At 56.3% G+C, this 54,582-nt stretch carries 63 protein-coding genes and 4 tRNA genes; 55 read left to right on the forward strand and 12 right to left on the reverse strand.

Annotated elements, in window-relative coordinates:
- The first annotated feature begins 81 nt into the window (after positions 1–81).
- The 50 genes from birA to bfr all read left to right on the forward strand — a co-directional run bounded on the left by birA (position 82) and on the right by bfr (position 36,657).
- A complete protein-coding gene (gene birA / locus ACM6IN_RS22070) occupies positions 82–1,035 on the forward strand; it encodes a bifunctional biotin--[acetyl-CoA-carboxylase] ligase/biotin operon repressor BirA (protein WP_007918485.1) in 954 nt (317 codons plus the stop codon).
- On the forward strand, positions 1,025–1,777 hold the full coding sequence (locus tag ACM6IN_RS22075; RefSeq protein WP_007918478.1) for a pantothenate kinase: 753 nt from the start codon (positions 1,025–1,027) through the stop codon (positions 1,775–1,777). The genes birA and ACM6IN_RS22075 overlap by 11 nt, the downstream gene beginning before the upstream one ends.
- 7 nt (positions 1,778–1,784) lie before the next feature.
- The gene (locus ACM6IN_RS22080; RefSeq protein WP_007918473.1) at positions 1,785–2,216 is read left to right on the forward strand and encodes a hypothetical protein; all 432 of its coding nucleotides are present in this window, start codon (positions 1,785–1,787) and stop codon (positions 2,214–2,216) included.
- A gap of 143 nt (positions 2,217–2,359) precedes the next feature.
- Positions 2,360–2,444: transfer RNA gene (locus ACM6IN_RS22085), tRNA-Tyr, on the forward strand.
- 25 nt (positions 2,445–2,469) lie between these two features.
- A tRNA-Gly gene (locus ACM6IN_RS22090) sits at positions 2,470–2,543 on the forward strand.
- Positions 2,544–2,569: 26 nt separating this feature from the next.
- A tRNA-Thr gene (locus ACM6IN_RS22095) sits at positions 2,570–2,645 on the forward strand.
- Positions 2,646–2,730: 85 nt separating this feature from the next.
- Complete coding sequence (tuf, locus tag ACM6IN_RS22100) at positions 2,731–3,924, forward strand: elongation factor Tu (RefSeq protein WP_053124324.1); 1,194 nt, start codon at positions 2,731–2,733, stop codon at positions 3,922–3,924.
- 53 nt (positions 3,925–3,977) lie between these two features.
- Positions 3,978–4,053, forward strand: a tRNA-Trp gene (locus ACM6IN_RS22105).
- 45 nt (positions 4,054–4,098) lie between these two features.
- Complete coding sequence (secE, locus tag ACM6IN_RS22110) at positions 4,099–4,467, forward strand: preprotein translocase subunit SecE (protein WP_007916493.1); 369 nt, start codon at positions 4,099–4,101, stop codon at positions 4,465–4,467.
- Positions 4,468–4,476: 9 nt separating this feature from the next.
- Positions 4,477–5,010, forward strand: coding sequence for a transcription termination/antitermination protein NusG (nusG, locus tag ACM6IN_RS22115; RefSeq protein WP_007916492.1), 534 nt, complete (start codon positions 4,477–4,479; stop codon positions 5,008–5,010).
- 117 nt (positions 5,011–5,127) lie between these two features.
- On the forward strand, positions 5,128–5,559 hold the full coding sequence (gene rplK / locus ACM6IN_RS22120; protein WP_003228756.1) for a 50S ribosomal protein L11: 432 nt from the start codon (positions 5,128–5,130) through the stop codon (positions 5,557–5,559).
- The gene (gene rplA, locus ACM6IN_RS22125) at positions 5,559–6,254 is read left to right on the forward strand and encodes a 50S ribosomal protein L1 (RefSeq protein WP_007916481.1); all 696 of its coding nucleotides are present in this window, start codon (positions 5,559–5,561) and stop codon (positions 6,252–6,254) included. The genes rplK and rplA overlap by 1 nt, the downstream gene beginning before the upstream one ends.
- A gap of 198 nt (positions 6,255–6,452) precedes the next feature.
- A complete protein-coding gene (rplJ, locus tag ACM6IN_RS22130) occupies positions 6,453–6,953 on the forward strand; it encodes a 50S ribosomal protein L10 (RefSeq protein WP_007916479.1) in 501 nt (166 codons plus the stop codon).
- Between the two features lie 78 nt (positions 6,954–7,031).
- Entirely contained in the window at positions 7,032–7,397 is a 366-nt protein-coding gene (rplL, locus tag ACM6IN_RS22135) for a 50S ribosomal protein L7/L12 (protein ID WP_007916477.1), read from the forward strand.
- Between the two features lie 221 nt (positions 7,398–7,618).
- Positions 7,619–11,692, forward strand: coding sequence for a DNA-directed RNA polymerase subunit beta (gene rpoB, locus ACM6IN_RS22140; RefSeq protein ID WP_007950180.1), 4,074 nt, complete (start codon positions 7,619–7,621; stop codon positions 11,690–11,692).
- Positions 11,693–11,756: 64 nt separating this feature from the next.
- Positions 11,757–15,956 (forward strand): DNA-directed RNA polymerase subunit beta', encoded by a 4,200-nt coding sequence (gene rpoC, locus ACM6IN_RS22145; protein WP_007916472.1) that lies wholly within the window; start codon positions 11,757–11,759, stop codon positions 15,954–15,956.
- A gap of 216 nt (positions 15,957–16,172) precedes the next feature.
- Entirely contained in the window at positions 16,173–16,544 is a 372-nt protein-coding gene (gene rpsL, locus ACM6IN_RS22150; RefSeq protein ID WP_003186084.1) for a 30S ribosomal protein S12, read from the forward strand.
- A gap of 107 nt (positions 16,545–16,651) precedes the next feature.
- Entirely contained in the window at positions 16,652–17,125 is a 474-nt protein-coding gene (gene rpsG, locus ACM6IN_RS22155) for a 30S ribosomal protein S7 (protein ID WP_007916467.1), read from the forward strand.
- A 30-nt stretch (positions 17,126–17,155) separates the two neighbouring features.
- Positions 17,156–19,261 carry an elongation factor G gene (gene fusA / locus ACM6IN_RS22160; protein ID WP_007950179.1) on the forward strand — a complete coding sequence of 702 codons (2,106 nt, stop codon included), beginning with the start codon at positions 17,156–17,158 and terminating at the stop codon, positions 19,259–19,261.
- Between the two features lie 31 nt (positions 19,262–19,292).
- Positions 19,293–20,486, forward strand: coding sequence for an elongation factor Tu (gene tuf / locus ACM6IN_RS22165; protein ID WP_007918472.1), 1,194 nt, complete (start codon positions 19,293–19,295; stop codon positions 20,484–20,486).
- A 158-nt stretch (positions 20,487–20,644) separates the two neighbouring features.
- Positions 20,645–20,956 carry a 30S ribosomal protein S10 gene (gene rpsJ, locus ACM6IN_RS22170; RefSeq protein WP_003186070.1) on the forward strand — a complete coding sequence of 104 codons (312 nt, stop codon included), beginning with the start codon at positions 20,645–20,647 and terminating at the stop codon, positions 20,954–20,956.
- 80 nt (positions 20,957–21,036) lie between these two features.
- The gene (rplC, locus tag ACM6IN_RS22175) at positions 21,037–21,672 is read left to right on the forward strand and encodes a 50S ribosomal protein L3 (RefSeq protein ID WP_003228738.1); all 636 of its coding nucleotides are present in this window, start codon (positions 21,037–21,039) and stop codon (positions 21,670–21,672) included.
- Positions 21,673–21,684: 12 nt separating this feature from the next.
- A complete protein-coding gene (gene rplD, locus ACM6IN_RS22180) occupies positions 21,685–22,287 on the forward strand; it encodes a 50S ribosomal protein L4 (protein WP_007918468.1) in 603 nt (200 codons plus the stop codon).
- Positions 22,284–22,583: a 50S ribosomal protein L23 gene (gene rplW / locus ACM6IN_RS22185; protein WP_002555488.1), complete on the forward strand. Its 300-nt coding sequence runs from the start codon at positions 22,284–22,286 to the stop codon at positions 22,581–22,583. The genes rplD and rplW overlap by 4 nt, the downstream gene beginning before the upstream one ends.
- Positions 22,584–22,597: 14 nt before the next feature.
- Positions 22,598–23,422 carry a 50S ribosomal protein L2 gene (rplB, locus tag ACM6IN_RS22190; RefSeq protein WP_003228734.1) on the forward strand — a complete coding sequence of 275 codons (825 nt, stop codon included), beginning with the start codon at positions 22,598–22,600 and terminating at the stop codon, positions 23,420–23,422.
- Between the two features lie 16 nt (positions 23,423–23,438).
- Positions 23,439–23,714 (forward strand): 30S ribosomal protein S19, encoded by a 276-nt coding sequence (rpsS, locus tag ACM6IN_RS22195; RefSeq protein WP_003228731.1) that lies wholly within the window; start codon positions 23,439–23,441, stop codon positions 23,712–23,714.
- An 11-nt stretch (positions 23,715–23,725) separates the two neighbouring features.
- Positions 23,726–24,058, forward strand: coding sequence for a 50S ribosomal protein L22 (rplV, locus tag ACM6IN_RS22200; RefSeq protein ID WP_003103908.1), 333 nt, complete (start codon positions 23,726–23,728; stop codon positions 24,056–24,058).
- A gap of 13 nt (positions 24,059–24,071) precedes the next feature.
- A complete protein-coding gene (gene rpsC, locus ACM6IN_RS22205; protein ID WP_003176422.1) occupies positions 24,072–24,758 on the forward strand; it encodes a 30S ribosomal protein S3 in 687 nt (228 codons plus the stop codon).
- Between the two features lie 12 nt (positions 24,759–24,770).
- Positions 24,771–25,184, forward strand: coding sequence for a 50S ribosomal protein L16 (gene rplP / locus ACM6IN_RS22210; protein ID WP_007896757.1), 414 nt, complete (start codon positions 24,771–24,773; stop codon positions 25,182–25,184).
- Entirely contained in the window at positions 25,184–25,375 is a 192-nt protein-coding gene (rpmC, locus tag ACM6IN_RS22215) for a 50S ribosomal protein L29 (protein ID WP_002555481.1), read from the forward strand. The genes rplP and rpmC overlap by 1 nt, the downstream gene beginning before the upstream one ends.
- 2 nt (positions 25,376–25,377) lie before the next feature.
- On the forward strand, positions 25,378–25,644 hold the full coding sequence (gene rpsQ, locus ACM6IN_RS22220) for a 30S ribosomal protein S17 (protein ID WP_003176419.1): 267 nt from the start codon (positions 25,378–25,380) through the stop codon (positions 25,642–25,644).
- Between the two features lie 23 nt (positions 25,645–25,667).
- Entirely contained in the window at positions 25,668–26,036 is a 369-nt protein-coding gene (gene rplN, locus ACM6IN_RS22225) for a 50S ribosomal protein L14 (RefSeq protein ID WP_002555479.1), read from the forward strand.
- An 11-nt stretch (positions 26,037–26,047) separates the two neighbouring features.
- Entirely contained in the window at positions 26,048–26,362 is a 315-nt protein-coding gene (gene rplX, locus ACM6IN_RS22230; protein ID WP_003176416.1) for a 50S ribosomal protein L24, read from the forward strand.
- Positions 26,363–26,382: 20 nt separating this feature from the next.
- Positions 26,383–26,922 carry a 50S ribosomal protein L5 gene (gene rplE, locus ACM6IN_RS22235; protein WP_003176415.1) on the forward strand — a complete coding sequence of 180 codons (540 nt, stop codon included), beginning with the start codon at positions 26,383–26,385 and terminating at the stop codon, positions 26,920–26,922.
- 13 nt (positions 26,923–26,935) lie between these two features.
- Entirely contained in the window at positions 26,936–27,241 is a 306-nt protein-coding gene (rpsN, locus tag ACM6IN_RS22240) for a 30S ribosomal protein S14 (RefSeq protein ID WP_007918460.1), read from the forward strand.
- Positions 27,242–27,450: 209 nt separating this feature from the next.
- The gene (gene rpsH, locus ACM6IN_RS22245) at positions 27,451–27,843 is read left to right on the forward strand and encodes a 30S ribosomal protein S8 (RefSeq protein WP_007918458.1); all 393 of its coding nucleotides are present in this window, start codon (positions 27,451–27,453) and stop codon (positions 27,841–27,843) included.
- Positions 27,844–27,855: 12 nt separating this feature from the next.
- The gene (rplF, locus tag ACM6IN_RS22250) at positions 27,856–28,389 is read left to right on the forward strand and encodes a 50S ribosomal protein L6 (RefSeq protein WP_003176412.1); all 534 of its coding nucleotides are present in this window, start codon (positions 27,856–27,858) and stop codon (positions 28,387–28,389) included.
- 10 nt (positions 28,390–28,399) lie between these two features.
- The gene (gene rplR / locus ACM6IN_RS22255; RefSeq protein ID WP_003186037.1) at positions 28,400–28,750 is read left to right on the forward strand and encodes a 50S ribosomal protein L18; all 351 of its coding nucleotides are present in this window, start codon (positions 28,400–28,402) and stop codon (positions 28,748–28,750) included.
- 3 nt (positions 28,751–28,753) lie between these two features.
- A complete protein-coding gene (gene rpsE / locus ACM6IN_RS22260) occupies positions 28,754–29,254 on the forward strand; it encodes a 30S ribosomal protein S5 (protein ID WP_003186035.1) in 501 nt (166 codons plus the stop codon).
- Between the two features lie 2 nt (positions 29,255–29,256).
- The gene (rpmD, locus tag ACM6IN_RS22265; protein WP_003176408.1) at positions 29,257–29,433 is read left to right on the forward strand and encodes a 50S ribosomal protein L30; all 177 of its coding nucleotides are present in this window, start codon (positions 29,257–29,259) and stop codon (positions 29,431–29,433) included.
- Between the two features lie 3 nt (positions 29,434–29,436).
- On the forward strand, positions 29,437–29,874 hold the full coding sequence (gene rplO, locus ACM6IN_RS22270) for a 50S ribosomal protein L15 (RefSeq protein ID WP_003228720.1): 438 nt from the start codon (positions 29,437–29,439) through the stop codon (positions 29,872–29,874).
- On the forward strand, positions 29,875–31,203 hold the full coding sequence (gene secY / locus ACM6IN_RS22275; protein ID WP_003228718.1) for a preprotein translocase subunit SecY: 1,329 nt from the start codon (positions 29,875–29,877) through the stop codon (positions 31,201–31,203).
- 27 nt (positions 31,204–31,230) lie between these two features.
- The gene (gene rpmJ, locus ACM6IN_RS22280) at positions 31,231–31,347 is read left to right on the forward strand and encodes a 50S ribosomal protein L36 (protein WP_002555468.1); all 117 of its coding nucleotides are present in this window, start codon (positions 31,231–31,233) and stop codon (positions 31,345–31,347) included.
- A gap of 129 nt (positions 31,348–31,476) precedes the next feature.
- Positions 31,477–31,833: a 30S ribosomal protein S13 gene (gene rpsM / locus ACM6IN_RS22285; protein WP_009045849.1), complete on the forward strand. Its 357-nt coding sequence runs from the start codon at positions 31,477–31,479 to the stop codon at positions 31,831–31,833.
- Between the two features lie 30 nt (positions 31,834–31,863).
- On the forward strand, positions 31,864–32,253 hold the full coding sequence (rpsK, locus tag ACM6IN_RS22290; RefSeq protein WP_002555466.1) for a 30S ribosomal protein S11: 390 nt from the start codon (positions 31,864–31,866) through the stop codon (positions 32,251–32,253).
- A gap of 18 nt (positions 32,254–32,271) precedes the next feature.
- Positions 32,272–32,892: a 30S ribosomal protein S4 gene (gene rpsD, locus ACM6IN_RS22295; protein ID WP_003176404.1), complete on the forward strand. Its 621-nt coding sequence runs from the start codon at positions 32,272–32,274 to the stop codon at positions 32,890–32,892.
- Positions 32,893–32,914: 22 nt separating this feature from the next.
- Entirely contained in the window at positions 32,915–33,916 is a 1,002-nt protein-coding gene (locus ACM6IN_RS22300; RefSeq protein WP_003186012.1) for a DNA-directed RNA polymerase subunit alpha, read from the forward strand.
- A 42-nt stretch (positions 33,917–33,958) separates the two neighbouring features.
- Positions 33,959–34,345: a 50S ribosomal protein L17 gene (gene rplQ, locus ACM6IN_RS22305; RefSeq protein WP_007918448.1), complete on the forward strand. Its 387-nt coding sequence runs from the start codon at positions 33,959–33,961 to the stop codon at positions 34,343–34,345.
- A gap of 240 nt (positions 34,346–34,585) precedes the next feature.
- Entirely contained in the window at positions 34,586–36,040 is a 1,455-nt protein-coding gene (locus ACM6IN_RS22310) for a catalase (protein WP_007918446.1), read from the forward strand.
- 149 nt (positions 36,041–36,189) lie between these two features.
- Positions 36,190–36,657, forward strand: a complete 468-nt coding sequence (gene bfr, locus ACM6IN_RS22315) for a bacterioferritin (RefSeq protein WP_007918444.1) — start codon at positions 36,190–36,192, stop codon at positions 36,655–36,657.
- Positions 36,658–36,722: 65 nt separating this feature from the next.
- On the opposite strand, the gene uvrA is transcribed toward bfr, so the two are convergent.
- Positions 36,723–39,557 carry an excinuclease ABC subunit UvrA gene (gene uvrA / locus ACM6IN_RS22320; protein ID WP_414916713.1) on the reverse strand — a complete coding sequence of 945 codons (2,835 nt, stop codon included), beginning with the start codon at positions 39,555–39,557 and terminating at the stop codon, positions 36,723–36,725.
- Between the two features lie 191 nt (positions 39,558–39,748).
- On the opposite strand from uvrA, the gene ACM6IN_RS22325 reads away from it, so the two are divergent.
- The gene (locus tag ACM6IN_RS22325) at positions 39,749–41,146 is read left to right on the forward strand and encodes an MFS transporter (RefSeq protein WP_007950096.1); all 1,398 of its coding nucleotides are present in this window, start codon (positions 39,749–39,751) and stop codon (positions 41,144–41,146) included.
- A gap of 9 nt (positions 41,147–41,155) precedes the next feature.
- Positions 41,156–41,680: a single-stranded DNA-binding protein gene (locus ACM6IN_RS22330; protein WP_008081898.1), complete on the forward strand. Its 525-nt coding sequence runs from the start codon at positions 41,156–41,158 to the stop codon at positions 41,678–41,680.
- A 113-nt stretch (positions 41,681–41,793) separates the two neighbouring features.
- Here the strand turns inward: ACM6IN_RS22330 and ACM6IN_RS22335 are convergent, their stop codons facing one another.
- The 7 genes from ACM6IN_RS22335 to ACM6IN_RS22365 all read right to left on the reverse strand — a co-directional run bounded on the left by ACM6IN_RS22335 (position 41,794) and on the right by ACM6IN_RS22365 (position 47,046).
- The gene (locus ACM6IN_RS22335) at positions 41,794–42,951 is read right to left on the reverse strand and encodes a glutathionylspermidine synthase family protein (RefSeq protein WP_007917223.1); all 1,158 of its coding nucleotides are present in this window, start codon (positions 42,949–42,951) and stop codon (positions 41,794–41,796) included.
- Positions 42,952–42,953: 2 nt separating this feature from the next.
- On the reverse strand, positions 42,954–43,652 hold the full coding sequence (locus ACM6IN_RS22340) for a DUF1190 domain-containing protein (RefSeq protein WP_095114417.1): 699 nt from the start codon (positions 43,650–43,652) through the stop codon (positions 42,954–42,956).
- Between the two features lie 17 nt (positions 43,653–43,669).
- Entirely contained in the window at positions 43,670–44,095 is a 426-nt protein-coding gene (locus ACM6IN_RS22345) for a DUF350 domain-containing protein (RefSeq protein ID WP_007917221.1), read from the reverse strand.
- A gap of 15 nt (positions 44,096–44,110) precedes the next feature.
- Positions 44,111–44,761: a DUF2491 family protein gene (locus ACM6IN_RS22350; protein WP_007917219.1), complete on the reverse strand. Its 651-nt coding sequence runs from the start codon at positions 44,759–44,761 to the stop codon at positions 44,111–44,113.
- A gap of 199 nt (positions 44,762–44,960) precedes the next feature.
- Positions 44,961–45,659: a PspA/IM30 family protein gene (locus ACM6IN_RS22355; protein WP_038362095.1), complete on the reverse strand. Its 699-nt coding sequence runs from the start codon at positions 45,657–45,659 to the stop codon at positions 44,961–44,963.
- Positions 45,660–45,676: 17 nt separating this feature from the next.
- On the reverse strand, positions 45,677–46,345 hold the full coding sequence (locus ACM6IN_RS22360; protein ID WP_007917215.1) for a YjfI family protein: 669 nt from the start codon (positions 46,343–46,345) through the stop codon (positions 45,677–45,679).
- A 146-nt stretch (positions 46,346–46,491) separates the two neighbouring features.
- On the reverse strand, positions 46,492–47,046 hold the full coding sequence (locus ACM6IN_RS22365) for a cysteine hydrolase family protein (protein ID WP_414916714.1): 555 nt from the start codon (positions 47,044–47,046) through the stop codon (positions 46,492–46,494).
- A gap of 101 nt (positions 47,047–47,147) precedes the next feature.
- Between ACM6IN_RS22365 and ACM6IN_RS22370 the strand changes: the two genes are divergently transcribed.
- From ACM6IN_RS22370 to ACM6IN_RS22380, 3 genes are all read left to right on the forward strand, one after another.
- Positions 47,148–48,149 carry a GlxA family transcriptional regulator gene (locus ACM6IN_RS22370; RefSeq protein WP_414916715.1) on the forward strand — a complete coding sequence of 334 codons (1,002 nt, stop codon included), beginning with the start codon at positions 47,148–47,150 and terminating at the stop codon, positions 48,147–48,149.
- 281 nt (positions 48,150–48,430) lie between these two features.
- Positions 48,431–49,540, forward strand: coding sequence for a DUF3182 family protein (locus ACM6IN_RS22375; protein WP_414916716.1), 1,110 nt, complete (start codon positions 48,431–48,433; stop codon positions 49,538–49,540).
- On the forward strand, positions 49,530–50,288 hold the full coding sequence (locus tag ACM6IN_RS22380; RefSeq protein WP_007917206.1) for an alpha/beta hydrolase family protein: 759 nt from the start codon (positions 49,530–49,532) through the stop codon (positions 50,286–50,288). Before ACM6IN_RS22375 ends, ACM6IN_RS22380 begins: the two co-directional genes overlap by 11 nt.
- A 115-nt stretch (positions 50,289–50,403) precedes the next feature.
- Here ACM6IN_RS22380 and ACM6IN_RS22385 read toward each other — a convergent pair whose 3' ends face one another.
- From ACM6IN_RS22385 to ACM6IN_RS22400, 4 genes are read right to left on the reverse strand one after another with little or no spacing between them, the layout of a single operon-like run.
- The gene (locus ACM6IN_RS22385; protein ID WP_007917199.1) at positions 50,404–51,390 is read right to left on the reverse strand and encodes a lysylphosphatidylglycerol synthase domain-containing protein; all 987 of its coding nucleotides are present in this window, start codon (positions 51,388–51,390) and stop codon (positions 50,404–50,406) included.
- A complete protein-coding gene (clsB, locus tag ACM6IN_RS22390) occupies positions 51,387–52,661 on the reverse strand; it encodes a cardiolipin synthase ClsB (RefSeq protein WP_007917197.1) in 1,275 nt (424 codons plus the stop codon). Before clsB ends, ACM6IN_RS22385 begins: the two co-directional genes overlap by 4 nt.
- Entirely contained in the window at positions 52,658–53,455 is a 798-nt protein-coding gene (locus ACM6IN_RS22395) for an endonuclease/exonuclease/phosphatase family protein (RefSeq protein WP_007917196.1), read from the reverse strand. The genes clsB and ACM6IN_RS22395 overlap by 4 nt, the downstream gene beginning before the upstream one ends.
- Entirely contained in the window at positions 53,452–54,378 is a 927-nt protein-coding gene (locus tag ACM6IN_RS22400; RefSeq protein ID WP_414916717.1) for a DUF72 domain-containing protein, read from the reverse strand. Before ACM6IN_RS22400 ends, ACM6IN_RS22395 begins: the two co-directional genes overlap by 4 nt.
- Between the last annotated feature and the right edge of the window lie 204 nt (positions 54,379–54,582).

The following is a 54,582-nucleotide window of genomic DNA, read 5'->3' on the forward strand; positions in this document are numbered from 1 at the left end:
CAGGAAAAGCGTCTGCTTGATTTCTATGCAACGGCCCTGAGCATGGCTATTATTCGGGCCTCATTGTGAGGCGAGACCTGCATGCTGACGTTGTTGAACCTTCTGAAGGATGGTCGATTCCATTCTGGTCAGGATCTGGGGGCTGCCCTGGGAATAAGTCGAAGTGCTGTATGGAAACAGCTTCAGCATCTAGAGGCTGAGCTTGGCTTGTCCATTCATAAAGTTCGTGGGCGGGGTTATCAATTGGCTGCGCCATTAACGCTTCTCGACTCTCGGGCGATATCGGCAATGGCGCCAGGTTGGCCGGTGACCGTTCTGGATTCAGTCGACTCGACAAATGCTGAGGCCTTGCGTGCGATCGGCCAAGGTAGTTTGGCCCCCTTTTTGGTACTCGCGGAGCGACAAGTCTCTGGACGTGGGCGAAGAGGTCGCAAGTGGGTGAGTCCGTTTGCTGAGAATCTCTATTACAGTCTTGTCCTGCGTATTGATGGCGGAATGCGGCAACTCGAGGGGTTGAGTCTTGTCGTGGGGTTGGCTGTTTTGCAGGCTCTGCGAAATTTTGGAGTGCAAAGTACCGGATTGAAGTGGCCCAACGATGTCTTGGTAGGTAACAAGAAAATCGCTGGCATTCTCCTTGAGCTCGTCGGAGACCCCGCCGACGTTTGCCATGTTGTGCTGGGCATTGGCATTAACGTGAATATGCAGCTATCGGATGAGGTCGATCAGGAATGGACCTCTATCCGTCTTGAGTCAGGCAAAAGCAGTGATCGTAATGCCTTGGTGGTTGAGCTGAGTAAACAGTTAAGTGCTCACATCAACCGCCATCAGGCGGATGGTTTCTCGGTTCTCCAGTCAGAATGGGAGGCCAATCACTTGTGGCAGGGTCGGCCTGTATCGTTGATTGCGGGCTCCAGTCAGATAGACGGCGTTGTGCTCGGAATAGATAGTCAGGGTGCGCTGCGCCTGAAGGTGGATGGCGTGGAAAAAGTCTTTAGTGGTGGTGAGCTCAGCCTGAGGTTGCGTGATGATTCTTGAGCTCGACTGCGGGAACAGCTTTATTAAGTGGCGAGTGCTGAAAGCTGCGCCCGGGGTTCTCTTTTCTGAAGGGGTTGTCGACTCTGATCTGGCGTTACTTGAAAGTTTGAGATCCCTGGACGGGCTTGTGCTGCGCAAGTGCCGCGTGGTCAGTGTCAGGACTGCGGAAGAAACTGATGTATTAATCGATGCGATCAAGCGGGAGTTCGGTATTTCGGTGGTGTGTGCGAAGTCCGCCCGTGAAATGTCTGGTGTCAAAAATGGTTATGAAGACTATGAGCGTCTAGGGCTTGATAGGTGGTTGGCCATGCTGGGCGGGTTTCATCTTGCATCGGGCAGCGCTTGCCTGGTACTCGATTTCGGTACGGCGGTAACGGCTGACTTTATTGCTGCTGATGGTGAGCATCTGGGAGGTTTCATTTGTCCTGGTATGCCATTGATGCGCAATCAGTTACGTACACATACCCGTAAGATTCGCTATGGAGATCTGGCGGCTGAGCGCGCGCTGTCCAGCAATGCACCTGGGCGCACCACCGTTGAGGCGGTGGAACGTGGGTGTTCGTTAATGTTGCGAGGTTTTGTGCTGACGCAGCTGGACATGGCGAGCGCCTACTGGGGGGAAGATTTTGCAGTCTTTATAACTGGTGGTGATGCTGTATTGGTTGCAGATGTCGCGCCCAGGGCCAAGGTTGTTCCTGACCTGGTATTTGTGGGGCTGGCTATGGCATGTCCTTTTTCCTGAGGTTTGTATGCGTTGGTTGTTCCTCCTGCTTATCGTTCTTAATGGCTTCTATTATGTCTGGCACCAGCAGGAAGCACCTTTACGGGCGAAGGACGTAACGCCTCTCAGTTTGTATCGAGGTCCCCAGCAAGACATTCGCTTGCTTAGTGAAACGACAGGTGATGTTCGGGAGGGGCGGGGAGGGCGACGGCAGGAATGTCTGTTTCTCGGTGGTTTTTCCCGGCAGGACTCGCTTTCAGCCCTTCAGCAGCGTTTGGCCGAAATGGGGGTCGACGCGCAATCTTCATCGAAGGATGCTTCCGGGGCTGGTTATTGGTTGTCTGTCGCGCCTCAGGGCCAGCGTTTGTTGGGTGATGCTCAGCTGCAGAACCTTTCCAACGAATTCAATGAGTTAAAACATAAAATAATGCTGTGTGAGGGGGTTGCACCTGCTGAGTAGTTTGCATAGAATGGCGCCCGCTCCACAGCGAAGACCCAAACAGGTTTTCAGTGTGAGGCGGTGTCAACGCAGCTAACCTCAGGTTTTTAAATGAGAAAATGCTTGACAGGGGTTTGGCATAGTATAGAATGCCGGCCTGATTAGGAGGGGTTCCCGAGCGGCCAAAGGGATCAGACTGTAAATCTGACGTCTACGACTTCGAAGGTTCGAATCCTTCTCCCTCCACCAGATTTAAGCGTGAGCTGCAGGCTCCGCGGGTATAGTTTAGTGGTAGAACCTCAGCCTTCCAAGCTGATGATGCGGGTTCGATTCCCGCTACCCGCTCCAAGTTTGCAGGTTGTGCAAAGTGTTTTGCTCTTGTAGCTCAGTTGGTAGAGCACACCCTTGGTAAGGGTGAGGTCAGCGGTTCAAATCCGCTCAAGAGCTCCATATAACAAGGCAGATATGAAAATATCTGCCTTTGTTTTAATGGTTGATATTGTTTGTCTAATTTCTTCTGTTGAGGGTGATATCGATGGCTAAGGAAAAATTTGATCGTTCCCTGCCCCACGTCAACGTTGGGACCATTGGTCACGTTGACCACGGTAAAACCACTCTGACTGCTGCTCTGACTCGCGTTTGCTCCGAAGTTTTCGGTTCTGCAATCGTTGACTTCGATAAGATCGACAGTGCGCCAGAAGAAAAGGCTCGCGGTATCACCATCAACACCGCACACGTTGAGTACAACTCGAAGATCCGTCACTACGCTCACGTTGACTGCCCAGGTCACGCTGACTATGTGAAGAACATGATCACCGGTGCTGCTCAGATGGACGGCGCTATTCTGGTTTGCTCGGCCGCTGATGGTCCGATGCCACAAACCCGTGAGCACATCCTGCTGTCCCGTCAGGTTGGCGTTCCGTACATCGTGGTTTTCCTGAACAAGGCTGACCTGGTAGACGACGCTGAGCTGCTGGAACTGGTTGAGATGGAAGTTCGCGACCTGCTGTCCACCTATGACTTCCCAGGCGACGATACTCCGATCATCATTGGTTCGGCTCGTATGGCTCTGGAAGGCAAAGACGACAACGAGATGGGCACCACTGCCGTCAAGAAGCTGGTTGAAACTCTGGATAGCTACATCCCAGAGCCAGTGCGTGTAACCGACAAGCCGTTCCTGATGCCAATCGAAGACGTATTCTCGATCTCGGGTCGCGGTACTGTTGTGACCGGTCGTATCGAGCGTGGTATCGTTCGCGTTCAAGATCCGCTGGAAATCGTTGGTCTGCGTGACACCACCGTTACTACTTGCACCGGTGTTGAAATGTTCCGCAAGCTGCTCGACGAAGGTCGTGCTGGCGAGAACTGCGGCGTTCTGCTGCGTGGCACCAAGCGTGACGACGTTGAGCGTGGTCAGGTTCTGGTTAAGCCGGGTTCGGTTAAGCCGCACACCAAGTTCACTGCAGAGGTTTATGTTCTGAGCAAGGAAGAAGGCGGTCGTCATACTCCGTTCTTCAAGGGCTACCGTCCACAGTTCTACTTCCGTACTACTGACGTGACTGGTAACTGCGAGTTGCCAGAAGGCGTTGAAATGGTAATGCCAGGTGATAACATTCAGATGACTGTTACCCTGATCAAAACCATCGCAATGGAAGACGGTCTGCGCTTCGCTATCCGTGAAGGCGGTCGTACCGTCGGCGCCGGTGTCGTAGCTAAAATCATCGAGTAAGTAGTTGTAATGTATTTTTCGGGCCGGCATAATGGTCGGCCTGATTTTGTTTTAGGTCAGTAGCTCAATTGGCAGAGCGACGGTCTCCAAAACCGTAGGTTGGGGGTTCGATTCCCTCCTGACCTGCCAGATTCACTTGGTGTGTCTGGCTTTCTTTTCACAGGATCTTCAAAGATGACTCCTAAAGCTGAAGCTCAAGGCTCTCGCTTCGATCTGCTCAAGTGGCTTGTAGTTGTCGCTTTGGTGGTTGTTGGCGTTGTTGGCAATCAGTATTACTCTGCTTCGCCGATCCTGTACCGTGTACTCGCCTTGCTTGTCATTGCTGCTGTAGCTGCCTTTGTAGGCCTGCAGACTGCGAAGGGCAAGTCTTTCTTTGTACTGGTTAAGGAAGCTCGCACCGAGATTCGTAAAGTCGTTTGGCCAACTCGCCAAGAAACCACGCAGACCACCCTTATTGTGGTGGCTGTTGTTCTTGTTATGGCGTTGCTGTTGTGGGGTCTTGACTCCCTGCTCGGCTGGCTTGTTTCCTTGATTGTCGGCTAAGGGTGTCCCGTGGCTAAGCGTTGGTATGTTGTGCATGCTTACTCGGGTTACGAGAAGCATGTGATGCGCTCGCTGGTCGAGCGCGTAAAGCTGGCTGGCATGGAAGATGGCTTCGGCGAGATTCTGGTTCCCACTGAAGAAGTGGTTGAAATGCGTAACGGCCAGAAGCGCAAAAGCGAGCGTAAGTTCTTTCCAGGCTACGTGCTGGTTCAGATGGATATGAACGAGGGTACTTGGCACTTGGTCAAGGATACTCCTCGGGTGATGGGTTTCATTGGCGGTACCGCTGATAAGCCTGCGCCAATCACCGATAAAGAGGCAGAAGCAATTCTGCGTCGTGTTGCTGATGGTAGCGACAAGCCGAAGCCGAAGACTCTCTTTGAGCCAGGTGAAACGGTGCGAGTCAATGACGGTCCATTTGCTGATTTCAATGGCGTTGTTGAAGAGGTTAACTACGAAAAGAGCCGGATCCAAGTGGCTGTGCTTATTTTCGGTCGCTCTACCCCGGTAGAGTTGGAGTTCAGTCAGGTCGAAAAGGTCTAGCTGAACAAGCATCCCAACCCCGCAGCCCTAGGCTGTGGGGTTTTGTCGTCACTGGGATAAACGCGCAAGTAACCGGGGAGCCTTTCGAGGCGATCGAACCCGTAATTGGAGTGCCTCATGGCCAAAAAAATTACCGCTTACATCAAGCTGCAAGTGAAGGCCGCTCAGGCTAACCCAAGCCCACCTGTTGGTCCTGCTCTGGGTCAACACGGCGTGAACATCATGGAGTTCTGCAAGGCTTTCAATGCCCGTACTCAGGGTCTTGAAGCAGGTCTGCCGACTCCAGTGATCATCACTGTCTACAGCGACCGTAGCTTCACTTTTGAAACAAAATCCACCCCTGCTTCGGTTCTGCTGAAGAAAGCGGCCGGTCTGACCAGCGGTTCCGCTCGTCCGAACACCGTTAAGGTTGGCACTGTTACCCGTGCTCAGCTGGAAGAAATCGCGAAAACCAAAAACGCGGATCTGACTGCAGCTGATATGGATGCAGCCGTGCGTACTATCGCCGGTTCTGCTCGTAGCATGGGCCTTAACGTGGAGGGTGTGTAATGGCTAAGCTGACCAAGCGTCAAAAGGCTATCGCCGGCAAAATCGAAGCAGGCAAGGCCTACAACATTGTAGACGCCGCTGCCCTGTTGGCCGAGCTGTCGACTGTCAAGTTCAGCGAGTCGTTTGACGTTGCTGTGAACCTGGGTGTAGACCCGCGTAAATCCGACCAGGTTGTTCGTAGCGCTACTGTGCTGCCACACGGCACTGGCAAGACTGTTCGCGTTGCTGTGTTCACCCAGGGTCCAGCTGCCGAGGCCGCTCTGGCTGCCGGCGCTGACCGTGTAGGTATGGACGACCTGGCTGCCGAAATGAAAGGCGGCGACCTGAACTATGACGTAGTGATCGCATCCCCGGATGCCATGCGCGTTGTAGGTCAACTGGGCCAGATCCTTGGTCCGCGCGGTCTGATGCCTAACCCTAAGGTTGGTACCGTAACTCCAGACGTAGCGACTGCGGTCAAGAATGCTAAAGCTGGTCAGGTTCGTTATCGCACCGACAAAAACGGCATCATTCACACTTCCGTTGGCAAGATGGGCTTCGATGCCGTCAAGCTGAAGGAAAACGTTGAAGCCCTGATCGCTGATCTGAAGCGTATCAAGCCAGCTTCCTCGAAAGGTATCTACGTCAAGCGCGTTACCCTGAGCACCACTATGGGCCCAGGTCTGGTTATCGACCAGAGCTCGCTGGACGCGTAAGACAAAAATTGGCGCGACTATTCGCGCCAGTTGAAATATTGGGGTCCCTGCCTGGCGGGGGCTATCCAAGACCGTAGGCGACGCAAGTCTTAAACCACCAGCCTACGCAGATGGTGCTCCCGGTTCCTTACCGAATCAGACACCAAAACGACATTCGGTTTCGATCGAATGAAACGGTAACAAGCAGGAGTTAAACCCGTGGCAATTAATCTCGAAGACAAGAAGGCCATCGTCGCTGAAGTCAACGAGGCTGCCAAAGTCGCTCTGTCCGCTGTCGTGGTTGATGCCCGTGGCGTAACAGTAGGCGCAATGACCGGACTCCGTAAAGAGGCTCGTGAAGCTGGCGTTTACGTACGTGTTGTACGTAACACCCTGCTCAAGCGCGCTGTTGCTGACACTGAATACAGTGTTCTCAACGACGTGTTCACCGGCCCGACCTTGATCGCATTCTCCAACGAACACCCGGGCGCTGCTGCTCGTCTGTTCAAAGAGTTCGCTAAAGGTCAGGACAAGTTCGAGATCAAGGCAGCTGCGTTCGAGGGCAAGTTCCTCGCAGCTAATCAGATCGACGTTCTGGCAAGCCTGCCGACCCGTGACGAAGCAATTTCCCAGCTGATGAGCGTGATTCAAGGCGCTACCAGCAAATTGGCTCGTACTCTGGCGGCACTTCGCGACCAGAAAGAAGCTGCTGCAGCCTGAGGCTGAGCGTTTCCTCTCTCGCGTATTTTTGTTTATTTCGATGGCCTCCAGGCTATCCCCCAATTCAGGAAATAAGTCATGTCTCTGACTAACGAACAAATCATCGACGCAATCGGCGAAAAATCGGTTCTGGAAATCGTTGAGCTGATCAAGGCAATGGAAGAGAAGTTCGGCGTATCCGCTGCCGCTGCTTCTGCTGGTCCAGCTGCTGCTGCCGCTGTTGTTGAAGAGCAAACCGAGTTCAACGTTGTTCTGCTGGAAGCTGGCGAGAAGAAGGTTAACGTGATCAAGGCAGTTCGTGAACTGACTGGTCTGGGCCTGAAAGAAGCCAAAGAGAAAGTAGACGGCGCTCCTCAGGTTGTAGCTGAAGGCGTTTCGAAAGAAGCGGCTGAAGACGCTAAGAAGAAGCTGGAAGAAGCAGGCGCTAAAGTCGAGCTGAAATAAGTATCGACTTTGCTCCTCCAGCCCGAGCGTCAAGCGACAGGCTGATGGCTGGTGGCTCTTGCCACCGGCCTTTTTCCGTTATTGGCAGCCGACTGGGTCGGTGCTGATAAAGGCGCTGTAACCACCCGATGCGGTGGCGCAAACCATGGGGTTTGCACGATTTTCTGGCTGCTCCCGTCGGGAGGGGCCAAACAAGCAGGTGACCAAGCTGGGGAACGCTGATGGCTTACTCATATACTGAGAAAAAACGTATCCGCAAGGACTTTAGCAAGTTGCCGGACGTCATGGATGTGCCTTACCTCCTGGCCATCCAGCTGGATTCGTATCGTGAATTCTTGCAAGCGGGAGCGACTAAAGATCAGTTCCGCGACGTGGGCCTGCATGCGGCCTTCAAATCCGTTTTCCCGATCATCAGCTATTCCGGCAATGCTGCGCTGGAGTACGTCGGTTATCGCTTGGGCGAACCGGCATTTGATGTCAAAGAATGCGTATTGCGCGGTGTAACTTTCGCCGTACCTTTGCGGGTAAAAGTGCGCCTGATCATTTTCGACAAAGAATCGTCGAACAAAGCGATCAAGGACATCAAAGAGCAAGAAGTCTACATGGGTGAAATCCCCCTGATGACTGAGAACGGTACCTTTGTAATCAATGGTACCGAGCGTGTAATCGTTTCCCAGCTGCACCGTTCCCCGGGCGTGTTCTTCGACCACGACCGCGGCAAGACGCATAGCTCCGGCAAACTGCTGTACTCCGCGCGCATCATTCCTTACCGCGGTTCGTGGCTGGACTTCGAGTTCGACCCGAAAGACTGCGTGTTCGTGCGTATTGACCGTCGCCGCAAGCTGCCGGCATCGGTACTGCTGCGCGCGCTCGGCTATACCACTGAAGAAGTGCTGGACGCTTTCTACACCACCAACGTTTTCCACCTGAGCGGCGAAACCCTCAGCCTGGAACTGATTGCTTCGCGTCTGCGTGGTGAAATTGCGGTTCTGGACATTCAGGACGAGAAGGGCAAGGTGATTGTTGAGGCGGGCCGCCGTATTACCGCGCGCCACATCAACCAGATCGAAAAAGCCGGCATCAAGACTCTGGAAGTACCCCTGGACTACGTCCTTGGTCGTACTACCGCCAAGGTCATCGTGCACCCGGCTACCGGCGAAATCCTGGCAGAGTGCAACACCGAACTGAACACCGAAGTCCTGGCAAAAATTGCCAAATCCGGCGTTGTTCGCATCGAAACTCTGTACACCAACGACATCGACTGCGGTCCGTTCGTTTCTGACACGCTGAAGATTGACTCCACCAGCAACCAATTGGAAGCGCTGGTCGAGATCTATCGCATGATGCGTCCAGGCGAGCCGCCAACCAAAGACGCTGCCGAAACCCTGTTCAACAACCTGTTCTTCAGCCCTGAGCGCTATGACCTGTCTGCGGTCGGCCGGATGAAGTTCAACCGTCGTATCGGTCGTACCGAGATCGAAGGTTCGGGCGTGCTGTGCAAAGAAGACATCGTCGCGGTACTGAAGACTCTGGTCGACATCCGTAACGGTAAAGGCATCGTCGATGACATCGACCACCTGGGTAACCGTCGTGTTCGCTGCGTAGGCGAAATGGCCGAGAACCAGTTCCGCGTTGGCCTGGTGCGTGTTGAGCGTGCGGTCAAAGAGCGTCTGTCGATGGCTGAAAGCGAAGGCCTGATGCCGCAAGACCTGATCAATGCCAAGCCAGTGGCTGCGGCGGTGAAAGAGTTCTTCGGTTCCAGCCAGCTCTCGCAGTTCATGGACCAGAACAACCCGCTGTCCGAGATCACCCACAAGCGTCGTGTCTCTGCACTCGGCCCTGGCGGTCTGACTCGTGAGCGCGCAGGCTTTGAAGTTCGTGACGTACACCCGACTCACTACGGTCGTGTTTGCCCGATTGAAACGCCGGAAGGTCCGAACATCGGTCTGATCAACTCCCTGGCTGCGTACGCTCGCACCAACCAGTACGGCTTCCTGGAAAGCCCGTACCGCGTGGTGAAAGAGGGTGTGGTCACCGACGAGATCGTGTTCCTGTCCGCTATTGAAGAAGCCGATCACGTGATCGCGCAGGCTTCGGCGACCATGAACGACCAGAAAGTCCTGATCGACGAACTGGTAGCCGTACGTCACCTGAACGAATTCACCGTTAAGGCGCCTGAAGAAGTCACCTTGATGGACGTTTCGCCGAAACAGGTAGTTTCGGTTGCAGCGTCGCTGATTCCGTTCCTCGAGCACGACGACGCCAACCGTGCGTTGATGGGTTCGAACATGCAGCGTCAAGCTGTACCAACCCTGCGCGCTGACAAGCCGCTGGTAGGTACTGGCATGGAGCGTAACGTAGCCCGTGACTCCGGCGTTTGCGTCGTGGCTCGTCGTGGCGGCGTGATCGATTCCGTCGACGCCAGCCGTATCGTGGTTCGTGTTGCTGATGACGAAGTTGAAACCGGCGAAGCTGGTGTCGACATCTACAACCTGACCAAATACACCCGCTCGAACCAGAACACCTGCATCAACCAGCGTCCGCTGGTGAGCAAGGGTGATCGTGTTCAGCGTAGCGACATCATGGCCGACGGCCCGTCCACCGACATGGGTGAACTGGCACTGGGTCAGAACATGCGCATCGCGTTCATGGCATGGAACGGCTTCAACTTCGAAGACTCCATCTGCCTGTCCGAGCGTGTTGTTCAAGAAGACCGCTTCACCACGATCCACATTCAGGAACTGACCTGTGTGGCCCGTGACACCAAGCTTGGGCCTGAAGAGATCACTGCGGACATCCCTAACGTGGGTGAAGCTGCACTGAACAAACTGGACGAAGCCGGTATCGTTTACGTAGGTGCTGAAGTTGGCGCAGGCGACATACTGGTCGGTAAGGTCACTCCGAAAGGCGAGACCCAACTGACTCCGGAAGAAAAACTGCTGCGTGCAATCTTCGGTGAAAAAGCCAGCGACGTTAAAGACACTTCCCTGCGCGTACCTACTGGTACCAAAGGTACTGTTATCGACGTACAGGTCTTCACCCGCGACGGCGTTGAGCGTGATGCTCGTGCACTGTCGATCGAGAAGACTCAACTCGACGAGATCCGCAAGGATCTGAACGAAGAGTTCCGTATCGTTGAGGGCGCGACCTTCGAACGTCTGCGTTCCGCTCTGGTAGGCCACAAGGCTGAAGGCGGCGCAGGTCTGAAGAAAGGTCAGGACATCACCGACGAAGTGCTCGACGGTCTTGAGCATGGTCAGTGGTTCAAACTGCGCATGGCTGAAGATGCTCTGAACGAGCAGCTCGAGAAGGCTCAGGCCTACATCGTTGATCGCCGCCGTCTGCTGGACGACAAGTTCGAAGACAAGAAGCGCAAACTGCAGCAGGGCGATGACCTGGCTCCAGGCGTGCTGAAAATCGTCAAGGTTTACCTGGCAATCCGTCGTCGCATCCAGCCGGGCGACAAGATGGCCGGTCGTCACGGTAACAAAGGTGTGGTCTCCGTGATCATGCCGGTTGAAGACATGCCGCACGATGCCAATGGCACCCCGGTCGACGTCGTCCTCAACCCACTGGGCGTACCTTCGCGTATGAACGTTGGTCAGATCCTTGAAACCCACCTGGGCCTCGCCGCCAAGGGTCTGGGCGAGAAGATCAACCGGATGATCGAAGAGCAGCGTAAAGTCGCTGAACTGCGTACCTTCCTGGACGAGATCTACAACCAGATCGGCGGTCGTAACGAAGATCTGGACAGCTTCTCCGATCAGGAAATCCTGGATCTGGCGAAGAACCTGCGTGGCGGTGTTCCAATGGCCACTCCAGTGTTCGACGGCGCCAAGGAAAGCGAAATCAAGGCCATGCTGAAACTGGCAGACCTGCCGGAAAGCGGCCAGATGCAGCTGACTGACGGCCGTACCGGCAACAAGTTCGAGCGTCCAGTTACCGTTGGCTACATGTACATGCTGAAGCTGAACCACTTGGTAGACGACAAGATGCACGCGCGTTCTACCGGTTCGTACAGCCTGGTTACCCAGCAGCCGCTGGGTGGTAAGGCACAGTTCGGTGGTCAGCGTTTCGGGGAGATGGAGGTCTGGGCACTGGAAGCATACGGTGCTGCTTACACTCTGCAAGAAATGCTCACAGTGAAGTCGGACGATGTGAACGGCCGTACCAAGATGTACAAAAACATCGTGGATGGCGATCACCGTATGGAGCCGGGCATGCCCGAGTCCTTCAACGTGTTGATCAAGGAAATTCGTTCCCTCGGCATCGATATCGATCTGGAAACCGAATAACACGTGACGCGAATCGAGAGCGGGGCAGGATTGCCCGCTCTCTGCTCCGCCAGGAGGAAAGGCCTTGAAAGACCTACTGAATTTGCTGAAAAACCAGGGTCAAGTCGAAGAGTTCGACGCCATCCGTATCGGATTGGCCTCGCCTGAGATGATCCGCTCATGGTCGTTCGGTGAAGTTAAAAAGCCGGAAACCATCAACTACCGTACGTTCAAACCTGAACGTGATGGCCTGTTCTGCGCCAAGATCTTTGGCCCGGTAAAGGATTACGAGTGCCTGTGCGGTAAGTACAAGCGCTTGAAACACCGTGGTGTGATCTGCGAGAAGTGCGGCGTTGAAGTTGCACTGGCCAAGGTTCGTCGTGAGCGCATGGCGCACATCGAACTGGCTTCGCCGGTTGCCCACATCTGGTTCCTGAAATCGCTGCCGTCCCGTATCGGCTTGCTGATGGACATGACCCTGCGTGATATCGAACGCGTTCTCTACTTCGAGAGCTATGTCGTTATCGATCCAGGCATGACCACCCTTGAAAAAGGTCAGCTGCTGAATGACGAGCAGTACTTCGAAGCGCTGGAAGAGTTCGGTGACGACTTCGACGCCCGTATGGGTGCTGAAGCTGTTCGTGAACTGCTGCACGCTATCGACCTGGAACACGAGATTGGCCGTCTGCGCGAAGAAATTCCGCAAACCAACTCTGAAACCAAGATCAAGAAGCTGTCCAAGCGTCTGAAGTTGATGGAAGCCTTCCAGGGTTCCGGCAACTTGCCAGAGTGGATGGTGCTGACCGTTCTGCCGGTTCTGCCGCCAGATCTGCGTCCACTGGTCCCGCTGGACGGCGGTCGTTTCGCGACTTCCGACCTCAACGATCTGTATCGTCGAGTGATCAACCGTAACAACCGTTTGAAGCGCCTGCTGGATCTGTCCGCTCCGGACATCATCGTGCGCAACGAAAAGCGTATGTTGCAGGAAGCTGTCGATGCTCTGCTCGACAACGGTCGTCGTGGCCGCGCTATCACCGGTTCGAACAAGCGTCCTCTGAAATCCCTGGCTGACATGATCAAGGGTAAGCAAGGTCGTTTCCGTCAGAACTTGCTCGGTAAGCGTGTTGACTACTCCGGTCGTTCGGTAATTACCGTAGGCCCGACCCTGCGTCTGCACCAGTGCGGTCTGCCGAAGAAGATGGCTCTCGAGCTGTTCAAGCCGTTCATTTTCGGCAAGCTCGAAATGCGTGGTCTCGCGACCACCATCAAAGCGGCCAAGAAAATGGTCGAGCGCGAACTGCCAGAGGTTTGGGACGTTCTCGCTGAAGTGATTCGCGAACACCCGGTTCTTCTCAACCGTGCACCGACCCTTCACCGTCTGGGTATCCAGGCGTTTGAACCGGTACTGATTGAAGGTAAGGCTATCCAGCTGCACCCTCTGGTCTGCGCCGCGTACAACGCCGACTTCGACGGCGACCAAATGGCCGTGCACGTACCGCTGACTCTGGAAGCCCAGTTGGAAGCGCGTGCGTTGATGATGTCGACCAACAACATTCTGTCGCCAGCCAACGGTGAGCCAATCATCGTTCCGTCGCAGGACGTTGTATTGGGTCTGTACTACATGACTCGTGAAGCGATCAACGCCAAGGGCGAAGGTCGTGTGTTCGCGGATCTGCAGGAAGTTGACCGTGTGTTCCGTGCCGGCGAAGCCGCACTGCACGCCAAGGTTAAAGTACGTATCAACGAAACCGTCAACGACCGTGACGGCAACAGCGTGAGCGGTACCCGTATCGTCGACACCACTGTCGGCCGTGCGCTGCTGTTCCAGGTTGTGCCAAAAGGCCTGTCGTACGACGTCGTCAACCTGCCGATGAAGAAAAAGGCGATCTCCAAGCTGATCAACCAGTGCTACCGCGTGGTTGGTCTGAAAGAGACCGTGATCTTCGCTGACCAGTTGATGTACACCGGTTTCGCTTACTCGACCATCTCCGGCGTTTCCATCGGTGTTAACGACTTCGTTATCCCGGACGAGAAAGCCCGCATCATCGGTGCTGCCACCGACGAAGTGAAAGAGATCGAGAGCCAGTACGCCTCTGGCCTGGTAACCCAGGGCGAGAAGTACAACAAAGTGATCGACCTTTGGTCGAAAGCGAACGACGAAGTTTCCAAGGCAATGATGGCCAACCTCTCGAAAGAGAAGGTTATCGACCGTCACGGCGTTGAAGTCGATCAAGAGTCGTTCAACTCGATGTACATGATGGCCGACTCGGGTGCGCGGGGTTCCGCAGCACAGATTCGTCAGCTGGCCGGTATGCGTGGTCTGATGGCCAAGCCGGACGGTTCCATCATTGAAACGCCGATTACTGCGAACTTCCGTGAAGGTTTGAGCGTACTTCAGTACTTCATCTCGACTCACGGTGCTCGTAAAGGTCTGGCGGATACCGCGTTGAAAACTGCGAACTCCGGTTACCTGACTCGTCGTCTGGTAGACGTGGCGCAGGATCTGGTTGTAACCGAGATCGATTGCGGCACCGAACACGGTCTGCTGATGACTCCGCACATTGAAGGCGGTGACGTTGTAGAGCCGTTGGGTGAGCGCGTATTGGGTCGTGTTATTGCCCGTGACGTATTCAAGCCAGGCACCGAGGACGTTATCGTTCCAGCCGGTACTCTGGTAGACGAGAAGTGGGTCGAGTTCATCGAGCTGAACAGCATCGACGAAGTGATCGTGCGTTCGCCGATCAGTTGCGAAACCCGCTATGGCATTTGCGCCAAGTGCTATGGCCGTGACTTGGCTCGTGGTCACCAGGTGAACATCGGTGAAGCGGTCGGCGTTATCGCTGCCCAGTCCATCGGTGAGCCGGGTACCCAGCTGACGATGCGTACGTTCCACATCGGTGGTGCGGCAAGCCGTACTTCCGCAGCCGACAGCGTTCAGGTGAAGAATGGCGGTACCGTCCGTCTGCACAACCTGAAGCACGTTGAGCGAGTGGATGGTCACCTGGTTGCTGTGTCCCGTTCCGGTGAGCTGGCCATCGCTGATGACTTCGGTCGTGAGCGTGAGCGTTACAAGCTGCCGTACGGTGCTGTGATTTCGGTTAAAGAAGGTGACAAGGTCGACGCTGGCGCAATCGTGGCCAAGTGGGATCCGCACACTCACCCAATCGTTACCGAAATGAAAGGTACCGTGACCTACGTGGGCATGGAAGAAGGCATCACGATCAAGCGTCAGACTGACGAATTGACCGGTATGACCAACATTGAAGTCCTCGACGCGAAAGATCGTCCAGCTGCGGGCAAAGAAATCCGTCCGGCAGTGAAGATGGTCGACGACAACGGCAAGGATCTGTTGCTGCCAGGCACTGACGTTATCGCTCAGTACTTCCTGCCAGCCAACGCCCTGGTCGGTGTGGCTGACGGTGCGAAGATCGCGATCGGTGATGTTATCGCGCGTATCCCGCAAGAAACTTCGAAGACTCGTGACATCACCGGTGGTCTGCCGCGTGTTGCCGACTTGTTCGAAGCTCGTCGTCCGAAAGAAGCGTCGATTCTGGCTGAAGTCAGCGGCACCATCGCGTTCGGTAAAGAAACCAAAGGCAAGCGCCGTCTGGTTATTACCCCGAACGACGGTACCGATCCGTACGAAGAGCTGATTCCGAAGTGGCGTCACCTGAACGTCTTCGAAGGCGAACAGGTAAACCGCGGCGAAGTTATCTCCGACGGTCCAAGCGATCCGCACGACATCCTGCGTCTGCTGGGTGTGAGCGCGTTGGCCAAGTACATCGTCAACGAGATCCAGGACGTTTACCGTCTGCAAGGCGTGAAGATCAACGACAAGCACATCGAGACCATCCTGCGTCAGATGCTGCGTAAAGTTGAAATCGCTGAATCCGGCGATTCGAGTTTCATCAAGGGCGACCAGATGGAACTGACTCACGTACTGGTAGAAAACGAGCGTTTGGGCGGCGAAGACAAGTTCGTCTCCAAATACACTCGCGTTCTGCTGGGTATCACCAAGGCGTCGTTGTCCACCGAATCGTTCATCTCGGCGGCTTCCTTCCAGGAAACCACTCGTGTTCTGACCGAAGCGGCAGTCACCGGCAAGCGCGACTACCTGCGCGGCCTGAAAGAAAACGTTGTCGTGGGTCGTCTGATCCCGGCAGGTACCGGCCTGGCATATCACAGCGAGCGCAAGCGTCGTCGTGAAGCAGACAAGCCGCTGCGCGTAAGCGCCAGTGAAGTGGAAGCTGCACTGACCGAAGCGCTGAACTCGAGCGGTAACTGAGTTCTGCGATAAATGAGCGTAAGGCCCTGGTCGCTCCGTTCATCGAATCGAGACAATTTGTCGAGGTTCGGGGGGCGGGGAGGTCGGGGCCTTGCCTTGACTGGGGACAAGATCCTCTTTAGACTCTTGATCCCCTAAATTTGGCGGGAATTCGTTCCTGCCATTTTGCTTTTCTTGCAAGACAATAGCGTCGCAAGACAACAGTGGAGCTAGTAGATGGCAACTATCAACCAGCTGGTACGTCAGCCGCGTAAGCGTATCGTCGAGAAATCCGACGTACCTGCGCTGCAGAACTGCCCGCAACGTCGTGGCGTGTGCACCCGTGTGTACACCACTACGCCGAAAAAACCTAACTCGGCACTGCGTAAAGTATGCCGTGTGCGCCTGACCAACGGTTTCGAGGTTTCCTCGTACATCGGTGGTGAAGGTCACAACCTGCAAGAGCACAGCGTGGTACTGATCCGCGGCGGTCGTGTAAAAGACTTGCCAGGTGTTCGTTACCACACCGTTCGCGGCTCCTTGGATACTTCCGGCGTTAAAGGTCGTAACCAGGGTCGTTCGAAGTACGGTACCAAACGTCCGAAGTAATCGGCCGTTTTGCAGATTTTCATTTTATTGAGTCGATAAGAGTAAGGTCGGGCACGCATCCATTGGATCTGTCCCGAGCTAACCTGAAGACCGCTTGAGGGCTTATCATGCCAAGACGTCGCGTAGCAGCAAAGCGTGAGATTCTGGACGATCCGAAATACGGAAGCCAGATCCTCGCCAAATTCATGAACCACGTTATGGAAAGCGGCAAGAAAGCCGTTGCCGAGCGTATCGTTTATGGTGCCCTGGAAACCGTTGCGACCCGTAAGGCTGGCACCGATCCCCTGGAACTCTTCGAAAAAGCACTCGACGCCATCGCTCCGCTGGTCGAAGTGAAGTCGCGCCGCGTTGGTGGTGCTACTTACCAGGTTCCGGTCGAGGTTCGTCCTTCCCGTCGTAACGCTCTGGCAATGCGCTGGTTGGTAGACTTCGCCCGTAAGCGTGGCGAGAAGTCTATGGCTCTGCGTTTGGCTGGCGAACTGCTGGATGCTGCTGAAGGTAAAGGTGCTGCTGTTAAGAAGCGTGAAGACGTGCACCGTATGGCTGAAGCTAACAAAGCTTTCTCGCACTACCGCTTCTAATTTTAGCTTCACTAATTTTGCGAGGGCTTTATGGCTCGTACTACTCCGATTAGCCGCTACCGTAACATCGGTATCGTCGCTCACGTGGATGCTGGTAAAACCACCACCACCGAGCGCGTCCTTTTTTACACCGGCAAAAGTCACAAGATGGGCGAGGTGCATGACGGCGCCGCGACCACAGACTGGATGGTTCAGGAGCAGGAGCGTGGTATTACCATTACTTCTGCTGCTATTACCGCCTTCTGGAAAGGTTCCGAGAAGCAGTACAAAGACGAGCATCGCTTTAACGTAATCGATACCCCGGGCCACGTTGACTTCACTATTGAAGTTGAACGCTCCCTGCGCGTACTCGACGGCGCTGTCGTTGTGTTCTGCGGTACTTCGGGTGTTGAGCCTCAGTCGGAAACCGTATGGCGTCAAGCCAACAAGTACGGTGTTCCACGTCTTGTTTACGTAAACAAGATGGACCGTGCTGGCGCCAACTTCCTGCGCGTGATCGGTCAGATCAAGCAGCGTCTGGGTCACACTCCGGTGCCAATCCAGTTGGCTATCGGTTCCGAAGACAACTTCCAGGGTCAGATCGATCTGATCAACATGCAAGCTGTCTACTGGAACGACTCTGACAAAGGTATGGTCCCTGTTCGCAAGGACATTCCTGCTGAGCTGCAAGAGCTGGCTGAAGAGTGGCGCAACAACATGGTTGAGGCTGCTGCCGAAGCCAACGAAGAGCTGATGAACAAGTACCTGGAAGGCGAAGAGCTGTCGATCGTAGAGATCAAAGCTGCTTTGCGTCAGCGTACTATCGCCGGCGAAATCGTACTGGCTGTTTGCGGTTCTTCGTTCAAGAACAAGGGTGTTCCCCTGGTTCTCGACGCCGTTATCGACTTCCTGCCTGCGCCAACCGACATTCCTGCTATCAAGGGTACTGACCCGGATAACGAGGAAATCGAGCTGGAGCGTCATGCAGACGATGCGGAGCCGTTCTCGGCTCTGGCGTTCAAGATCGCTACCGACCCATTCGTGGGTACCTTGACCTTCGTCCGCGTTTACTCGGGCGTGTTGAACTCCGGCGACGGCGTGATCAACTCGGTTAAAGGCAAAAAAGAGCGCGTGGGTCGTATGGTGCAAATGCACGCAAACGCCCGTGAAGAGATCAAGGAAGTGCGCGCTGGTGACATCGCGGCCCTGATCGGCATGAAGGACGTCACCACTGGTGAAACCCTCTGCAACGCTGACAAGCCAATCATTCTGGTTCGCATGGACTTCCCGGAGCCGGTTATTTCGGTTGCCGTAGAGCCTAAGACCAAGGATGACCAGGAAAAAATGGGTATCGCTCTGGGCAAACTTGCTCAGGAAGACCCGTCTTTCCGCGTTAAAACTGATGAAGAGACTGGTCAAACGATCATCTCCGGCATGGGCGAGCTGCACCTGGACATCCTGGTTGACCGGATGCGCCGTGAGTTCAACGTCGAAGCCAACATCGGCAAGCCTCAGGTTTCGTATCGTGAGCGCATCACGAAGAACTGTGAAATCGAAGGCAAGTTCGTTCGTCAATCCGGTGGTCGCGGCCAGTTTGGTCACTGCTGGATTCGTTTTGCTCCTGCTGACGAAGGTCAGGAAGGTCTGCAATTCGTGAACGAAGTTGTAGGTGGTGTGGTTCCTAAGGAATACATCCCGGCTATCCAGAAAGGTATCGAAGAGCAGATGAAGAACGGCGTTGTTGCCGGCTATCCGCTGATCGGCCTGAAGGCTACCGTGTTCGATGGTTCTTACCACGACGTCGACTCCAACGAGATGGCGTTTAAAGTGGCTGCCTCCATGGCGACCAAGCAACTGGCCCAGAAGGGCGGTGGTGAGTTGCTTGAGCCGATCATGGCTGTAGAGGTTGTTACGCCTGAAGACTATATGGGTGATGTGATGGGCGACCTTAACCGTCGTCGCGGCATGATCCAGGGTATGGAAGACACAGTGTCCGGCAAGGTTATCCGTGCCGAGGTTCCACTGGGTGAGATGTTCGGTTATGCGACCGACGTTCGTTCCATGTCCCAGGGTCGCGCAAGCTACTCTATGGAATTCAAAAAATACGATACGGCTCCGTCGCACATCGTCGAATCCGTAACCAAAAAACAAGGCTGATTCAGCCCCTTTAGGCTAGGAGTTAATTGTCGTGGCTAAAGAAAAATTTGATCGTTCCCTACCGCACGTCAACGTTGGCACCATCGGTCACGTTGACCACGGTAAAACCACTCTGACTGCTGCTCTGACTCGCGTTTGCTCCGAAGTTTTCGGTTCCGCAATCGTTGACTTCGACAAGATCGACAGCGCACCGGAAGAGAAGGCTCGCGGTATCACCATCAACACCGCACACGTTGAGTACAACTCGAAGATCCGTCACTACGCTCACGTTGACTGCCCAGGTCACGCTGACTATGTGAAGAACATGATCACCGGTGCTGCTCAAATGGACGGCGCTATTCTGGTTTGCTCGGCCGCTGATGGTCCGATGCCACAAACCCGTGAGCACATCCTGCTGTCCCGTCAGGTTGGCGTTCCGTACATCGTGGTTTTCCTGAACAAGGCTGACCTGGTAGACGACGCTGAGCTGCTGGAACTGGTTGAGATGGAAGTTCGCGACCTGCTGTCCACCTATGACTTCCCAGGCGACGATACTCCGATCATCATCGGTTCGGCTCGTATGGCTCTGGAAGGCAAAGACGACAACGAGATGGGCACCACTGCCGTCAAGAAGCTGGTTGAAACTCTGGACAGCTACATCCCAGAACCAGTGCGTGTAACCGACAAGCCGTTCCTGATGCCAATCGAAGACGTATTCTCGATCTCGGGTCGCGGTACTGTTGTGACCGGTCGTATCGAGCGCGGTATCGTTCGCGTTCAAGATCCGCTGGAAATCGTTGGTCTGCGTGACACCACCGTTACTACTTGCACCGGTGTTGAAATGTTCCGCAAGCTGCTCGACGAAGGTCGTGCTGGCGAGAACTGCGGCGTTCTGCTGCGTGGCACCAAGCGTGACGACGTTGAGCGTGGTCAGGTTCTGGTTAAGCCAGGTTCGGTTAAGCCGCACACCACTTTCACCGCAGAAGTTTACGTTCTGAGCAAGGAAGAAGGCGGCCGTCATACTCCGTTCTTCAAAGGCTACCGTCCACAGTTCTACTTCCGTACTACTGACGTGACTGGTAACTGCGAGCTGCCAGAAGGCGTTGAAATGGTAATGCCAGGTGATAACATTCAGATGACTGTTACCCTGATCAAAACCATCGCAATGGAAGACGGTCTGCGTTTCGCTATCCGTGAAGGCGGTCGTACCGTCGGCGCTGGTGTCGTAGCCAAAATCATCGCGTAATTCTCTTTTATAGAGATTGCTTGATGATGTGAAAAAGCCCCCGCTCAGCGGGGGCTTTTTTATTGGGTTGACACCTATCTGGGGCGTCTATAGAATTGCGCCTCCTTTTAACGGGCGTATTGCGCTCGGTGGGAATAGCAGCCGGAGTCTGAAATCCAATGCAAAATCAGCAAATCCGTATCAGGTTGAAGGCTTTTGACCATCGCCTGATCGACCAATCAACCCAGGAAATCGTGGAAACCGCGAAACGTACTGGTGCTCAAGTGCGTGGTCCAATTCCACTGCCTACCCGTAAAGAGCGGTTTACCGTTCTGGTTTCTCCGCACGTCAACAAAGACGCGCGCGACCAGTACGAAATCCGCACTCATAAGCGCGTTCTGGACATCGTCCAGCCAACGGATAAAACCGTTGATGCACTTATGAAGCTTGATCTTGCGGCCGGTGTGGAAGTGCAGATCAGCCTCGGCTAAGACTCGGTCTTAGTCGTGTAACGCTCTGAAATGGGCGGCCATAGCGGGTGAAAGCCCCGTACACTCATGAGGTTTACAACATGACTATTGGTGTAGTCGGTCGTAAATGCGGTATGACCCGTATTTTCACCGAAGAAGGTGTCTCCATTCCGGTCACGGTCATTGAGATCGAACCGAATCGCGTCACCCAGTTCAAAACTGAAGAGACCGATGGCTATCGTGCAGTGCAAGTCACTGTCGGCGAGCGTCGTGCTTCGCGTGTAACAGCAGCTCAGGCTGGCCACTTCGCCAAGGCGAACGTTGCCGCTGGTCGCACCACCATGGAATTCCGTCTTGAAGAAGGCGAGTACCAGGCTGGCGATCTGATCAACGCTGAAATCTTCGCCGCTGGTCAATTGGTTGATGTAACCGGTCAGTCCAAGGGTAAAGGCTTCCAGGGTACGATCAAGCGTTGGAATTTCCGCGGGCAAGATAACACCCACGGTAACTCCGTATCCCACCGCGTCCCAGGCTCTATCGGCCAGTGCCAGACTCCTGGTCGTGTATTCAAGGGCAAAAAAATGTCCGGTCATATGGGCGCTGAGCGCGTGACCGTGCAGTCCCTGGAAGTAGTGCGCGTGGACGCTGAACGCAATCTGTTGTTGGTCAAGGGTGCTGTTCCTGGCGCTACTGGCGGCAACCTGGTTGTACGTCCAGCAGCCAAGGCTCGCGGTTAAGGGGAAGCTGACATGCAATTAAATGTAAATGACGCTCAAGCGATCGAAGTTTCCGAACTGACGTTTGGCGGCGAGTTCAATGAGACGCTGGTTCACCAAGCAGTCGTGGCCTACATGGCCGGCGGCCGTCAAGGTACCAAGCAGCAAAAGACCCGTTCCGACGTTCGTGGTGGCGGCAAGCGCCCATGGCGTCAGAAAGGTACTGGCCGTGCTCGTGCCGGTACTATCCGTAGCCCAATCTGGCGTGGCGGCGGTACCACTTTCGCAGCTCGTCCACAGGATCACTCCCAGAAGCTGAACAAGAAGATGTATCGCGCAGCAATGCGTTCCATCCTTGCTGAGCTGGTGCGTACTGATCGTCTGGTCGTGGTTCAGGATTTCGCTGTTGAAACTCCGAAAACCAAAGACCTGCTGGGCAAGCTGAACAACATGAGCCTGACCGACGTTTTGATCGTGTCGGACGCTGTTGATCAGAACCTGTACCTGGCTGCTCGTAACCTGCCGCACGTAGATGTACGTGACGTTCAAGGTTCCGATCCAGTTAGTCTGATCGCATACGACAAGGTGTTGATCACCGTGTCGGCCGTGAAGAAATTCGAGGAGCTGCTGGGATGAACCAGGAACGCGTATTTAAAGTTCTGCTTGGCCCGCACGTTTCCGAGAAGGCTACGGTTCTGGCAGACAAGAAAGGCCAGTTCGTTTTCAAGGTTGCTACTGATGCAACCAAGCTGGAAATCAAGAAGGCCGTCGAAAGCCTGTTCAGCGTGAAAGTAGAGCGCGTCACTACCCTGAACGTTCTGGGTAAGAGCAAGCGCACTGCTCGCGGTCTGGGCAAGCGTAATGACTGGAAGAAGGCAGTTATCTCCCTTCAGCCAGGCCAAGATCTCGATTTCAGCAGCAGTGCTGAGTAAGGAAGGGGTGCATCATGGCAATCGTTAAATGCAAACCGACTTCCCCTGGCCGCCGTTTTGTGGTCAAGGTGGTCAACCAGGAGCTGCATAAAGGCGCTCCTCACGCACCGCTGCTCGAGAAAAAATCGAAGACTGGTGGTCGTAACAACAATGGCCGTATTACCACGCGTCACATCGGTGGTGGTCATAAGCAGCATTATCGTATGGTCGATTTCCGTCGCAACGACAAAGATGGCATCGTCGCCACTGTCGAGCGTATCGAATACGATCCAAACCGTACTGCTCACATCGCACTGCTCTGCTACGCAGACGGCGAGCGCCGCTACATCATCGCCCCTAAAGGCGTGAGTGCTGGCGACCAGCTGATCGCAGGCGCTCTGGCTCCAATCAAGCCAGGCAACGCTCTGCAACTGCGCAACATTCCAGTGGGTTCTACTGTACACGGCATCGAACTGAAGCCAGGTAAAGGCGCACAGATCGCTCGTTCCGCTGGTGCTTCGGCTCAGCTGATCGCTCGTGAAGGTGTGTACGTTACCCTGCGTCTGCGTTCCGGTGAAATGCGTAAAGTCCTGGCTGAATGCCGTGCGACCCTGGGCGAAGTCTCGAACTCCGAGCATAGCCTGCGTTCGCTGGGTAAAGCTGGTGCCAAACGCTGGCGTGGCGTTCGCCCAACCGTTCGTGGTGTTGCCATGAACCCGGTTGACCACCCACATGGTGGTGGTGAAGGTCGTACCTCTGGTGGTCGTCATCCGGTATCGCCATGGGGCTTCCCGACTAAGGGCGCGAAGACTCGTGGTAATAAGCGTACCGACAAAATGATCGTCCGTCGTCGCAAGTAAATAGAGGGATACGACAGTGCCACGTTCTCTGAAAAAAGGTCCTTTTATTGATCTTCACCTACTGAAGAAGATCGAAGTGGCGGCGGAAAAGAACGATCGCAAACCAATTAAGACTTGGTCGCGTCGTTCGATGATCCTGCCACAGATGGTCGGTCTGACCATCGCCGTACATAACGGTCGTCAGCACGTCCCAGTTCTCGTGAACGAAGACATGGTCGGCCATAAACTGGGCGAGTTCGCCGGTACCCGCACTTATCGTGGGCACGTGGCTGACAAGAAAGCCAAGCGTTAAGGGGTTAGGAAATGGAAGTAGCCGCTAAGTTGTCGGGCGCTCGAATCTCCGCCCAGAAAGCCCGCTTGGTCGCCGACCAGATCCGCGGGAAGAAGGTGGGCGAAGCGCTCAACTTGTTGGCTTTCAGCAGTAAGAAAGCCGCCGAGATCATGAAGAAAGTGCTGGAGTCGGCCGTAGCCAACGCCGAGCATAACGAAGGCGCAGACGTTGATGACCTGAAGGTCAGCACCGTTTTCGTCAACGAAGGGCGTTCGCTGAAGCGCATCATGCCACGTGCCAAAGGCCGTGCTGATCGCATCGTCAAGCGGTCTTGCCATATCACTGTCAAGGTTGCTGACAAGTAACGGAGTCGAAGAGATGGGTCAGAAAGTACATCCCATTGGCATTCGCCTGGGAATCGTCAAGGAGCACACCTCCGTCTGGTACGCAGACGGTCGGACTTATGCGGACTATTTGTTCGCAGATCTGAAAGTGCGTGAGTATCTCCAAGACAAACTAAAAAGCGCGTCCGTAAGCCGTATCGATATCCATCGTCCGGCCCAAACTGCACGTATCACCATCCACACCGCTCGCCCAGGTATCGTTATCGGGAAGAAAGGTGAAGATGTTGAGAAACTGCGTCAGGACCTGACCAAGCAAATGGGTGTGCCTGTGCACATCAATATCGAAGAGATCCGCAAGCCGGAACTCGACGGTATGCTGGTTGCGCAGAGCGTAGCTCAGCAGCTGGAGCGTCGTGTAATGTTCCGTCGCGCTATGAAGCGCGCCGTTCAGAACGCCATGCGCATTGGTGCCAAAGGCATCAAAATCCAAGTGAGCGGTCGTCTCGGCGGTGCTGAAATCGCACGTACTGAATGGTATCGCGAAGGTCGTGTGCCATTGCACACCCTGCGTGCCGACATCGACTATGCCAACTACGAAGCTCACACCACTTATGGTGTGATCGGTGTAAAGGTTTGGATCTTCAAAGGCGAAGTAATTGGTGGTCGCCAAGAAGAGCTGAAACCACAAGCACCAGCGCCTCGTAAAAAAGCTGCTAAGTAAGGGGTACGCCAAATGTTGCAACCTAAGCGTACGAAGTTCCGCAAGCAGATGACAGGCCACAACCGTGGTCTGGCTCAGCGCGGTAGCAAAGTCAGCTTCGGCGAGTTCGCGCTGAAGTCTGTAGCTCGTGGTCGTCTCACCGCTCGTCAGATCGAGTCAGCGCGTCGTGCTCTGACCCGTCACGTTAAACGTGGCGGCAAGATCTGGATCCGTGTATTCCCGGACAAGCCTATTTCCAAGAAGCCACTCGAAGTTCGGATGGGTAAAGGTAAGGGTAGTGTGGAGTACTGGGTTGCCCAGATTCAGCCAGGCAAAGTCCTGTATGAAATCGAGGGTGTTTCTGAAGAGCTGGCGCGTGAGGCTTTTGCCCTGGCTGCTGCAAAGCTGCCGCTCGCCACCGCCTTTGTTAAACGGACGGTGATGTGATGAAAGCGAATGAACTTCGTGAAAAATCCGCACAGCAGCTGAACGAGCAACTGCTCGGCTTGCTGCGCGACCAGTTCAATCTGCGTATGCAGAAAGCAACTGGCCAGTTGGGGCAGTCTCATCTGCTCTCGCAAGTTAAGCGTGACATCGCTCGCGTGAAGACTGTGCTCAACCAGCAGGCAGGTAAGTAATCATGGCTGAAGCCGAAAAAACTGTCCGTACGCTGACTGGCCGTGTTGTCAGCGACAAGATGGACAAAACCATCACCGTACTGATCGAGCGTCGCGTTAAGCACCCGATCTACGGTAAATACGTTAAGCGTTCGACTAAGCTGCACGCGCACGACGAAACCAATCAGTGCCACATCGGCGACAAAGTCACTATTCGTGAAACTCGTCCTTTGGCCAAGACCAAGTCTTGGGCGCTGGTTGATGTTCTCGAACGCGCTGTGGAAGTCTAAGGACTAGGGGTCGGAGAAATTATATGATTCAGACTCAATCCATGCTCGATGTGGCCGATAACAGCGGCGCTCGCCGCGTTATGTGCATCAAGGTGCTGGGTGGCTCCCATCGTCGTTACGCTGGTATCGGTGACATCATCAAAGTTACCGTGAAGGAAGCAATTCCTCGCGGTAAAGTGAAAAAAGGCCAAGTGATGACTGCTGTTGTAGTCCGCACTCGTCACGGCGTACGTCGTGCTGATGGCTCCATTATCCGCTTTGATGGCAACGCTGCTGTTCTTCTGAACAACAAGCAAGAGCCGATCGGCACCCGTATCTTTGGGCCAGTGACCCGTGAACTTCGTACTGAGAAGTTCATGAAGATCGTCTCGCTCGCCCCAGAAGTGCTGTAAGGAGATCCGACATGCAAAAGATTCGTCGTGACGACGAGATCATCGTGATCGCCGGCAAAGACAAAGGTAAGCGCGGTAAGGTGCTTAAGGTTCTTGCTAATAACCGTCTGGTTATTGGTGGTCTGAACCTGGTTAAGCGTCATACCAAGCCTAACCCGATGTCGGGCGTGCAAGGCGGTATCGTCGAAAAAGAAGCTCCACTGGACGCTTCTAACGTCGCCATTTTCAACGGCGAAACCAACAAGGCTGACCGCGTTGGTTTCAAAGTAGAAGACGGCAAGAAAATTCGTGTCTTCAAGTCGACCCAAAAAGCGGTTGATGCTTGAACACTGCTAGGTAGAAGACCATGGCACGACTAAAAGAGATTTACTGGAAGGAAATCGCACCGAAGCTTAAGGAAGAACTTAAGCTTTCGAACGTGATGGAAGTTCCACGCGTTACAAAAATCACCCTGAACATGGGTCTGGGCGAAGCTGTTGGTGACAAGAAAGTCATCGAGCATGCTGTTGCTGACCTGGAAAAGATCACCGGCCAAAAAGTCGTTGTGACCTACGCTCGTAAATCCATCGCTGGCTTTAAAGTCCGTGAAGGATGGCCGATCGGCGTCAAGGTGACCCTGCGCCGTGAGCGTATGTATGAGTTCCTGGATCGTCTGCTGTCGATCTCCCTGCCTCGGGTTCGCGACTTCCGCGGCCTGAATGCCAAGTCCTTTGATGGTCGTGGTAACTACAGCATGGGCGTAAAAGAGCAGATCATTTTCCCGGAAATCGACTACGACAAGATCGATGCTCTCCGCGGTCTGGACATTACCCTGACCACCACTGCCAAGAACGATGATGAAGGCCGCGCTCTGCTGCGTGCTTTCAAATTCCCGTTCCGCAACTGATTGGAGTAGGAAAATGGCCAAGAAGAGCATGAAGAACCGTGAGCTGAAGCGTCAGCTCACTGTTGCCAAGTACGCCACCAAGCGTGCAGCGCTGAAAGCTATCATCGTCGATCTGAACGCAAGTCCAGAAGCGCGTTGGGAAGCTACCGTAGCTCTGCAGAAGCAACCACGTGACGCAAGCGCTGCGCGCATGCGTAACCGTTGCCGCCTGACTGGTCGTCCGCACGGCGTTTACCGCAAGTTCGGCCTCGGCCGTAACAAGCTGCGTGAAGCTGCAATGCGTGGTGACGTACCAGGTCTGGTTAAAGCCAGCTGGTAATTGTTGTCAAAGTCTCGATGTTCGGGTTCGCAAGAACCTGACCATCGGTGGCCTTGAATCTGAATCAAGCCCCTTTTGGGGCTTGATTCATTTCTGGGGTGTGTCTAGAATGACCGGCTCGCCTGAGCCCGTGTTTTTCATGCCCGGAAGTTCTCGGCGACAAGTAGTAGCCGCAAGGCTAATTTTTCTGTATTAGGAGCGTCTAGCCCATGAGTATGCAGGACCCGTTAGCGGACATGCTAACTCGAATCCGTAATGCCCAGATGGCTGAAAAGTCTGTCGTAAGCATGCCGTCTTCCACGCTGAAGGTGGCTGTAGCAAAAGTCCTGAAGGACGAAGGTTACATCGCGGATTTTCAGATCACCACCGACGCTAAGCCGTCGTTGTCCATCGAGCTGAAGTACTTCGAAGGCCGTCCGGTTATCGAAGAAGTGAAGCGCGTTAGTCGTCCAGGCCTGCGTCAGTACAAGTCCGTTGAAGATCTGCCGAAAGTTCGTGGCGGTCTTGGCGTGTCTATCGTCTCCACCAACAAAGGTGTGATGACGGATCGTGCTGCGCGCGCTGCCGGTGTCGGCGGCGAAGTTCTTTGCACTGTGTTCTAAGGGGGGATAAGCATGTCTCGCGTCGCTAAGAACCCCGTTAAGCTGCCAGCCGGTGTCGAAGTAAAATTCGCAGGCCAACAGCTTTCGGTGAAGGGTGCCAAGGGTACTCTTGAACTGAACATCCATTCGTCCGTTGAGATCGTTGAAGAAGCTGGTGAGCTGCGTTTCGCTGCTCGCAATGGCGATCAACAAACTCGCGCAATGGCCGGTACCACGCGTGCGTTGGTAAACAACATGGTCCAAGGCGTAAGCCAAGGCTTCGAGCGCAAGCTCCAGCTGGTCGGTGTTGGTTACAAGGCGCAAGCAAAAGGCACGGTTTTGAACCTGGCCCTTGGCTTCTCGCACCCAGTGGATTACGAACTGCCGGAAGGCATCACCGCTGAGACTCCTAGCCAGACCGATATCCTGATCAAGGGCATCGATAAGCAGCTGGTAGGTCAAGTGGCCGCTGAGATCCGCGACTTCCGTCCACCAGAGCCGTACAAAGGCAAAGGTGTGCGCTACGCGGACGAAGTCGTCCGTCGTAAAGAAGCCAAGAAGAAGTAGGGCATAGCAAATGACCGACAAAAAAGTTACTCGACTGCGTCGCGCTCGCAAAGCACGCCTGAAAATGCACGAACTCGAAGTCGTGCGTCTCTGCGTGTTCCGCTCGTCGCAGCACATCTACGCCCAGGTCATCTCGGCCGACGGCAACAAAGTCCTGGCAAGCGCCTCGACTTTGGATAAAGAACTGCGTGATGGCGCCACTGGCAACATCGACGCGGCCACAAAGGTTGGCCAGCTGGTCGCTACGCGTGCTAAGGCCGCTGGCGTCTCGCAAGTGGCTTTCGACCGCTCTGGCTTCAAGTACCACGGCCGCGTTAAAGCGCTGGCTGATGCTGCTCGTGAAGCTGGGCTGGAGTTCTAAGTTATGTCAAATAACGACCAAAAGCGCGACGAAGGCTACATTGAGAAGCTGGTTCAAGTTAACCGCGTAGCCAAAACCGTTAAAGGCGGCCGTATCTTCACTTTCACCGCGTTGACCGTGGTTGGTGATGGTAAAGGGCGTGTTGGCTTCGGCCGTGGCAAGTCGCGTGAAGTGCCTGCTGCGATCCAGAAGGCAATGGAAGCTGCTCGCCGCAACATGATCCAAGTTGATCTGAACGGCACCACTCTGCAGTACGCAATGAAGTCCGCTCACGGCGCTTCGAAGGTGTACATGCAGCCTGCTTCTGAAGGTACCGGTATCATCGCTGGCGGCGCTATGCGTGCTGTCCTCGAGGTTGCTGGTGTTCAGAACGTTCTGGCCAAGTGCTACGGCTCGACTAACCCGGTAAACGTGGTTCACGCCACTTTCAAAGGTTTGAAAGCTATGCAGTCTCCTGAATCCATTGCCGCCAAGCGTGGCAAAAGCGTCAAGGAGATCTTCTGATCATGGCTACCGTTAAAGTAACGCTGATCAAAAGCATGACCGGCCGCATCCCTAACCACAAACTGTGCGTTAAGGGTCTGGGTCTGCGTCGCATCGGTCACACTGTAGAAGTCCAGGATACTCCCGAGAATCGCGGGATGATCAACAAGGCTTACTACATGCTGCGTGTCGAGGGTTAATCGATGAAACTCAATGATCTGAGTCCAGCGCCGGGTTCCCGTCGCGAAAAGCATCGTCCGGGCCGTGGTATCGGTAGCGGTTTGGGTAAGACTGGTGGCCGTGGTCACAAAGGTCAGACCTCCCGCTCCGGTGGCACCATCGCTCCAGGCTTTGAAGGCGGTCAACAGCCGCTGCATCGTCGCCTGCCGAAGTTCGGTTTCGTTTCCCTGAAAGCCATGGATCGCGCAGAAGTGCGTTTGTCCGAGTTGGCTAAAGTGGAAGGCGACATCGTCACCGTGCAGTCCCTGAAAGATGCCAACGTGATCAACGTCAACGTACAGCGTGTGAAAATCATGCTGTCCGGTGAAGTGACTCGCGCTGTCACTATCGGCAAGGGAATCGGCGCCACCAAAGGTGCGCGTGCGGCTATCGAAGCAGCTGGCGGCAAGTTCGAGGAATAAATGGCTAAGCAAGGTGCTCTCTCTGCGCTCGGCAAAGGCGGTATGTCTGAACTCTGGGCTCGTCTGCGTTTTCTGTTCCTGGCGATTATCGTCTACCGAATAGGCGCACACATCCCGGTTCCAGGTATCAACCCGGACCGACTCGCAGACCTGTTTCGACAGAATGAGGGGACCATTCTTAGCTTGTTCAACATGTTCTCCGGCGGCGCGCTGGAACGGATGAGCATCTTTGCACTGGGGATCATGCCGTACATTTCGGCATCGATCATCATGCAACTGATGACCGCCGTCAGCCCGCAGCTGGAGCAGTTGAAGAAGGAAGGTGAAGCTGGCCGTCGCAAGATCAGCCAGTACACCCGCTACGGCACCGTCGTCCTCGCTCTCGTTCAGGCTATTGGCATGTCCATTGGTCTGGCGGGGCAGGGCGTTGCGTTCACTGGTGACTTTGGCTTCCATTTCGTCGCGGTATCCACTTTTGTGGCTGGTGCGATGTTCATGATGTGGCTGGGTGAGCAGATTACTGAGCGTGGTGTAGGTAACGGTATCTCGATGTTGATTTTTTCGGGTATCGTCGCCGGTCTTCCGAGAGCAATCGGGCAGTCTTTCGAGTCTGCGCGTCAGGGTGATATCAACATCTTCGCCTTGGTTGCCATCGGTTTGCTGGCAGTAGCGATTATCGGTTTTGTGGTGTTCATTGAGCGTGGTCAGCGTCGTATCGCTGTTCACTACGCCAAGCGTCAGCAGGGCCGCAAGGTTTTTGCTGCGCAGACAAGCCACTTGCCGCTGAAGGTGAACATGGCCGGTGTTATTCCGGCTATTTTCGCGAGCAGCATTTTGCTGTTTCCGGCTTCGCTGGGTGCCTGGTTTGGTCAGTCTGAAGGTATGGGCTGGTTGCAGGACATCTCGCAGTCGATCGCTCCTGGTCAGCCGTTGAATATTCTGCTGTTTAGTGCAGGGATTATTTTCTTCTGCTTCTTCTATACGGCGTTGATGTTCAATCCGAAAGACGTAGCGGAAAACCTGAAGAAGTCCGGTGCCTTTATTCCGGGCATCCGTCCAGGTGAGCAGTCTGCGCGCTACATTGATGGCGTTCTGACCCGCTTGACCATGTTCGGTGCTCTTTACATGACGGCCGTGTGCCTGTTGCCCCAGTTCCTGGTGGTTGCAGCAAACGTTCCGTTCTACCTTGGCGGGACCTCGTTGCTGATCGTGGTCGTGGTTGTGATGGACTTCATGTCCCAAGTACAATCGCACCTCGTTTCGCACCAGTACGAATCCCTGATGAAGAAAGCCAACCTGAAGGGTTACGGCAGCGGCATGTTGCGCTGAGTACCCATAAGGTTCGAGGAGTTGGTGATGAAAGTTCGTGCATCGGTGAAAAAGCTGTGCCGTAACTGCAAGATTATTCGCCGCGAAGGTGTTGTTCGAGTAATTTGCAGCGCGGAACCGCGTCACAAACAGCGCCAAGGCTGAGTGTGATCCGCTTGAAGCCCGGCAGCTAGTGCGCTGCCGGGTTGATTATTTGTTATTACAGCGATATTATCTCGCGCCCTATTTCTTGGCTTCCGGGGCGTAGGTAGCTGTCAATTGGAGTCCCACTGAATGGCCCGTATTGCAGGCGTTAACATTCCAGATAACAAGCACACTGTTATCTCGCTGACCTACATCTATGGTGTTGGTCGCACTACTGCGCAGAAAATTTGCGCAGAGACTGGGGTAAACCCAGCCGCAAAGATCAAAGATCTGAGCGACGAGCAGATTGAGCAATTGCGTGGCGAAGTGGCGAAGTTCACCACTGAAGGTGACCTGCGTCGCGAAATCAACATGAAAATCAAGCGTTTGATGGACCTCGGTTGCTACCGTGGTCTGCGTCATCGTCGTGGTCTTCCAGTACGCGGTCAGCGTACCAAGACTAACGCGCGTACCCGTAAAGGTCCGCGTAAGCCGATCCGCAAGTAATCGCCCACGCGAATCGACAGGAAATTAATCATGGCAAAACCTGCTGCTCGTCCTCGTAAAAAAGTTAAAAAGACAGTGGTTGATGGCATCGCCCACATCCATGCTTCTTTTAACAACACAATCGTGACCATCACCGACCGTCAAGGTAACGCGCTTTCTTGGGCTACCTCTGGTGGTTCGGGTTTCCGCGGTTCCCGCAAGTCCACCCCGTTTGCTGCTCAAGTAGCTGCTGAACGTGCTGGTCAAGCTGCGCTGGAATATGGCCTGAAAAACCTCGACGTCAACGTCAAAGGTCCAGGTCCAGGTCGTGAATCCGCAGTCCGCGCTTTGAACGGCTGTGGCTACAAGATCGCCAGCATCACCGACGTGACGCCAATCCCGCACAACGGGTGCCGTCCGCCGAAGAAGCGCCGCGTGTAATCCAGGAGATTGTAAAGAATGGCTCGTTACATTGGTCCAAAATGCAAACTCGCTCGTCGCGAAGGCACCGATCTCTTCCTGAAGAGCGGCGTGCGCGCGATCGAATCGAAGTGCAACATTGAAGCAGCACCTGGTATCCACGGCCAACGCCGCGGTCGCCAGTCCGACTACGGCACCCAACTGCGTGAAAAGCAGAAGGTCCGTCGTATCTACGGCGTTCTCGAGCGTCAGTTCAGCGGCTACTACAAAGAAGCTGCTGGCAAGAAAGGTGCAACCGGTGAAAACCTGCTGCAACTGCTCGAATGCCGTCTGGACAACGTTGTATACCGTATGGGCTTTGGTTCGACTCGTGCCGAATCCCGTCAACTGGTATCGCACAAGTCGATCAGCGTTAACGGTCAGACCGTAAACGTTCCGTCGTATCAGGTTCGTGCTGGTGACGTGGTTGCAGTTCGCGAGAAAGCAAAAAACCAACTTCGCATTGTCCAAGCTCTCGATCTGTGTGCCCAACGTGGCCGCGTAGAATGGGTAGAAGTAGACACTGAGAAGAAGTCGGGCGTTTTCAAGAACGTTCCTGCTCGCAGTGATCTGTCCGCCGACATCAACGAAAGCCTGATTGTCGAGCTCTACTCCAAGTAAGGGCTAGAAAATAGGTGCATCCATGCAGATTTCGGTAAATGAGTTCCTGACACCCCGCCATATTGATGTGCAGGTTGTCAGTCCAACCCGCGCCAAGATCACTCTCGAGCCTCTCGAGCGTGGTTTTGGCCACACCCTGGGCAACGCGCTGCGACGCATCCTGTTGTCCTCAATGCCCGGCTGCGCAGTAGTCGAGGCCGAGATTGACGGTGTGCTCCACGAGTACAGCGCCATCGAAGGTGTACAGGAAGACGTAATTGAAATCCTGTTGAACCTTAAAGGTCTGGCCATCAAGCTGCACGGTCGTGACGAAGTTACGCTGACCTTGTCGAAGAAGGGTTCGGGGGTGGTTACCGCTGCCGATATTCAGCTGGATCATGATGTCGAGATCGTTAATCCCGATCACGTAATCGCTAACCTGGCGTCTAACGGCGCCCTGAACATGAAGCTCACCGTAGCTCGTGGTCGTGGTTATGAACCAGCAGACTCGCGTCAGAGCGATGAAGACGAAAGCCGCAGCATCGGTCGCTTGCAGCTCGACTCTTCGTTCAGCCCGGTTCGCCGTATCGCATACGTGGTGGAAAACGCCCGTGTCGAACAGCGTACTAACCTGGACAAGCTGGTTATTGATCTGGAAACCAACGGTACTCTGGATCCTGAAGAGGCTATCCGCCGCGCTGCAACCATTCTGCAACAGCAGTTGGCTGCGTTCGTCGACCTCAAAGGTGACAGTGAGCCAGTGGTTGTCGAGCAGGAAGACGAGATCGATCCGATCCTGCTTCGCCCGGTTGACGATCTGGAACTGACTGTACGTTCGGCTAACTGCCTTAAGGCGGAAAACATCTACTACATCGGTGACCTGATTCAGCGCACCGAAGTGGAGCTGTTGAAGACTCCGAACCTGGGCAAGAAATCCTTGACTGAAATCAAGGACGTTCTGGCCTCCCGCGGTCTGTCCCTCGGCATGCGCCTCGACAACTGGCCGCCTGCAAGTCTTAAGAAGGACGACAAGGCGACTGCCTGATCGTCGTAATCACCGAACGTAGTGTTTGGTAAGGAATGAACCATGCGTCATCGTAAAAGTGGTCGTCACCTGAGCCGCACCAGCTCGCACCGCAAGGCCATGTTTCAAAACATGGCGGTGTCGCTGTTCGAGCACGAGCTGATCAAAACTACTCTGCCAAAAGCCAAAGAACTGCGCCGCGTTGCTGAGCCGCTGATCACTCTGGCCAAGACAGACAGCCTGGCTAACCGCCGTCTGGCTTTCGACCGTACTCGTTCGAAAGCTATCGTTGGTAAGCTCTTCAACGACCTGGGCAAGCGTTACGCTACCCGTGAGGGTGGCTACCTGCGCATCCTCAAGTGCGGTTTCCGCACTGGCGACAACGCGCCTATGGCGTACGTCGAGTTGGTTGATCGTGCTACTGCTGGCGAAGCTGTATCCGCCGAGTAAGACGTCAGTCTGAAACGAAGAACCGGGCCTAGCGCCCGGTTTTTTGTGTCCGCAGAAAAACGCGCCGTTCGTACAAGCTTCTGACACTGTTCTGTTGTCACTATGTGCCGGGATACATGATTAGTAATTATCTATCGATGCCTACAAGTTAATGAATTTGTGGCTGTCACATGGATGATCAATACTTCCCAGCAAGCCGATTAGCCGGCAGTTTCAAGACTGACAGAGGAAGAAGACCGTATGAGCCAGATCAAAACGCTTACGACCGCCAGTGGCGCACCTGTCGCCGATAACCAGAATTCCCGCTCCGCCGGCCCGCGTGGCCCTTTGCTGCTCGACGATTTCCACCTGATCGAGAAGCTCGCGCACTTCAACCGTGAAAACATCCCTGAACGCCGCGTGCATGCGAAGGGCTCGGGTGCTTATGGCACGTTCACCGTTACTCGTGATATCACTGAATACACCAGCGCCAAGCTGTTCGAATCCGTTGGCAAGCAAACTCCGACTTTTCTGCGCTTCTCCACAGTGGGCGGCGAACGTGGTTCGGCGGATACCGAGCGTGACCCACGCGGCTTCGCGCTGAAGTTCTACACCGAAGAAGGCAACTGGGACATCGTTGGCAACAACACGCCAGTGTTCTTCATTCGCGATCCACTGAAATTTCCTGACTTTATCCATACGCAAAAACGTCTGCCGCAAAGCAATCTCAAAAGCGCGCAGATGATGTGGGACTTCTGGTCGCATTCGCCTGAAGCGCTGCACCAGGTCACCATTCTGTTCTCCGATCGAGGCATCCCGGACGGCTACCGTCACATGCACGGCTTCGGCAGCCACACCTACAGCCTGATCAGCGCTGAAGGCGAGCGTCACTGGGTAAAATGGCACTACAAGACCAAGCAAGGCATCAAGAACCTGGCGCCGGCCGATGCAGCGCGCTTGGCAGGCACTGATCCAGATTACGCGCAGCGTGATTTGTTTGAAGCCATCGAGCGCGGTGACTTCCCGAAATGGCGTGTGTGCATCCAGATCATGACCGAAGCTCAAGCAGCGGCGCATTACGAGAACCCATTCGACGTGACCAAAACCTGGTCGCAGAAAGAGTTCCCGCTGATCGAAGTCGGTGAGCTGGAACTGAATCGCAACCCGCAGAACTACTTCGCTGAAGTCGAGCAAGCGGCGTTTGGCCCAAGCAACATGGTGCCGGGTGTTGGTCTGTCGCCAGATCGCATGCTGCAAGGTCGTGTATTCGCTTACGCCGACGCGCACCGCTACCGTGTCGGTACCAACCACCAGCAACTGCCGGTGAATGCTCCACGCAGCCCGGTTAACACTTACCAGCGTGACGGCTCGATGGCATTCGGCAGTAACGGTGGTGCAGCACCTAACTACGAGCCGAACAGCTACACCGAAGCACCGAAACAAGCTCCGCGTTACGCAGAACCTGCGCTGGCCTTGAGCGGTGCCGCTGATCGCTACGATCACCGCGAAGACACTGATTACTACAGCCACGCCGGTGCGCTGTTCCGTCTGATGAGCGATGAGCAGAAAGCATTGCTGGTCAGCAACATCGCTGGCGCGATGTCGGGTGTTTCCAGTGACGTCGTTGATCGTCAGTTGCAGCATTTCTACAAAGCCGATCCGGCGTATGGAGAAGCAATCGCAACGCTGCTCAACGTACAGCTTAACGAAGTCTAAACGAGAAGCAGAACCGCCCTCATTTGGGCGGTTTTTGCGTTATTTAGGCTGCTTTTCTAAGAATATCTTCGCTTTTATTGCGCTAATCGGGTGACCTTCCGGTCAGCTTGGTTCAAACTACAGACTTTCAAGTAGGGAGATGTAGGGCGATGCAAGGCCACCCAGACGTTATCGATTACCTCAACACGTTGCTGACCGGCGAACTGGCCGCGCGTGACCAATATTTCGTTCATTCGCGGATGTATGAGGACTGGGGGTTCACCAAGCTCTACGAGCGAATCAATCACGAGATGGAAGAAGAAGCAGGTCACGCTGATGCGTTGATGCGCCGCATTCTGATGCTCGAAGGTACGCCGCGCATGCGTCCGGATGACTTGGACGTTGGCACCACGGTGCCGGAGATGCTCGAAGCCGATCTGCGTCTTGAGTACAAGGTCCGCGCTGCCCTGTGCAAAGGCATCGAGTTGTGCGAGCAGCACAAAGACTATGTCAGCCGCGAGATCCTGCGGGTTCAGCTCAATGACACCGAAGAAGATCACACCTACTGGCTGGAAAAGCAGTTGGGCCTGATCAAGCTGATCGGCCTTGAGAACTACCTGCAATCTCACACTTCCTGATTGCAATCGATACAAAAAAGCCCCTGTCACTGATGAAGTGACAGGGGCTTTTTCATGTCTGGCGTTTACGCCCGATCGCGGATCAGCAGCGGTTTGAGGTAATGACCAGTATGAGATTGCTTCATCTCGGCCACTTCTTCCGGTGTACCGGTGGCAATGATCTGCCCACCTTTGGAACCACCCTCAGGTCCGAGATCGACCAGCCAGTCGGCCGTCTTGATCACGTCGAGGTTGTGTTCGATCACCACAACCGTGTTGCCGTGGTCGCGCAGGCGATGCAGGACGTCGAGCAACTGCTGAATATCTGCGAAGTGCAAACCGGTAGTCGGCTCATCGAGGATATACAGGGTCTTGCCAGTGTCGCGCTTGGACAGCTCGCGAGACAGCTTGACCCGCTGTGCCTCGCCGCCGGATAACGTGGTCGCCGACTGTCCGAGCTTGATGTACGACAGGCCGACATCCATCAACGTTTGCAGCTTGCGCGCCAGTGCCGGCACCGCGTCGAAGAACTCCCGGGCTTCCTCGATGGTCATTTCGAGGGTTTCGTGGATGCTCTTGCCCTTGTATTTGATTTCAAGGGTTTCGCGGTTGTAACGCTTGCTCTTGCACACGTCGCACGGTACGTAGATGTCCGGCAGAAAGTGCATTTCCACCTTGATCAGGCCATCACCCTGGCACGCTTCGCAACGACCGCCCTTGACGTTGAACGAGAAACGTCCCGGGCCGTAACCACGGGAGCGCGACTCGGGCACGCCGGCGAACAGTTCACGGATCGGCGTGAACAGCCCCGTGTACGTTGCTGGGTTGGAGCGCGGCGTCCGGCCAATCGGGCTCTGGTCGATATCGACGACTTTGTCGAGATGCTCCAGGCCTTTGATACTGTCGTGCGCAGCCGCTTCCAGCGTGGTCGCACCATTGAGCGCCGTGGCGCTCAGCGGGAACAGCGTGTTGTTGATCAGCGTCGATTTGCCCGAGCCGGACACGCCGGTGACGCACGTCAGCAAGCCAATCGGGATGTCGAGGTCGACATTACGCAGGTTGTTGCCGCGCGCGCCTTTCAGCGACAGATTGAGCTTCTTGTTACGTGGCGTACGTTTGGCCGGCACTTCAATCTTCACCCGGCCCGACAGGTATTTACCGGTCAGGGAATCCGGATGCGCCATGACTTCAGCCGGCGTACCTTCGGCAACGATCTGCCCACCGTGTACGCCAGCGCCGGGGCCGATATCGACGACATAGTCAGCCAAGCGAATCGCATCTTCGTCGTGCTCGACCACGATTACCGTGTTACCGATGTCGCGCAGGTGCTTGAGAGTGCCGAGCAGTCGATCATTGTCACGCTGGTGCAAACCAATCGACGGTTCATCGAGGATGTACAAAACACCGACGAGGCCGGCACCGATTTGGCTGGCCAGACGGATACGCTGTGCTTCGCCGCCGGACAGGGTGTCGGCGCTGCGATCCAGCGACAGATAGTCCAGACCGACGTTAACGAGGAACTGCAGACGCTCGCGGATTTCCTTGAGAATCTTGTCAGCGATCTCGCCGCGACGCCCGGTCATCTTCAGTTCGCCGAAGTACACGCAGGCATCGCCGATCGGCAGATTGGTCACCGCTGGCAATGTCTTCTCGCCGACCCACACATGGCGTGCTTCACGCCGTAGACGCGTGCCACGGCAATCCGGGCAGGACTGGGTGCTGAGGAACTTGGCCAACTCTTCGCGCACGCTCGCCGATTCGGTCTCGCGGTAGCGACGTTCCAGATTCGGCACGATGCCTTCGAACGGGTGTGAACGTTTGACGATATCGCCGCGGTCGTTGAGGTATTTGAAGTCGACGTTCTGCGAGCCGCTGCCGTGCAGGATGGATTTCTGCTGATCGGCCGGCAGATCGTTGAACGGCACTTCCAGGCTGAAGCCGTAGTGCGAGGCCAGTGAGCCGAGCATCTGGAAGTAATAGACGTTACGCCGGTCCCAGCCGCGAATCGCACCTTCGGCCAGCGTCAGCTCACCGTTGACCAATCGCTTGATGTCGAAGAACTGCTTTACCCCCAGACCATCGCACGTCGGGCAGGCGCCGGCCGGGTTGTTGAAGGAGAACAGTTTGGGTTCGAGTTCGCTGATTGCATGCCCGCAGATCGGGCAAGCGAAGCGGGCGGAGAAGATCATTTCTTCGCCCGGCTCATCGTCCATCGGCGCGACCAGGGCGATACCGTCCGCCAGCTTCAGCGCGGTTTCGAAGGACTCCGCCAAACGCTGTTGCAGGTCGGCGCGCACTTTGAAGCGGTCGACGATCACATCGATCGAGTGCTTCTTCTGTTTATCCAGTTTCGGCAGCTCGTCGAGTTCGCAGATCCGGCCGTTGACCCTGGCGCGGACGAAACCTTGGGCGCGCAGCTCTTCGAAGACCGACAGGTGTTCACCTTTACGCTCGCGGATCACCGGCGCCAGCAGCATCAGTTTGCTGCCTTCCGGTTGCGCCAGCACTAGGTCGACCATCTGGCTGACGGTCTGCGCTTCCAGCGGAATATCGTGATCCGGGCAGCGCGGCGTACCCACGCGCGCATAAAGCAAACGCAGGTAGTCGTAGATTTCAGTGATGGTGCCGACCGTGGAGCGCGGGTTGTGCGAGGTCGACTTCTGTTCGATGGAGATCGCCGGCGACAGGCCTTCGATGGTGTCGACGTCGGGTTTTTCCATCATCGACAGGAACTGGCGGGCGTAGGCCGACAGCGATTCGACATAGCGGCGCTGACCTTCGGCGTACAGTGTGTCGAAGGCCAGGGACGACTTGCCGGATCCGGACAGGCCGGTGATGACGATCAGCTTGTCCCGTGGCAGGGTCAGGTCGATGTTCTTCAGGTTGTGGGTACGGGCCCCACGTATCAGGATCTTGTCCAAAGTGGCCTCGCTCGGCGGGCGTCGAAAACGTAGGAGTATACGGCCAAATACTGGATGGATGCACACTATCAAACGAAGGGTTTTTTACCCTGGATGAAGAGAGTTTCATCTATACGCGTCAAAGCGTCGCGATATACCCCGTCTACCGATGGGACTGGTAGAATCGCCGCCGGTTCACACGAGGTTTTTCCATGCACGATCCCCACAGCGAACGCATGAGTGGCAGCGAGACCCGCGCGGCGAGCGGTCTGGCCCTGGTGTTCGCCTTCCGTATGCTGGGCATGTTCATGGTGTTGCCGGTACTGGCGACCTACGGCATGGACCTGGCAGGCGCGACCCCGGCCCTGATCGGCTTGGCTATCGGCGCTTACGGCCTGACCCAAGCGATTTTCCAGATTCCGTTCGGGATCATTTCCGACCGCATTGGCCGTCGTCCGGTGATTTACCTCGGGCTGATCGTCTTCGCGCTTGGCAGCGTGCTGGCCTCTCAGGCCGATTCGATCTGGGGCGTAATCGCCGGGCGGATCCTGCAAGGTGCCGGGGCGATTTCCGCTGCGGTCATGGCGCTGCTTTCCGACCTGACCCGCGAACAGCACCGCACCAAGGCGATGGCGATGATCGGCATGACCATCGGTTTGTCGTTTGCCGTGGCCATGGTCGTCGGGCCTTTGCTGACCCGCGCTTTCGGTCTGTCCGGACTGTTCCTCGCCACCGGTGCCATGGCATTGGTCGGTATCGCCATCATCATGTTCATGGTGCCGCGTTCCACCGGGCCGTTGCAGCATCGTGAATCCGGCGTGGCGCGTCAGGCCTTGATGCCAACGCTCAAGCATCCAGACTTGCTGCGCCTCGATTTAGGTATCTTTGTGTTGCATGCGATGCTGATGTCGAGCTTCGTCGCGCTGCCGCTGGCGCTGGTCGAAAAAGCCGGTTTGCCCAAGGAGCAGCACTGGTGGGTCTATCTCACCGCGCTGCTGATTTCGTTCTTCGCCATGATCCCGTTCATCATCTATGGCGAGAAGAAACGCAAAATGAAACGAGTTTTGCTCGGCGCCGTCCTGACGCTGATGCTGACTGAGCTATTCTTCTGGCAGTTCGGCGACAGCCTGCGGGCTCTGGTGATTGGTACGGTGGTGTTCTTCACCGCGTTCAATCTGCTGGAGGCTTCATTGCCGTCGCTGATCAGCAAGGTTTCACCGGCGGGCGGAAAGGGCACGGCCATGGGCGTGTATTCCACCAGCCAGTTCCTTGGTTCGGCACTCGGCGGGATACTCGGCGGCTGGCTGTTTCAGCATGGCGGTCTGTCGGTTGTGTTCCTTGGATGTGCCGGGCTGGCTGCACTTTGGTTGGCCTTTGCTGTTACCATGCGTGAACCTCCCTACGTGACGAGCCTGCGCTTGCCGTTGTCGCCCGAGGCGATCCGCGAAGCGGGTCTGGTCGAGCGCCTCAAGGCCCTCGTAGGGGTAACCGATGCAGTGATAGTTGCTGACGAAGCGGCTGTTTACATCAAACTGGACAAAGAATTAGTGGATCGCGACACCCTCGAACGCCTGGTGAACAACCCGGCCGGGGCTGCTTGCGAAGCCTAGGAGAACGTTATGGCCCGTGGGGTTAACAAAGTCATATTGGTCGGCACTTGCGGCCAGGATCCCGAAGTTCGCTACCTGCCTAACGGTAACGCCGTGACCAACCTGAGTCTGGCCACCAGCGAACAATGGACCGACAAGCAAACCGGTCAGAAGGTCGAGAAGACCGAATGGCACCGTGTTTCGATGTTCGGCAAGGTTGCTGAAATCGCTGGCGAATACCTGCGTAAAGGTTCGCAGGTCTACATCGAAGGCAAGCTGCAGACCCGCGAGTGGGAAAAAGACGGTATCAAGCGTTACACCACCGAAATCGTGGTCGACATGCAAGGCACCATGCAACTGCTCGGCGGCCGTCCACAACAGGGCGACCAACAAGGCGGTGGCAACAACTACCAGCAGTCGGCTCCGGCTCCACGTCAGCAGGCACCGCGTCCGCAGCAGTCGGCTCCACAGCAGCGTTCGGCCCCGGCTCCACAGCAGGCCGCACCGCAACCGGCTCCGGATTTCGACAGCTTTGATGACGATATCCCGTTCTGATTTGTCGCTGCACCCGTTCTAAGTAAAAAGGCCCGTCGCTGAAGCGACGGGCCTTTTTTGTGGGGCTTTTTTTCGTCTGCGGTTATCCCAAATCCCACAGGGATATCAGTGGTTCAGTCGAGGATCAGGTGCGGCAGAAAGCGGCTGGAATCTTTGGTGATCAGGCTGTTGTCTTCCCGTACACCAATCCCCGCAGCCTGATCGCCAATCACCCAGGAACCGATCAGCGTGTAGCTGTCGCCGAATTTCGGCAGCGGTGCAAATTCCTGCAGGATAAATGGCGCATCCGTGTAGGGCCCATCCTCTTTGACGATCAGACCGTCTGCCGTTTGCAGCTCAATGTTGGCGCCTTCGCGGGAGAAGTACGGCTTGCGTACCCATCCCTTGGGCACGGCGCTGGCCGGATTCGGATCGAGATGCGCCGCCAGCAGATTCGGATGGCCCTGGTGCAGCTCCCACAGTAGCGGCAACGCGCCCTTGTTCGACAGGATCGCCTTCCACGCCGGTTCGAAAAACTGCGTATCGCACTCGGCAATCGCCGCGCCGAACGGCTCGTGGAAGATGAATTCCCAGGCGTGCAGCTTGAACAGGTGCGGGATCCAGCGATCTTCCAGGTCGACGAAACGCCCTTCAGCGGTCAAACCGATGTCTTCGATATCGATGTGCCGTGATTCGATGCCGACCTTTTCGGCGATCAAGCGCAGGTAATCCGTGGTGCCCTTGTCCTCGACCGAGTCTCTCATCGAAGCGAAGTAGAACGGCCGCTTCAGTTGCAGCTCGGCGAAGGCCTTATGCAACTGGGTGTCGATGCTGTTGAACTGGTCGGCATGGCGCGGCAGCGTGCCGCGCTCGATGCATTGTTCCAGCCAGCCCCACTGAAAAGCCGCCGCTTCGTAGAGGCTGGTCGGCGTGTCGTAGTTGAGTTCCAGCAATTTCGCCGGGCCGTCGCCGCTGTAGGAAAAGTCCATGCGCCCGTACAGATGCGGATGACCTTCCCGCCAGGACGTGCGGATCATGTCGTAGTACGGCGTCGGGATGCTCAGGCGATCCAGTAGCTCTTCGCTGTTGACCACGCGGTCGACCAGGTCCATGCACATCTCGTGCAGTTCGGTGGTCGGGTCCTCAAGATCGTTTTCGATTTGCGCGAGCGTGAACTGGTAGTACGCGCTTTCGTCCCAGTACGGCTCGTCGTCGATGGTGTGGAACATGAAGCCGAGGCTTTCGGCAGTCTGTTTCCAGTCAGGCCGCTCGGCGCAGAGGATCTTCTTCATCGTCAGCTGCTCGAACGACCAGAACTGCTGCCCCAACCACCCCAGCCGCTGCGGGCACTGGACTGGCTGCCGAAGCCGCCGCGTGACGTCGATGAGGCCACATTGACCGGTTTGCTTTTGCTGCTTTCGTAATCCGTTTGGCTGCGCGTCGTGGTTTCGGCTCTGCGGTACTGCGTCGAGGTGTTGTACGGCTGGCGCGTTTCGCGATCGCGGTAAACCGTGCGCTCGGCGTTGTTGCTCATCGCGTTGCCGATCAGCCAACCGGTCAGCCAGCCATTTCCGCCGCCGCCGCCACCACCGCTGGAGACATGCGAAGTGCTTTGCACATGCTGCGCTGTCGTGTCACCGGCAGGCATTTGAGCATCGGCGATGGCGTCGAGGTTCTGCGCCGGCTCACCGCTCGCAGGCACTTTGAAGCCGCCGAGTTTCGGCACGAAGCGGCCGTCAGAATTCTTTTGGCACCAGTCAGCGGCAAAGTCCGCGTCGCACTTGGCCTTGTCGTCGTACGCCGGGGCAATGCGCCGGTGTTCGGTCAGGGCGGCGACGTAGGCGTTGGAGCAGACATCGGCGGCCACTTCGGCGTCGACGCACTGTTCCACATTCTGGAAACTGCGTGGTTGATCTGCGGCTGCCGCCTGGCCGGAAATGGCCATGGCCACCGAGGCGGCGAGGGACAACTGAACGTATTTGCTGCGTTTCATCTAAGGCTTCCTGCCGATCAGTTGGACGGTGTCATGCACGCGGCGTTGAGCATGCCGACGCTGATCGCGACCGCAGCAACATAGATACCCGAAGCCACTTCACCGTTGGCGATGCGCTGGGAGGTGCCTTTGAGCACTAGACCCGTGGCGAGGAATGCCAGCAGTTGCACCACGGCGGCAATCACTGCCCAGAGTACGAAGTCGAGGACATTGACCGAAAACGCAATCACGTTACTGGCCGGAATCGCGAAGCCGATGATCGCGCCGGACAGGGCGATGGCAGCGGCAACGTTGCCGGAGCGAATCAGCTCGAATTCCTTGTGCGGAGTGATGCGCGTGTAGACGAATTGAAACAGCATGAACAGCAGTACGGCGCCGATGAGATAGACGACGAAACCGACCAGTGCGGTTTTGTTCAGGGAAACGGCCAGCACTTCCAGCATGAAAAACTTCCTTTTTTAAATGGTGCTCAGATCTGTCGTATACAGCGAAATGCCCAGCGAGGTGCTCAGGCTGACGGTGCCTTCTTCGTCCTGTTCGACGGAGAACAGCAGCAATTCGCGGCGATCGGTCAGGCCGGTCTCGCGCGCATAAAGCATTGAGTGATGTTCGATGGTGTAGCTCTCGTCCGGATTGACCACCTGTTCGGTCATCGGCACAAGTTCGGTCTGGCCTTGTTCGGTGCCCCACTCACGGCTGTATTCGACACCGTCGTGGTTGTAACCGGGCAAGCCGATCTGGCTGTCGGGGCCGGCCAGGCGCTGCAGTTCGGCGTCACTGTTGACGGTCACGTAACTGAGGTAGTTGAACAGGGTGACGGATTCGATCTGATCGTCACCGGTGACGTGGATCTGCAGCCAGAAATCCTCGTCGTTCATGTAATAGCGGTGCAGTTTATTGGACTGGCCGAGGTCGACCCAGCCGTGGCTCCAGATCGCCTGATCGAAGGGCACTCGCACTGTGGTCGAGCCATCGAGCAACAGCGCCAGCGTCGTATCGAACCTGACAGCCTTGCCTTGGGCCATGCCGAGTGGGCCACTGGCAACGGTCGGTGTTGGCGCAGCGGTCTGCCAGTTGCTGGTGCCCAGCAAGTCTTTAAACCATCCCATGGGTACGTTCCTTGAAGCGGGTGGAAGTGTTCGTCGGCGAAAAAGCGTCGCTAGTGTACCGGGCTCAGCGGCGAACGACACGCCGCAAACCATGTGGGAGCGAGCTTGCTCGCGAAGAGGGCGTATCAGTCAACAACGATGTCGACTGATACGCCGCTTTCGCGAGCAAGCTCGCTCCCACGGTTTTTTTGCGCAGTGCTTACTGAGCGGACTTTTGCTTCAGACGCTCAAGAATCGCATTGGCGCTGCCTTCGTTCGGCGTGATGCCGGCGTCGCGCAGTTTGCGTTCCAGATCGTTGCCGGTCGAAGCGTCGGCCAGTTCGTCGGCAGCGCTCAGTTCAGCCGCGCGTTGCTGCTGCTTGGCCTGCAGGCGGTTCAACGTACCGACGGCGGTTTCCAGTTTGCCATTGGCGCCGCCGCTGGCGATGGAGGCGCTGACCTGGGCTTTCTGCACGCTTTCGCGGGCCTTGGCCATGTCCACTTGTTGGCGCAGGCTCTTGATGCGCGACTCGGCTTTGCTGATGTCTTTGCGCATGTTTTCGGCGTAAGTGCCGAACTCGTCGCTCTGCTTTTTCTCGACATCCAGCTCGTTGGTCAGGGTCGAAATCGCTTCGGCCACTTCCAGCGCCAGGTCTTCACGGCCGGCGTTCAGCGCCGAGACGGCTTTGGCTTCCAGATCCTTGATCTTGGCGTCGTACTCGCTTACGCGGTCGGCGGCCAGTTTGTGTTTGGCCATGATGGTGACCAATTCGCGACGGGCGTTCGACAGTGCGCTGTCGGCGTCACGGATTTCCTGATCGAGGATGCGCAGGGCCTGTTGGTCGGCAATCGCTTCGCCGACTTCATTGGCGCCGCCGCGCAGTGCGGTGAACAACTTGCTCCAGATGGACTGAGTCATTGGATATTCCCTGTTGATTACTTGAAGAAGTGTTCGAAGGCTTCGCTCGCGCGCTGCACGTTGTCGACCAGAGTTTTCACCTCGGTGACGACGTTGGTCAGGCTCGAGTCGGCGCTGAGGGCGCCAAACATGTTGTAAACGGTCTGCCCGTTCGGCATCGACTCGATACCGATCGACGACAGTGGGAACATTTCCCGGCTGCGCAACACGGCATCGTTGAAGGCGTGCACGTCGCTGATCGAATCGATGTCCACCAGCACGGTGTCGACGATGATCTGCTGGCCGGCCAGAGCGATGTGAATCGGCAGACCGCCGAATTCGTTCATTTCCAGCTTGATGCTGGGTTCGGAGCTCTGGATCAGCGACAGCGTGATCTCTTGCGAAGCCACCTCGTCCAGTGCCTTGAGGGCGTTGAAGAGGCTATCGATGGTCCAGTTGTTGCCTGCGCTCATGTAATTCTCCGACATGAAAGAGCCAGCCAGAATCGGTTGGCGTAGCTGTTGCTCCATTTGCTTGAGCAAGCTTCGGTTTTCGGGAAGCACCCAAGTTTCGTGTTTCACATAACCGGCAGCGGCCAGGCCTGCGCGCATCTGCTTCATATAGAAGCTCGACGGTTTTTTCGCCGACGGTTTCGCGCGCTCTCCCTTGGGGCTCTCTGACTTCGCTGTGGGGGAACGGCTTTTCATGGCAGTGGCTCGGTTATGGACATCTCACGCGTGAGCCACACTACAACCAATTCAAAATGCCATCAATGGCTCACGCGTGAGATTTTTATGACAGACGAAAAAAGGGCCCGCTGCAGCGCGGGCCCGGATTTCTTGCAGGATATTACTCAGCGCGTGGCGGCGAGGAATTCGTCAGTGGATACCACGCTGGCGTAGGCAAAACCCAGCGCTGACATGAACGCGGCGTGGACGTGGGCGGCCGGCACCGTCAGGCCATTGAACTCCAGATCGCGGCTGGCGCAAGCGTCGTGAATCACCGTTACGGCATAACCCAGATCCGCCGCCGCACGGGTAATGCCGTCAACGCACATGTGGCTCATGCTGCCGACCACCACCAGTTCCTTGATGCCTTGTTGGTCGAGGATCGCTTGCAGTTCGGTTTCGCGGAACGAGTTGACGAAGTGCTTTAGCACCACCGGTTCATCGGCACGGTTGAGTACCTTTGGATGCAGCTTGGCGCCCTCGGAGCCCGGGGTGAAAAACGGCGCGTCCGCTGAGGTGAATTCGTGGCGAATGTGTACCACCGAATCGCCGGCCTCGCGGAACGCGGCTATCAGCCGGGCGGCGTTGTCGGCGGCGGCATCAGCACCGGCCAGCGGCCACTTGCCTTGGGGGAAGTAGTCGTTCTGGATATCGACTACGATGAGCGCTTGCTTGGCCATGGGTGTGTCCTCGATGTATTGGCTGGAAGTGGCTTCAGTATTGGTGCTGGCCAGTGATTCGAGGATTGGCCGCACCGACAATAGACAGGGGAAAACTGACAATGGGCGCAGAAAGGGCCGCCGTCGCTGAATTGGGCGTGCTGATCTATCCAGGCGCGCAAATGGCGGCGGTGCACGGTCTGACCGATCTGTTTACGGTGGCCAACCGGATTGCCGCCGAACATCAGGCTGCGCAATTGCCAGTGCTGCGGGTCAGTCATTGGCAGGTCGAAGGTGATCAGTCGCCAACGCGGATTTACGCCAGCCATCCAGGGCACGACAGCGCTTTGCTGGCGGTGCTGATTCCGCCATCGATCGGCGGTTTTTCGGCGGCGCAAATGCCGGTCGGTCTGACGCAATGGTTGCGTGATCAGCATGCCCGCGGTGCGACGCTTGGCGGAGTTTGCGTAGGCTCGCTGCTGCTCGCCGAAAGCGGCTTGCTCGACGGCCGTAGCGCCACCACTCACTGGACCTCTGCCAAGGCTTTCGCCGAGTGTTACCCGAAAATCAAGCTCATGGCTGATGCGCCGATTGTCGATGACGGCGACCTGATCACCACGGCCGGATTGATGGCTTGGTCGGAACTCGGATTACGCCTGGTCGACAGGTTGCTCGGACCGAGCATCGCCACCAGCACCGCGCGCTTTCTGGTGGTGGAACACAGTGACAGCGCCAGTGAATGCGGCAGCAATTTCGCGCCGATTCTCGGTCATGGCGATGCGGCGATTCTCAAGGTTCAACATTGGCTGCAAAGCACCGGTGCGACGGATGTTTCCCTGGCGGCGATGGCTGAGCGGGCGGGGTTGGAAGAGCGCACATTTCTACGGCGGTTCCGCGCGGCGAGCGGGTTGAAACCGACCGAGTACTGCCAGCATTTGCGGGTGGGCAAGGCACGGGAAATGCTCGAGTTCAGCAATGGCACGATCGATCACATTGCCTGGACAGTTGGGTATCAGGATCCGGGGGCGTTTCGCGCGATATTCAAGAAGATTACCGGACTGGCGCCAAGTGATTACCGGGCGCGGTTTGGTGTGACCCCAAACCCTAAACCGGCGAACACCTAATGTGGGAGCGAGCCTGCTCGCGAAAGCGGTGGGGGCTGTAAGTTTGATGTCGACCGACACGACGCCTTCGCGAGCAGGCTAGCTCCCACATTGAACTCCACAGGACTATAGATCGTGCAAATTGCCGGGGTTTTGCGCGCGGTCGTGCAGATTGAAACAGGCGTGGTGCCAGCACGATTCTGGCAAGTTTCTGATTGGCCTAGAATTTTCGGAGATCGGTCATTGGCCTGATCTCTGCACCTCTCACCGCTACAGTCATCGAACCGATGGAAGGGGGACGCATGACCTCGACACCCCGCAGGAAAATCGTCGTCGCCCACTCGGTGCGTCCCGACGCGCCACAACATGAAGTACAGACCAACAAAGCGCTGGCCCGCTGGCTGGCGCAGATTCTCGGGTGCAAGTTCGGCGGCAGCTATGACGCTGAAAAACACCAGGGTCGTGATCTGTATTTACTGCCGACGCAAACCATTGTCGGCCCGGCCAGCGCTCACGCACTCGGTATCAAGGGACCGGAGGATCTGTGGGGCGGGTTCGTCGAGCACGACTTCATCTGCACCAAAGCCATCAGCCACGGCCTGCGCAGTCATCTGGCGCACGCGCCGCAAGGCTGGTCGCCATTGTTTTCCGAGCGCGTGCGTAACGTGGTCCTTGATGGCCTCAGCGTTTTTGCGCTGGAAGACGCGCGGCCCGCTGCCGAGCACTTACTGTACAACGGCCCGATCCGCTTGAAGCCGGTTCACGCCTGCGCCGGTCGTGGCCAGGAAGTGATCAAGAGCCTTGATGCCTTCGACGACATTCTTGCCCGCCCTGACATTGAAAAACAGTTCAGTGAGGGTGTGGTGCTGGAACAGGACTTGAGCGACGTGGTCACCCACAGCGTCGGCCAGTCATTCATCGGCGATAAGGTGCTGAGTTACTGCGGTGATCAATACTTGACCAAGGATGCCCACGGCGAAGAGGTCTACGGCGGCTCGAATCTGCTGGTGGTGCAGGGTGATTATGACGAACTGCTGAAGTTGAACCTGCCCGACGATGTGCGTCTGGCCATTGAGCAGGCGCAGGTTTTCGACGCTGCCGCCGATGAGGCTTACCCTCGCTTCTACGCCTCGCGACGCAATTACGACATTGCCCAGGGCCTGGACAGCAACGGTAAATCCCGCAGCGGCGTGCTCGAACAATCCTGGCGCATGGGCGGCGCCAGCAGTGCTGAAGTCGCGGCGTTGCAAAGCTTCGTCAACGATCCGGGGATGCGTGCGATTCGCGTGTCATCGGTGGAAACCTATATCGATCAGCCGCTGCCGGCGGACGCCATCGAGGTCTATCGCGGCCCGGCTGAGAACAGCGAATTTCTCCTCAAATACGTAACGGTCAAATCCTATGACGGCTAGAAGCGAAAGCATTCAAATCGACATTGATGATGAACAGATGAGCGGGACCTTTCTCAGTCCCAAATCGAAAGTGCCGGGGGTGTTGTTTGTACATGGTTGGGGCGGTAGTCAGGAGCGCGACCTTGAGCGCGCCAAAGGCATTGCCGGTCTAGGTTGTGTGTGCCTGACCTTCGACTTGCGCGGGCATACCGGCGGCACCGGGATTCCGCTGACCCGCGTTACCCGCGAAGATAACCTGCGTGATTTGCTCGCGGCCTATGACCGCTTGCTCGCGCATCCAGCACTCGATACCTCGGCGATTGCCGTGGTCGGCACCAGTTATGGCGGTTACCTGGCGGCGATCCTCACCTCGCTGCGCCCGGTGCGCTGGCTGGCGTTGCGCGTTCCGGCGCTGTATCGCGACGAGCAATGGCATACGCCCAAGCGTGAGCTGGACAAGGCCGATTTGCGTGATTACCGCAGCACGCTGGTGCGCGCGGACACCAATCGGGCGCTGCATGCGTGTTCGCAATTCACCGGGGATGTGTTGCTGGTGGAGTCGGAAACCGATGACTACGTGCCCCACGCGGCGATCATGAGTTACCGCGCGGCGTGCCAGCAGACGCATTCGTTGACGCACCGGATTATCGACGGCGCCGATCATGCGTTGAGCGAGCCGGTGTCGCAGCAGGCTTACACCTCGATTCTGGTGGACTGGATTACCGAGATGGTTGTGGGCGAGCGGTTGAGCATTATTCAATCAGCATGATTTTTTAATGTTCTTTCGAACGCTATCGCGAGCAGGCTCACTCCTACATTTTGGAATGCGTTCACTTGTAGGAGTGAGCCTGCTCGCGACAGCGATTTCGAATTCAAAAACTAACTCAAGAGGGGTTTTTCTCGATCCGAAGCGCCTTGGCCTTGGCCTCAACCACCAGATACATCACCACCGTGATCAACAACGGCAACAGAAAATAAATCGCCCGATACGCCAGCAATCCCGCCACCAGGCTGCCGCGTGAAGCCTCGTGTTGCAGCAACGCTACAAACACCGCCTCCAGCACCCCAAGGCCCGCCGGAATATGCGTAATGACCCCGGCAATCGCGCTGATCAACAACACGCCCAGCACCAACGGATAATCCAGTTTGCTCGGCAGCAAGGTGAAAATCACCGCCGCCATCAGCGACCAGTTCAACGCGCCGAGCAGTAGTTGCAAGACCGCCATGCGCAATGACGGCAGGTTGATTTCCACGCCGCGGATCGACCACTCGCGGCGTTTGGAAAACTGACAAGCGGCCAGATAGCCGACGCTGATCAACAGCAGCAGAACGCCGATGCCTTGCAGCGCACTGCTGCTGATTTTCCAGCCCGGTGGCATTGTCACCAATCCACTGCTGAACACCACGCCGGCAATGGTCATGTAGCCAAACCAATTGGTCGCCAGGCTCAAACCGAGGATCTTGGCGATGTTGCTTTTGCTCACGCCAAGACGCGAATACAGCCGATAGCGCATGGCGATGCCGCCCACCCACGCGCTCAGATTCAAGTTGAACGCATAGCTGATGATCCCCACCGGCAGAATCTGTTTCCAGGTCAGGTCCTGACGAATGTAAGTGCGGCCGATCAGGTCAAAACTGGCGTAGGTGAGAAAGCTCAGCAAAGTCACGCCAGCGGCGATGATCAACGTGCGCACCTTGAAGTCGGCCAGGGTTTGCAGGACTTCGGCCCATTCGATGCGCGTGGCGAACATCGTCAGCAAGACAATCAGCGCGAGGAAAAACAGCAGGGTCAACGGGCGCTTCCAGCGACTCCATTTCGAATGGGTGGCTGGCGCCGCATGGCCGCTCGGGTGCGCTTCGGAGTGGCTCATGGCGTGTTCCCTCGAAATGGCTTGAGCCGTGGTTTATGTGCTGGCAACCATCCGGCCATCGCCGGGAAATGCCGCAGAAAGTGGAACACCAGAAACCCTACGGTCATGTGCCAGATGCGCCCGCGCGGGGACTTGCTGGCGTCCATGGCTTTGCAGTGGTTCTGGCTGAGGTCGTCGAGGCGTTCGAACAAATGCTGATTGAAAGCGCGGTCGCGGATCAGCACATTGGCTTCCAGATTCAGCGACAGGCTCAGCGGGTCGAGATTGCTCGAGCCGACCGTGCTCCATTCTTCGTCGACCAGCGCCACTTTGCCGTGCAGCGGGCGCTGGCAATATTCGTGGATTTGCACGCCGGCCTTGAGCAAGTAGTCGTAGGTCATGCGCGCCGCCAGTTTGGCCACCAGCATGTCCGGTTGACCCTGCAGAATCAGGCGCACCTCGACCCCGCGACGTGCCGCGTTGCGGATTTCCCGCAGCAAACGGTAACCGGGGAAGAAGTAGGCGTTGGCGATCACCACGCGGCGCTTGGCCCGGCGCAGTACCTGCAAATACACATCTTCGATATCGGAGTGGTGCTGGTCGTTGTCGCGGAATACCAGGCGCACCTGACCGTCGTGGTCATCGAAAGCCATCTCCGCGCGACGTTGACGCCGACGTTGCCACCAGAACCGCGCACGGCCCGGCCGACCACTTTGCAGCAGGGCGAAATGATGGATGTCGGCGACCGCCGGGCCCTGAATTTCCACCGAATAATCCTGCTTGGCTTCGGGGCCGAAATCGGCCAGGTGATCGCCGGAAAAGTTGATCCCGCCAATAAACGCGATCAGGCCGTCGACCACCACAATCTTGCGGTGCAAACGCCGGAACCAGTTGGTGCGAATGCCCAGGCGTTTCGGTGCCGGATCGAAGATTTGCAGATGCACGCCGGCCTCGCTCAGCGCGGTCAGATAACCGGTGCTCAACTCGCCGCAACCAAAGCCGTCGAGGCTGACCGTGGTGCGCACGCCACGCCGGGCAGCGTCGATCAGAATCTCCTGTAACTCGGCACCGACCTTGTCTTCGAAAACGATAAAGGTCTCGAGGAGGATTTCACTCTTCGCCGCGCGCATCGCCTCGAACACACGGGGGAAATACTCCTCGCCGTTTTCCAGTAATTGCACACGGTTGTTGCCCTGCCAGCTGTACTCGACATCAACATGGCCGGGCTCACGGATCGGCGGGTTGATGGCGATCGGTTCCACGGCGGATTTCTCCAGCGGCGCGCTGCTCATAGTTCGATCTCCACCGATAACGGGACATGGTCGGAAAGGTGCGACCAGGGACGGTTGGCCAGGACCTTCGGTTGGCTGGCCTTGAGGTTGCGTACGTAAATACGATCGAGCCGCAGCGCCGGCAAACGTGCCGGAAAACTGCGCGCCGGTTTGCCCTGGTGCTCGGCGAATACTTCGCGCAAGCCGCAGGGTTTGAGTTGTGCATCGGCGCGCTGGCGCCAGTCGTTGAAGTCGCCGGCAACGATCACTGGCGCGTCGTTGGGCAACTCCGCCAGGCGTTGCATGAGCAAATCCAGTTGCGCGTTGCGATGACTTTCGCGCAGGCCCAGATGCACGCAGATCGCATGCACTTCGGTGCCATCACCGGGCAGGCGCAACACGCAATGCAGCAGGCCACGGTTTTCGTGGCCGCTGATCGACACGTCGAGATTGTCGTGGCGGATGATCTGGAATTTCGACAGCAGCGCATTGCCGTGATCGCCCTCCGGGTACACCGCATTGCGCCCGTAGGCGAACTGCGGCCACAGGCTGTCGGCGAGAAACTCGTACTGCGGCATTGTCGGCCAGTTGCTGTAGCGCTTGGGATGATGCTCGTGGGTGCCATGGACTTCCTGCAGAAACACCACATCGGCCGCGACGCTGCGCACCGCTTCGCGCAGTTCCGGCAGGATGAAGCGCCGATTCAGTGCGGTAAAACCCTTGTGGGTATTGACCGTCAGTACGGTGAACGTCCGCACGGACGGCGCAACGACCGAGCCTTCATCGGTGAAGCCGACCGGTTCTGGAATACTCATGCCAACACTCCTTCGCCAGCGGGTTCGCCGGGGGTGGTGGCGAGGTCCTTGTCCAGCTCGAAACGATGCAACAGATCGCGCGCGTCATACGGTGCGCGGACTTTGATGTCGTTGTCGAAATAGCAGAACACTTCACGGGATTTGCGCGCGCGCGGCTTCAGGCGTGGTGCGATCAGGTGCGCGTCTTTTGGTTGCTCGCCGTGGTGCCAGGCTTCGATGCGTTCGGCCCAGCGCTTGAGGGCTGGTGCGGTGTAGCCGCTGGCGTAGAGTTCTTCGGCGCCGTGCAGGCGCAGGTAGACAAAGTCGCTGGTCAGGTCTTCGCGGTACGGCCATTTGTTCGCGGTGTCAGCGATCACCAGCGCGGTGTTGTGGCGCTTCAACAAGCGTACGAACTCGGGGTCGATGAAGCTCTCGTTGCGGATTTCCACAGCGTGGCGCAGTGGTTTTTTACGCCAGGCTTTCATGCTGGCGTGGCCGTACAGGTGAGCGTCGTGTTGATGGGCGAGGGTGGTGGCGGCTTCGGTGTCGTGGGGCAATAGTGCAAGGAAATGTTCAAAGCGCTCAGGCTCGAATTTGAAGTTCGGCGGAAACTGCCAAAGGATCGGTCCGAGTTTTTCCTTGAGTTCCAGCACCCCGGAGGCGAAGAAATTGGCCAACGGTTTTTCGATCTCGCGCAAGCGGCGGATGTGGGTGATGAAACGCGGCGCCTTGACGCTGAAGACGAAGTCGTCGGGCGTTTCGGCGTACCACTGCGCATAGCGCTCCGGCCGTTGCAGGGCGTAGAACGATCCATTGATTTCGATGCTGTTGAGCGCCCGCGAAGCGAACTGCAATTCGCGTTTCTGCGCCAGTCCCTTGGGGTAGAAGTCCCCGCGCCACGGTTCGTAGCGCCAGCCGGAAATACCGATGTGAATCGTTGCCATGCCACCCTCCCGTCGAAAGTCCTCGTGTTGCCGTTATCTTTTGATGACTGCGCACGGTTCGGGAAAGTTTCGATGGCATTACGGACGGTCACACGTCTTTAAGGCAAAGATCAAAAGCGCTCCCCCTCACCCCAACCCTCTCCCCCAGAGGGGCGAGGGGGAAGGGAGCAGATCTTCAGGGTTTTCAGGGTTTGAGTTCGAAAA

Origin of the sequence: Pseudomonas sp. IT-P395 (genome assembly GCF_949767675.1) — a bacterium.
Lineage (GTDB): Bacteria > Pseudomonadota > Gammaproteobacteria > Pseudomonadales > Pseudomonadaceae > Aquipseudomonas.

Excerpts from the sequence above, each read along its gene's own strand:
- rpsC (WP_003176422.1), top strand. The coding sequence starts at position 24,072 with ATGGGTCAGAAAGTACATCCCATTGGCATTCGCCTGGGAATCGTCAAG.
- secY (WP_003228718.1), top strand. The coding sequence starts at position 29,875 with ATGGCTAAGCAAGGTGCTCTCTCTGCGCTCGGCAAAGGCGGTATGTCT.
- ACM6IN_RS22325 (WP_007950096.1), top strand. The coding sequence starts at position 39,749 with ATGCACGATCCCCACAGCGAACGCATGAGTGGCAGCGAGACCCGCGCG.
- rplW (WP_002555488.1), top strand. The coding sequence starts at position 22,284 with ATGAACCAGGAACGCGTATTTAAAGTTCTGCTTGGCCCGCACGTTTCC.
- ACM6IN_RS22365 (WP_414916714.1), bottom strand. The coding sequence starts at position 47,046 with ATGGCCAAGCAAGCGCTCATCGTAGTCGATATCCAGAACGACTACTTC.
- ACM6IN_RS22300 (WP_003186012.1), top strand. The coding sequence starts at position 32,915 with ATGCAGATTTCGGTAAATGAGTTCCTGACACCCCGCCATATTGATGTG.
- ACM6IN_RS22375 (WP_414916716.1), top strand. The coding sequence starts at position 48,431 with ATGACCTCGACACCCCGCAGGAAAATCGTCGTCGCCCACTCGGTGCGT.
- rpsJ (WP_003186070.1), top strand. The coding sequence starts at position 20,645 with ATGCAAAATCAGCAAATCCGTATCAGGTTGAAGGCTTTTGACCATCGC.
- ACM6IN_RS22335 (WP_007917223.1), bottom strand. The coding sequence starts at position 42,951 with ATGAAGAAGATCCTCTGCGCCGAGCGGCCTGACTGGAAACAGACTGCC.
- rpsD (WP_003176404.1), top strand. The coding sequence starts at position 32,272 with ATGGCTCGTTACATTGGTCCAAAATGCAAACTCGCTCGTCGCGAAGGC.
- ACM6IN_RS22370 (WP_414916715.1), top strand. The coding sequence starts at position 47,148 with ATGGGCGCAGAAAGGGCCGCCGTCGCTGAATTGGGCGTGCTGATCTAT.
- rplD (WP_007918468.1), top strand. The coding sequence starts at position 21,685 with ATGCAATTAAATGTAAATGACGCTCAAGCGATCGAAGTTTCCGAACTG.
- rplL (WP_007916477.1), top strand. The coding sequence starts at position 7,032 with ATGTCTCTGACTAACGAACAAATCATCGACGCAATCGGCGAAAAATCG.
- rplC (WP_003228738.1), top strand. The coding sequence starts at position 21,037 with ATGACTATTGGTGTAGTCGGTCGTAAATGCGGTATGACCCGTATTTTC.
- fusA (WP_007950179.1), top strand. The coding sequence starts at position 17,156 with ATGGCTCGTACTACTCCGATTAGCCGCTACCGTAACATCGGTATCGTC.
- secE (WP_007916493.1), top strand. The coding sequence starts at position 4,099 with ATGACTCCTAAAGCTGAAGCTCAAGGCTCTCGCTTCGATCTGCTCAAG.
- rpmC (WP_002555481.1), top strand. The coding sequence starts at position 25,184 with ATGAAAGCGAATGAACTTCGTGAAAAATCCGCACAGCAGCTGAACGAG.
- rplA (WP_007916481.1), top strand. The coding sequence starts at position 5,559 with ATGGCTAAGCTGACCAAGCGTCAAAAGGCTATCGCCGGCAAAATCGAA.
- ACM6IN_RS22330 (WP_008081898.1), top strand. The coding sequence starts at position 41,156 with ATGGCCCGTGGGGTTAACAAAGTCATATTGGTCGGCACTTGCGGCCAG.
- ACM6IN_RS22075 (WP_007918478.1), top strand. The coding sequence starts at position 1,025 with ATGATTCTTGAGCTCGACTGCGGGAACAGCTTTATTAAGTGGCGAGTG.
- ACM6IN_RS22350 (WP_007917219.1), bottom strand. The coding sequence starts at position 44,761 with ATGGGATGGTTTAAAGACTTGCTGGGCACCAGCAACTGGCAGACCGCT.
- rplK (WP_003228756.1), top strand. The coding sequence starts at position 5,128 with ATGGCCAAAAAAATTACCGCTTACATCAAGCTGCAAGTGAAGGCCGCT.
- rpsH (WP_007918458.1), top strand. The coding sequence starts at position 27,451 with ATGAGTATGCAGGACCCGTTAGCGGACATGCTAACTCGAATCCGTAAT.
- ACM6IN_RS22355 (WP_038362095.1), bottom strand. The coding sequence starts at position 45,659 with ATGACTCAGTCCATCTGGAGCAAGTTGTTCACCGCACTGCGCGGCGGC.
- rplN (WP_002555479.1), top strand. The coding sequence starts at position 25,668 with ATGATTCAGACTCAATCCATGCTCGATGTGGCCGATAACAGCGGCGCT.
- rplX (WP_003176416.1), top strand. The coding sequence starts at position 26,048 with ATGCAAAAGATTCGTCGTGACGACGAGATCATCGTGATCGCCGGCAAA.
- rpmD (WP_003176408.1), top strand. The coding sequence starts at position 29,257 with ATGGCTACCGTTAAAGTAACGCTGATCAAAAGCATGACCGGCCGCATC.
- rplP (WP_007896757.1), top strand. The coding sequence starts at position 24,771 with ATGTTGCAACCTAAGCGTACGAAGTTCCGCAAGCAGATGACAGGCCAC.
- rplO (WP_003228720.1), top strand. The coding sequence starts at position 29,437 with ATGAAACTCAATGATCTGAGTCCAGCGCCGGGTTCCCGTCGCGAAAAG.
- ACM6IN_RS22360 (WP_007917215.1), bottom strand. The coding sequence starts at position 46,345 with ATGAAAAGCCGTTCCCCCACAGCGAAGTCAGAGAGCCCCAAGGGAGAG.
- rpoB (WP_007950180.1), top strand. The coding sequence starts at position 7,619 with ATGGCTTACTCATATACTGAGAAAAAACGTATCCGCAAGGACTTTAGC.
- tuf (WP_053124324.1), top strand. The coding sequence starts at position 2,731 with ATGGCTAAGGAAAAATTTGATCGTTCCCTGCCCCACGTCAACGTTGGG.
- rplR (WP_003186037.1), top strand. The coding sequence starts at position 28,400 with ATGACCGACAAAAAAGTTACTCGACTGCGTCGCGCTCGCAAAGCACGC.
- rpsM (WP_009045849.1), top strand. The coding sequence starts at position 31,477 with ATGGCCCGTATTGCAGGCGTTAACATTCCAGATAACAAGCACACTGTT.
- ACM6IN_RS22080 (WP_007918473.1), top strand. The coding sequence starts at position 1,785 with ATGCGTTGGTTGTTCCTCCTGCTTATCGTTCTTAATGGCTTCTATTAT.
- rplB (WP_003228734.1), top strand. The coding sequence starts at position 22,598 with ATGGCAATCGTTAAATGCAAACCGACTTCCCCTGGCCGCCGTTTTGTG.
- rpsN (WP_007918460.1), top strand. The coding sequence starts at position 26,936 with ATGGCCAAGAAGAGCATGAAGAACCGTGAGCTGAAGCGTCAGCTCACT.
- ACM6IN_RS22395 (WP_007917196.1), bottom strand. The coding sequence starts at position 53,455 with ATGAGTATTCCAGAACCGGTCGGCTTCACCGATGAAGGCTCGGTCGTT.
- rpsQ (WP_003176419.1), top strand. The coding sequence starts at position 25,378 with ATGGCTGAAGCCGAAAAAACTGTCCGTACGCTGACTGGCCGTGTTGTC.
- rplQ (WP_007918448.1), top strand. The coding sequence starts at position 33,959 with ATGCGTCATCGTAAAAGTGGTCGTCACCTGAGCCGCACCAGCTCGCAC.
- rpsE (WP_003186035.1), top strand. The coding sequence starts at position 28,754 with ATGTCAAATAACGACCAAAAGCGCGACGAAGGCTACATTGAGAAGCTG.
- ACM6IN_RS22385 (WP_007917199.1), bottom strand. The coding sequence starts at position 51,390 with ATGAGCCACTCCGAAGCGCACCCGAGCGGCCATGCGGCGCCAGCCACC.
- ACM6IN_RS22340 (WP_095114417.1), bottom strand. The coding sequence starts at position 43,652 with ATGAAACGCAGCAAATACGTTCAGTTGTCCCTCGCCGCCTCGGTGGCC.
- clsB (WP_007917197.1), bottom strand. The coding sequence starts at position 52,661 with ATGAGCAGCGCGCCGCTGGAGAAATCCGCCGTGGAACCGATCGCCATC.
- ACM6IN_RS22345 (WP_007917221.1), bottom strand. The coding sequence starts at position 44,095 with ATGCTGGAAGTGCTGGCCGTTTCCCTGAACAAAACCGCACTGGTCGGT.
- rpsL (WP_003186084.1), top strand. The coding sequence starts at position 16,173 with ATGGCAACTATCAACCAGCTGGTACGTCAGCCGCGTAAGCGTATCGTC.
- rplE (WP_003176415.1), top strand. The coding sequence starts at position 26,383 with ATGGCACGACTAAAAGAGATTTACTGGAAGGAAATCGCACCGAAGCTT.
- ACM6IN_RS22380 (WP_007917206.1), top strand. The coding sequence starts at position 49,530 with ATGACGGCTAGAAGCGAAAGCATTCAAATCGACATTGATGATGAACAG.
- birA (WP_007918485.1), top strand. The coding sequence starts at position 82 with ATGCTGACGTTGTTGAACCTTCTGAAGGATGGTCGATTCCATTCTGGT.
- rpmJ (WP_002555468.1), top strand. The coding sequence starts at position 31,231 with ATGAAAGTTCGTGCATCGGTGAAAAAGCTGTGCCGTAACTGCAAGATT.
- rplV (WP_003103908.1), top strand. The coding sequence starts at position 23,726 with ATGGAAGTAGCCGCTAAGTTGTCGGGCGCTCGAATCTCCGCCCAGAAA.
- ACM6IN_RS22400 (WP_414916717.1), bottom strand. The coding sequence starts at position 54,378 with ATGGCAACGATTCACATCGGTATTTCCGGCTGGCGCTACGAACCGTGG.
- rpsG (WP_007916467.1), top strand. The coding sequence starts at position 16,652 with ATGCCAAGACGTCGCGTAGCAGCAAAGCGTGAGATTCTGGACGATCCG.
- bfr (WP_007918444.1), top strand. The coding sequence starts at position 36,190 with ATGCAAGGCCACCCAGACGTTATCGATTACCTCAACACGTTGCTGACC.
- rplF (WP_003176412.1), top strand. The coding sequence starts at position 27,856 with ATGTCTCGCGTCGCTAAGAACCCCGTTAAGCTGCCAGCCGGTGTCGAA.
- ACM6IN_RS22310 (WP_007918446.1), top strand. The coding sequence starts at position 34,586 with ATGAGCCAGATCAAAACGCTTACGACCGCCAGTGGCGCACCTGTCGCC.
- rpsK (WP_002555466.1), top strand. The coding sequence starts at position 31,864 with ATGGCAAAACCTGCTGCTCGTCCTCGTAAAAAAGTTAAAAAGACAGTG.